The sequence below is a fragment of the Micromonospora sp. AB353 genome (assembly GCF_049538395.1).
In the GTDB taxonomy this organism is placed as follows: domain Bacteria; phylum Actinomycetota; class Actinomycetes; order Mycobacteriales; family Micromonosporaceae; genus Micromonospora; species Micromonospora aurantiaca.
In genome coordinates this window covers 1-54,099 of the sequence record NZ_JBMVFV010000034.1, presented here as the reverse complement: position 1 = coordinate 54,099, position 54,099 = coordinate 1, and the positions used below count along the sequence as shown (strand labels likewise).

62 protein-coding genes and 1 tRNA gene (1 of these 63 only partly in view) are annotated in these 54,099 nt (G+C 71.2%); 21 read left to right on the top strand and 42 right to left on the bottom strand.

Annotated features, from left to right (window positions below):
- On the top strand, positions 1–148 hold the end of the coding sequence (locus ACPCK6_RS16145) for a RecB family exonuclease (RefSeq protein WP_423481518.1). The gene continues 686 nt to the left of window position 1, outside the view; only the last 148 of its 834 coding nucleotides appear in the window; the start codon falls outside the window, past its left edge; it ends in the stop codon at positions 146–148.
- Between the two features lie 13 nt (positions 149–161).
- Here ACPCK6_RS16145 and ACPCK6_RS16140 read toward each other — a convergent pair whose 3' ends face one another.
- Together ACPCK6_RS16140 and ACPCK6_RS16135 are read right to left on the bottom strand one after the other, a co-directional pair.
- Entirely contained in the window at positions 162–1,013 is an 852-nt protein-coding gene (locus tag ACPCK6_RS16140) for an oxygenase MpaB family protein (protein ID WP_423481514.1), read from the bottom strand.
- 75 nt (positions 1,014–1,088) lie between these two features.
- On the bottom strand, positions 1,089–1,517 hold the full coding sequence (locus ACPCK6_RS16135; protein ID WP_194798708.1) for a Fur family transcriptional regulator: 429 nt from the start codon (positions 1,515–1,517) through the stop codon (positions 1,089–1,091).
- A gap of 162 nt (positions 1,518–1,679) precedes the next feature.
- Here ACPCK6_RS16135 and ACPCK6_RS16130 point away from each other — a divergent pair, with 162 nt between their 5' ends.
- Positions 1,680–2,162 (top strand): DUF2231 domain-containing protein, encoded by a 483-nt coding sequence (locus ACPCK6_RS16130; protein ID WP_318332268.1) that lies wholly within the window; start codon positions 1,680–1,682, stop codon positions 2,160–2,162.
- A gap of 10 nt (positions 2,163–2,172) precedes the next feature.
- Here the strand turns inward: ACPCK6_RS16130 and ACPCK6_RS16125 are convergent, their stop codons facing one another.
- On the bottom strand, positions 2,173–2,967 hold the full coding sequence (locus ACPCK6_RS16125; protein ID WP_423481513.1) for a hypothetical protein: 795 nt from the start codon (positions 2,965–2,967) through the stop codon (positions 2,173–2,175).
- Between the two features lie 185 nt (positions 2,968–3,152).
- Between ACPCK6_RS16125 and ACPCK6_RS16120 the strand changes: the two genes are divergently transcribed.
- Positions 3,153–3,329 carry a hypothetical protein gene (locus tag ACPCK6_RS16120; RefSeq protein WP_423481512.1) on the top strand — a complete coding sequence of 59 codons (177 nt, stop codon included), beginning with the start codon at positions 3,153–3,155 and terminating at the stop codon, positions 3,327–3,329.
- Positions 3,330–3,361: 32 nt separating this feature from the next.
- On the opposite strand, the gene ACPCK6_RS16115 is transcribed toward ACPCK6_RS16120, so the two are convergent.
- From ACPCK6_RS16115 to ACPCK6_RS16105, 3 genes are all read right to left on the bottom strand, one after another.
- On the bottom strand, positions 3,362–3,838 hold the full coding sequence (locus ACPCK6_RS16115; RefSeq protein WP_423481511.1) for a flagellar biosynthesis protein FlgA: 477 nt from the start codon (positions 3,836–3,838) through the stop codon (positions 3,362–3,364).
- A 283-nt stretch (positions 3,839–4,121) separates the two neighbouring features.
- On the bottom strand, positions 4,122–4,469 hold the full coding sequence (locus ACPCK6_RS16110; protein ID WP_423481510.1) for an FmdB family zinc ribbon protein: 348 nt from the start codon (positions 4,467–4,469) through the stop codon (positions 4,122–4,124).
- 63 nt (positions 4,470–4,532) lie between these two features.
- A complete protein-coding gene (locus ACPCK6_RS16105; protein WP_396879826.1) occupies positions 4,533–5,180 on the bottom strand; it encodes a 5-formyltetrahydrofolate cyclo-ligase in 648 nt (215 codons plus the stop codon).
- 82 nt (positions 5,181–5,262) lie between these two features.
- On the opposite strand from ACPCK6_RS16105, the gene ACPCK6_RS16100 reads away from it, so the two are divergent.
- The 6 genes from ACPCK6_RS16100 (at position 5,263) to ACPCK6_RS16075 (ending at position 11,664) form a co-directional block, all read left to right on the top strand.
- Positions 5,263–7,452: a GGDEF domain-containing protein gene (locus ACPCK6_RS16100; protein ID WP_423481509.1), complete on the top strand. Its 2,190-nt coding sequence runs from the start codon at positions 5,263–5,265 to the stop codon at positions 7,450–7,452.
- A 9-nt stretch (positions 7,453–7,461) separates the two neighbouring features.
- Positions 7,462–8,451: a UTP--glucose-1-phosphate uridylyltransferase gene (locus ACPCK6_RS16095; protein ID WP_396879828.1), complete on the top strand. Its 990-nt coding sequence runs from the start codon at positions 7,462–7,464 to the stop codon at positions 8,449–8,451.
- Positions 8,448–9,761 (top strand): molybdopterin molybdotransferase MoeA, encoded by a 1,314-nt coding sequence (locus tag ACPCK6_RS16090; protein WP_135243213.1) that lies wholly within the window; start codon positions 8,448–8,450, stop codon positions 9,759–9,761. The genes ACPCK6_RS16095 and ACPCK6_RS16090 overlap by 4 nt, the downstream gene beginning before the upstream one ends.
- Before the next feature lie 52 nt (positions 9,762–9,813).
- Positions 9,814–10,455, top strand: coding sequence for a GNAT family N-acetyltransferase (locus tag ACPCK6_RS16085; protein WP_396879829.1), 642 nt, complete (start codon positions 9,814–9,816; stop codon positions 10,453–10,455).
- A gap of 169 nt (positions 10,456–10,624) precedes the next feature.
- Positions 10,625–11,407, top strand: coding sequence for a divisome protein SepX/GlpR (gene sepX / locus ACPCK6_RS16080; RefSeq protein ID WP_186461620.1), 783 nt, complete (start codon positions 10,625–10,627; stop codon positions 11,405–11,407).
- 180 nt (positions 11,408–11,587) lie between these two features.
- Positions 11,588–11,664 (top strand) — tRNA-Ala (locus ACPCK6_RS16075).
- Positions 11,665–11,726: 62 nt separating this feature from the next.
- Here ACPCK6_RS16075 and ACPCK6_RS16070 read toward each other — a convergent pair.
- The 14 genes from ACPCK6_RS16070 to ACPCK6_RS16005 all read right to left on the bottom strand — a co-directional run bounded on the left by ACPCK6_RS16070 (position 11,727) and on the right by ACPCK6_RS16005 (position 21,240).
- Positions 11,727–12,983, bottom strand: a complete 1,257-nt coding sequence (locus ACPCK6_RS16070) for a tyrosine-type recombinase/integrase (RefSeq protein WP_423481508.1) — start codon at positions 12,981–12,983, stop codon at positions 11,727–11,729.
- Position 12,984: 1 nt separating this feature from the next.
- Positions 12,985–13,179 carry a helix-turn-helix transcriptional regulator gene (locus tag ACPCK6_RS16065; protein WP_423481507.1) on the bottom strand — a complete coding sequence of 65 codons (195 nt, stop codon included), beginning with the start codon at positions 13,177–13,179 and terminating at the stop codon, positions 12,985–12,987.
- The gene (locus ACPCK6_RS16060) at positions 13,176–13,382 is read right to left on the bottom strand and encodes a hypothetical protein (protein WP_423481506.1); all 207 of its coding nucleotides are present in this window, start codon (positions 13,380–13,382) and stop codon (positions 13,176–13,178) included. The genes ACPCK6_RS16065 and ACPCK6_RS16060 overlap by 4 nt, the downstream gene beginning before the upstream one ends.
- 90 nt (positions 13,383–13,472) lie before the next feature.
- Positions 13,473–14,927 (bottom strand): replication initiator, encoded by a 1,455-nt coding sequence (locus tag ACPCK6_RS16055; protein WP_423481505.1) that lies wholly within the window; start codon positions 14,925–14,927, stop codon positions 13,473–13,475.
- Positions 14,928–15,055: 128 nt separating this feature from the next.
- Positions 15,056–15,934: a hypothetical protein gene (locus tag ACPCK6_RS16050; RefSeq protein ID WP_423481504.1), complete on the bottom strand. Its 879-nt coding sequence runs from the start codon at positions 15,932–15,934 to the stop codon at positions 15,056–15,058.
- Positions 15,931–16,134 (bottom strand): hypothetical protein, encoded by a 204-nt coding sequence (locus ACPCK6_RS16045; protein WP_396796456.1) that lies wholly within the window; start codon positions 16,132–16,134, stop codon positions 15,931–15,933. Before ACPCK6_RS16045 ends, ACPCK6_RS16050 begins: the two co-directional genes overlap by 4 nt.
- Before the next feature lie 11 nt (positions 16,135–16,145).
- Entirely contained in the window at positions 16,146–16,568 is a 423-nt protein-coding gene (locus ACPCK6_RS16040; protein WP_357137263.1) for a DUF3307 domain-containing protein, read from the bottom strand.
- Positions 16,565–16,909 (bottom strand): RRQRL motif-containing zinc-binding protein, encoded by a 345-nt coding sequence (locus tag ACPCK6_RS16035; RefSeq protein WP_423481517.1) that lies wholly within the window; start codon positions 16,907–16,909, stop codon positions 16,565–16,567. Before ACPCK6_RS16035 ends, ACPCK6_RS16040 begins: the two co-directional genes overlap by 4 nt.
- A gap of 776 nt (positions 16,910–17,685) precedes the next feature.
- On the bottom strand, positions 17,686–18,108 hold the full coding sequence (locus ACPCK6_RS16030) for a DUF6197 family protein (RefSeq protein ID WP_423481503.1): 423 nt from the start codon (positions 18,106–18,108) through the stop codon (positions 17,686–17,688).
- Entirely contained in the window at positions 18,105–18,617 is a 513-nt protein-coding gene (locus tag ACPCK6_RS16025; RefSeq protein ID WP_423481502.1) for a DUF6197 family protein, read from the bottom strand. Before ACPCK6_RS16025 ends, ACPCK6_RS16030 begins: the two co-directional genes overlap by 4 nt.
- A gap of 84 nt (positions 18,618–18,701) precedes the next feature.
- Entirely contained in the window at positions 18,702–18,893 is a 192-nt protein-coding gene (locus tag ACPCK6_RS16020; RefSeq protein WP_423481501.1) for a hypothetical protein, read from the bottom strand.
- On the bottom strand, positions 18,890–19,750 hold the full coding sequence (locus ACPCK6_RS16015; RefSeq protein WP_114918888.1) for an FtsK/SpoIIIE domain-containing protein: 861 nt from the start codon (positions 19,748–19,750) through the stop codon (positions 18,890–18,892). The genes ACPCK6_RS16020 and ACPCK6_RS16015 overlap by 4 nt, the downstream gene beginning before the upstream one ends.
- 110 nt (positions 19,751–19,860) lie before the next feature.
- The gene (locus ACPCK6_RS16010; protein ID WP_423481500.1) at positions 19,861–20,790 is read right to left on the bottom strand and encodes a hypothetical protein; all 930 of its coding nucleotides are present in this window, start codon (positions 20,788–20,790) and stop codon (positions 19,861–19,863) included.
- Between the two features lie 120 nt (positions 20,791–20,910).
- Entirely contained in the window at positions 20,911–21,240 is a 330-nt protein-coding gene (locus tag ACPCK6_RS16005; RefSeq protein WP_208576504.1) for a hypothetical protein, read from the bottom strand.
- A gap of 195 nt (positions 21,241–21,435) precedes the next feature.
- Here ACPCK6_RS16005 and ACPCK6_RS16000 point away from each other — a divergent pair, with 195 nt between their 5' ends.
- Both ACPCK6_RS16000 and ACPCK6_RS15995 read left to right on the top strand, forming a co-directional pair.
- Positions 21,436–22,185 (top strand): helix-turn-helix domain-containing protein, encoded by a 750-nt coding sequence (locus tag ACPCK6_RS16000; RefSeq protein ID WP_358193583.1) that lies wholly within the window; start codon positions 21,436–21,438, stop codon positions 22,183–22,185.
- Positions 22,186–22,211: 26 nt separating this feature from the next.
- A complete protein-coding gene (locus ACPCK6_RS15995; protein WP_423481499.1) occupies positions 22,212–22,682 on the top strand; it encodes an NUDIX hydrolase in 471 nt (156 codons plus the stop codon).
- On the opposite strand, the gene ACPCK6_RS15990 is transcribed toward ACPCK6_RS15995, so the two are convergent.
- Entirely contained in the window at positions 22,679–23,146 is a 468-nt protein-coding gene (locus ACPCK6_RS15990) for an HDIG domain-containing metalloprotein (RefSeq protein WP_423481498.1), read from the bottom strand. The genes ACPCK6_RS15995 and ACPCK6_RS15990 overlap by 4 nt on opposite strands.
- Positions 23,147–23,390: 244 nt before the next feature.
- Between ACPCK6_RS15990 and ACPCK6_RS15985 the strand changes: the two genes are divergently transcribed.
- Entirely contained in the window at positions 23,391–24,689 is a 1,299-nt protein-coding gene (locus tag ACPCK6_RS15985; protein WP_423481497.1) for an AlbA family DNA-binding domain-containing protein, read from the top strand.
- 821 nt (positions 24,690–25,510) lie between these two features.
- On the opposite strand, the gene ACPCK6_RS15980 is transcribed toward ACPCK6_RS15985, so the two are convergent.
- Entirely contained in the window at positions 25,511–26,815 is a 1,305-nt protein-coding gene (locus ACPCK6_RS15980) for a hypothetical protein (protein WP_423481496.1), read from the bottom strand.
- 301 nt (positions 26,816–27,116) lie between these two features.
- Between ACPCK6_RS15980 and ACPCK6_RS15975 the strand changes: the two genes are divergently transcribed.
- Positions 27,117–27,515 (top strand): hypothetical protein, encoded by a 399-nt coding sequence (locus ACPCK6_RS15975; RefSeq protein WP_423481495.1) that lies wholly within the window; start codon positions 27,117–27,119, stop codon positions 27,513–27,515.
- 418 nt (positions 27,516–27,933) lie between these two features.
- Here ACPCK6_RS15975 and ACPCK6_RS15970 read toward each other — a convergent pair whose 3' ends face one another.
- The 6 genes from ACPCK6_RS15970 to ACPCK6_RS15945 form a co-directional block, all read right to left on the bottom strand.
- On the bottom strand, positions 27,934–28,629 hold the full coding sequence (locus ACPCK6_RS15970) for a proteasome protein (RefSeq protein ID WP_423481494.1): 696 nt from the start codon (positions 28,627–28,629) through the stop codon (positions 27,934–27,936).
- 233 nt (positions 28,630–28,862) lie between these two features.
- Positions 28,863–29,042 carry a hypothetical protein gene (locus tag ACPCK6_RS15965; RefSeq protein ID WP_423481493.1) on the bottom strand — a complete coding sequence of 60 codons (180 nt, stop codon included), beginning with the start codon at positions 29,040–29,042 and terminating at the stop codon, positions 28,863–28,865.
- A gap of 475 nt (positions 29,043–29,517) precedes the next feature.
- Positions 29,518–29,736, bottom strand: coding sequence for a tautomerase family protein (locus ACPCK6_RS15960; protein ID WP_423481492.1), 219 nt, complete (start codon positions 29,734–29,736; stop codon positions 29,518–29,520).
- 76 nt (positions 29,737–29,812) lie between these two features.
- A complete protein-coding gene (locus ACPCK6_RS15955) occupies positions 29,813–30,292 on the bottom strand; it encodes an SRPBCC family protein (RefSeq protein ID WP_396879848.1) in 480 nt (159 codons plus the stop codon).
- Positions 30,289–30,612 (bottom strand): ArsR/SmtB family transcription factor, encoded by a 324-nt coding sequence (locus tag ACPCK6_RS15950; protein ID WP_396879849.1) that lies wholly within the window; start codon positions 30,610–30,612, stop codon positions 30,289–30,291. The genes ACPCK6_RS15955 and ACPCK6_RS15950 overlap by 4 nt, the downstream gene beginning before the upstream one ends.
- Positions 30,613–30,663: 51 nt before the next feature.
- Positions 30,664–31,290 (bottom strand): DUF1963 domain-containing protein, encoded by a 627-nt coding sequence (locus tag ACPCK6_RS15945; protein WP_423481491.1) that lies wholly within the window; start codon positions 31,288–31,290, stop codon positions 30,664–30,666.
- A 136-nt stretch (positions 31,291–31,426) separates the two neighbouring features.
- On the opposite strand from ACPCK6_RS15945, the gene ACPCK6_RS15940 reads away from it, so the two are divergent.
- Positions 31,427–31,939 carry a hypothetical protein gene (locus ACPCK6_RS15940; protein ID WP_423481490.1) on the top strand — a complete coding sequence of 171 codons (513 nt, stop codon included), beginning with the start codon at positions 31,427–31,429 and terminating at the stop codon, positions 31,937–31,939.
- Positions 31,940–31,964: 25 nt separating this feature from the next.
- Here the strand turns inward: ACPCK6_RS15940 and rox are convergent, their stop codons facing one another.
- The 3 genes from rox to ACPCK6_RS15925 form a co-directional block, all read right to left on the bottom strand.
- On the bottom strand, positions 31,965–33,392 hold the full coding sequence (gene rox / locus ACPCK6_RS15935) for a rifampin monooxygenase (RefSeq protein WP_423481489.1): 1,428 nt from the start codon (positions 33,390–33,392) through the stop codon (positions 31,965–31,967).
- 112 nt (positions 33,393–33,504) lie between these two features.
- Complete coding sequence (locus ACPCK6_RS15930; protein WP_396879853.1) at positions 33,505–33,771, bottom strand: hypothetical protein; 267 nt, start codon at positions 33,769–33,771, stop codon at positions 33,505–33,507.
- Positions 33,772–33,810: 39 nt separating this feature from the next.
- On the bottom strand, positions 33,811–34,749 hold the full coding sequence (locus tag ACPCK6_RS15925) for a helix-turn-helix domain-containing protein (protein WP_423481488.1): 939 nt from the start codon (positions 34,747–34,749) through the stop codon (positions 33,811–33,813).
- A gap of 94 nt (positions 34,750–34,843) precedes the next feature.
- Between ACPCK6_RS15925 and ACPCK6_RS15920 the strand changes: the two genes are divergently transcribed.
- The 3 genes from ACPCK6_RS15920 (at position 34,844) to ACPCK6_RS15910 (ending at position 39,071) form a co-directional block, all read left to right on the top strand.
- Entirely contained in the window at positions 34,844–35,884 is a 1,041-nt protein-coding gene (locus ACPCK6_RS15920; protein ID WP_423481487.1) for a saccharopine dehydrogenase NADP-binding domain-containing protein, read from the top strand.
- 92 nt (positions 35,885–35,976) lie between these two features.
- Complete coding sequence (locus ACPCK6_RS15915) at positions 35,977–38,097, top strand: cellulase family glycosylhydrolase (protein ID WP_423481486.1); 2,121 nt, start codon at positions 35,977–35,979, stop codon at positions 38,095–38,097.
- A 110-nt stretch (positions 38,098–38,207) separates the two neighbouring features.
- On the top strand, positions 38,208–39,071 hold the full coding sequence (locus tag ACPCK6_RS15910) for an alpha/beta fold hydrolase (RefSeq protein WP_423481485.1): 864 nt from the start codon (positions 38,208–38,210) through the stop codon (positions 39,069–39,071).
- A 6-nt stretch (positions 39,072–39,077) separates the two neighbouring features.
- Here the strand turns inward: ACPCK6_RS15910 and ACPCK6_RS15905 are convergent, their stop codons facing one another.
- From ACPCK6_RS15905 to ACPCK6_RS15885, 5 genes are all read right to left on the bottom strand, one after another.
- A complete protein-coding gene (locus tag ACPCK6_RS15905; RefSeq protein WP_318332287.1) occupies positions 39,078–39,542 on the bottom strand; it encodes a hypothetical protein in 465 nt (154 codons plus the stop codon).
- Positions 39,543–39,620: 78 nt separating this feature from the next.
- Complete coding sequence (locus ACPCK6_RS15900; RefSeq protein WP_423481484.1) at positions 39,621–39,812, bottom strand: general stress protein CsbD; 192 nt, start codon at positions 39,810–39,812, stop codon at positions 39,621–39,623.
- A gap of 100 nt (positions 39,813–39,912) precedes the next feature.
- Complete coding sequence (locus ACPCK6_RS15895; RefSeq protein ID WP_318332289.1) at positions 39,913–40,629, bottom strand: DUF8817 family protein; 717 nt, start codon at positions 40,627–40,629, stop codon at positions 39,913–39,915.
- Between the two features lie 123 nt (positions 40,630–40,752).
- On the bottom strand, positions 40,753–41,817 hold the full coding sequence (locus tag ACPCK6_RS15890; RefSeq protein WP_423481483.1) for a hypothetical protein: 1,065 nt from the start codon (positions 41,815–41,817) through the stop codon (positions 40,753–40,755).
- A gap of 76 nt (positions 41,818–41,893) precedes the next feature.
- A complete protein-coding gene (locus tag ACPCK6_RS15885; protein WP_423481482.1) occupies positions 41,894–42,550 on the bottom strand; it encodes a 4'-phosphopantetheinyl transferase family protein in 657 nt (218 codons plus the stop codon).
- 127 nt (positions 42,551–42,677) lie between these two features.
- Here ACPCK6_RS15885 and ACPCK6_RS15880 point away from each other — a divergent pair, with 127 nt between their 5' ends.
- Complete coding sequence (locus ACPCK6_RS15880; RefSeq protein WP_318332292.1) at positions 42,678–42,953, top strand: hypothetical protein; 276 nt, start codon at positions 42,678–42,680, stop codon at positions 42,951–42,953.
- A 68-nt stretch (positions 42,954–43,021) separates the two neighbouring features.
- Here the strand turns inward: ACPCK6_RS15880 and ACPCK6_RS15875 are convergent, their stop codons facing one another.
- The 3 genes from ACPCK6_RS15875 to ACPCK6_RS15865 all read right to left on the bottom strand — a co-directional run bounded on the left by ACPCK6_RS15875 (position 43,022) and on the right by ACPCK6_RS15865 (position 47,091).
- On the bottom strand, positions 43,022–43,795 hold the full coding sequence (locus ACPCK6_RS15875; RefSeq protein ID WP_396880387.1) for a peptidase: 774 nt from the start codon (positions 43,793–43,795) through the stop codon (positions 43,022–43,024).
- A gap of 2 nt (positions 43,796–43,797) precedes the next feature.
- Positions 43,798–45,090 (bottom strand): VWA domain-containing protein, encoded by a 1,293-nt coding sequence (locus ACPCK6_RS15870; RefSeq protein ID WP_423481481.1) that lies wholly within the window; start codon positions 45,088–45,090, stop codon positions 43,798–43,800.
- A 330-nt stretch (positions 45,091–45,420) separates the two neighbouring features.
- The gene (locus ACPCK6_RS15865) at positions 45,421–47,091 is read right to left on the bottom strand and encodes a dolichyl-phosphate-mannose--protein mannosyltransferase (protein ID WP_423481480.1); all 1,671 of its coding nucleotides are present in this window, start codon (positions 47,089–47,091) and stop codon (positions 45,421–45,423) included.
- A gap of 92 nt (positions 47,092–47,183) precedes the next feature.
- Between ACPCK6_RS15865 and rsmI the strand changes: the two genes are divergently transcribed.
- On the top strand, positions 47,184–48,023 hold the full coding sequence (gene rsmI / locus ACPCK6_RS15860; RefSeq protein WP_396880388.1) for a 16S rRNA (cytidine(1402)-2'-O)-methyltransferase: 840 nt from the start codon (positions 47,184–47,186) through the stop codon (positions 48,021–48,023).
- Positions 48,024–48,083: 60 nt separating this feature from the next.
- Here rsmI and ACPCK6_RS15855 read toward each other — a convergent pair whose 3' ends face one another.
- Positions 48,084–48,914, bottom strand: a complete 831-nt coding sequence (locus ACPCK6_RS15855; RefSeq protein WP_396879862.1) for a hypothetical protein — start codon at positions 48,912–48,914, stop codon at positions 48,084–48,086.
- Positions 48,915–49,041: 127 nt separating this feature from the next.
- Between ACPCK6_RS15855 and metG the strand changes: the two genes are divergently transcribed.
- Positions 49,042–50,844 (top strand): methionine--tRNA ligase, encoded by a 1,803-nt coding sequence (gene metG / locus ACPCK6_RS15850; protein WP_396879863.1) that lies wholly within the window; start codon positions 49,042–49,044, stop codon positions 50,842–50,844.
- A 58-nt stretch (positions 50,845–50,902) separates the two neighbouring features.
- On the opposite strand, the gene ACPCK6_RS15845 is transcribed toward metG, so the two are convergent.
- The gene (locus tag ACPCK6_RS15845) at positions 50,903–51,754 is read right to left on the bottom strand and encodes an alpha/beta fold hydrolase (RefSeq protein ID WP_423481479.1); all 852 of its coding nucleotides are present in this window, start codon (positions 51,752–51,754) and stop codon (positions 50,903–50,905) included.
- Positions 51,755–51,814: 60 nt separating this feature from the next.
- The gene (locus ACPCK6_RS15840) at positions 51,815–53,059 is read right to left on the bottom strand and encodes a hypothetical protein (RefSeq protein WP_396879865.1); all 1,245 of its coding nucleotides are present in this window, start codon (positions 53,057–53,059) and stop codon (positions 51,815–51,817) included.
- Positions 53,060–53,140: 81 nt separating this feature from the next.
- Here ACPCK6_RS15840 and ACPCK6_RS15835 point away from each other — a divergent pair, with 81 nt between their 5' ends.
- The gene (locus ACPCK6_RS15835; protein WP_396879866.1) at positions 53,141–54,046 is read left to right on the top strand and encodes a TatD family hydrolase; all 906 of its coding nucleotides are present in this window, start codon (positions 53,141–53,143) and stop codon (positions 54,044–54,046) included.
- The last annotated feature ends 53 nt before the right edge of the window (positions 54,047–54,099 follow it).

The window sequence follows — 54,099 nt, the reverse complement described above, 5'->3', positions numbered from 1 at the left end:
CGACGGCACCGACCCCGACGCGGCGTTCCCGGCCGAGCCGGGCCCGCGGTGCGGCTGGTGCGACTACCGGCGTACGTGCCCGACCGGCGCGCAGACCCCCGGCAAGGATCCCTGGTCGGCGGTCGAGCGGTTCGCCGACACGGAGTGAGCGTGGGGCGCCGTCAGGCCGCGGTCAGGCGTGCGGCGCGTTCCTTGGCGGCCTGCTGCAACGGGCCCTCCCGGTAACGCCGGGGCACCGCGGCCAGCGCCAGTCGCAGCGCCCGCGCGCTCAGGTCCGCCGACAGGGCGGTGGTGGGCAGGCCCAGCCCGCCGTAGAGCCGCAACGCCCACGGCGGCAGCATCCCCAGCGCGGTGGCGGCGATCCCGAAGTACGCCCAGCGCGGCGGCCCCAGGTTCAGTCCCACCCGCGCCGGCAGGCTGAGCTTCCACGGAAGCGGCGGCGCGGTCAGGAACACCGCCGTCTCGGCCGCCTCCCGGGTCATCCGCAACTGCGGGCGTACGTCCCGGTAGTAGTCCGCCACCTCGGCGGCGGTACCCGGCACGTCGTCCGGGTCCAGCCCGACCAGGGCCGCCGACCGGCGCTGCTCGGTGTAGTAGCCGTCCACCTCGTCGTCGGTGAGCGCCAGCCCGGCCCGCCGGGCGGTGCTCACGAACGACTCGACCTCGGTGATGTGCACCCAGCGCAGCAGGTCCGGCTCGTCGACGCGGAACTCCGCACCGGTGAACGGGTCGGTGGCGCGCATCCGGGCGTGCCGCACGCGCAGCCGTCGCCCGGCCGCCTCCGCCTCGGCGGTGGTGCCGTAGATCGTCGTCCCCACGTACGTCGCCGTGCGGACCAGCCGCCCCCAGGCGTCGGTGCGGTAGTTGCTGTTCTGTGCGACGCCGGCCATCGCGCGGGGATGTAGCGCCTGGAGATACAGGGAGCGCAGGCCGGCGACGATCAGGATCGGTTCCTCGTGCACCTTCCACGTGACCGATCCCGGACCGAAGAGGCCGAGGTCTTCGGTGTCCACCGATCAAGAGTGCCACGCCTCGTCGCCGGCCGTCCCCGGTGCGGCGGCCGGCGGCGGCCGTCCTCGGCGCTCCGGTCAGTCGTCGGCGGAGCGGCGGGACTGGCAGGCCGGGCAGAGGCCCCAGAAGGTCACTTCCGCCTCGTCCAGCTCGAAGCCGTGCGCCACGTTCGGGTCCAGGCAGGGGGCGCTGCCGACCGCGCAGTCCACGTCGGCGATCTCGCCGCAGCCCCGGCACACCACGTGGTGGTGGTTGTCGCCGACCCGGGCCTCGTACCGCGCGGGACTGCCGGCCGGCTCGATCCGGCGGGACAGGCCGGCCCGGGACAGGGCGCCGAGCACGTCGTAGACGGCCTGGGTGGAGACCGAGTCGATCCGCCGGCGTACCCGCCGGGTGATCTCGTCGACCTCCAGGTGACCGCCGGCGGAGAGCACGTCCAGCACGGCGAGACGCGGCCGGGTGACCCGTAGGCCCCTCGACCGGAGCAGCTCCTCACCTGTGGACATGGATCCATGACAGCACGGGCCCGGGCGGGCCGACAAGCGAGCGTTGTTCACCCGTGGCCGGGGCCACAGGTGAACCGGCGCCGCCACGCGTTCGTGTATCGAGGAAGACGGCCTCACGCCGTACGCTGAGCGCGCCAAACCACCCACTCGCCGGAGGTGTCGGTGTTCAGGGAAATCAACGGTCTGCCGGTCCACGTGCTCGTCATCCACGCGGCGGTGGTGCTGGTGCCGCTGCTGGCACTGCTCGCCGTCGCCTACGGGGTGCTGCCCCGCTGGCGGCCCCGCCTCGGCTGGGCGGTCGCGGCGCTCGCCGTGGTCACCCCGATCGTCGCCTTCGTGGCGACCGAGTCCGGGGAGGAGCTGGAGGAGGCCCTTCGGGCGAAGGGCTACCCGCCGGACCGGCTGCAGCAGATCCACGAGCACGCCGAGTACGGCGACACGCTGTTCTGGTTCGCGCTCGGGCTCGGCGTCGTGGCGCTGCTGCTCGTGCTGTCGACGAGCCGCTTCGTCGCGGGCCGGAACCTGCCCCGCTGGCTCCCGATCGTGCTCACCGTCGTGGTGGCGGTGCTCGCGGTCTTCGCGCTCGTGTACGTCTACCTGACCGGGGACAGCGGCGCCAAGATGGTCTGGGACGGCGTCGTCTGACCGCTGCGGGTCAGAACAGCACCCGCGAGCACAGCAGGCAGGTGAGCAGCACCAGCACCACCGCCACGGCCGCCCCGATGCCGTAGGTGAGCCGCTGCGCGCGTTGCTCCGCCTGGTCCATCGCGGCCATGTCCTGCGGCGGGAGCCGGCGGGGCGGTGACGGCTGCACGTGTACCGGTGGCCGCCAGCCGGGCGGCGGAGGCGTGCTCGGCGGCGGTCCCGCGTACCCCGAGGGCGGTGGGCCACCGGCGGGCGCGGCGCCCCCGAACTGTGGGCCGGCGGGCGCGGCGCCCCCGAACTGTGGGCCGACGGCGGGCGGGCCGGCACCGGGCGTGCCCGGCCACGCGCCGCCGGCCACCGTCCAGCCGCCTGCCGCCTCCGGCCGGGCCCACGGGCTCTCGGTGGCCGCCTCGCGCGACCACGGGCTGGCGTTCCCGGCCGCCTCGGGGTTGTCGGCGACCGTTCCGGCCCTCTCGACGCCCTCGGTGACGGCTGGCTCTGCCGGGAAGGCGTCCGGCTCTGCTGTGGGGGCGGCCGGCTCCGCCGCGAGTGCCGGCTCCGCCGGGAGGGCGGTCGGCTCGGGCTGCCCGGCGATCCCGGCCGGTTCGGCGGTGCGGTCGGGTTCGGCGGTGCGGTCCGGTTCACGGTCTCCACCGGCGTCACCGGGGCGGGCTCCGGGACCGGCCGGGTGGGCGTCCGCGCCGTCCCCGGGGACCGCCCCGGGGGCGTTCTCCCCGGCGGGTGCCGGTTGGTCCGGGCGTCGCCAGGTCTCGTCGTCGGGGCTGCCACCGCTCGGCGTCGTCACGCCGTCCGACGCTACCAACGCCCGGGCCGGTCGGCCGCCCGACGCGTCGATCACCGTCACCCCGGCCCGTCGCGCCCGGTGTGTGGCGTTCCGACGGCTCCCGGCCCGGTACGGCCGGGCTCGGGACGATCCGGCCGGTCCGGGGGATCGAGCCTGCGGCCCGTTCGGCGGTATCGTTGCTGATCGTGACCGAACCCGCCATCCGGGCACCGCGCGACGACGACGACCGCGTGGTCGACCTCAGCGACGACTTCGTGGTGCTGCCCGAGCAGACCAGCGACGACACCGACCGTGGCTGGGGCGAGCGCTCCGGCGGCAACGACGACTGGCTGCTCGCGGAGCGTCCCCCACACTGGGGCTGATCGCGCCACGGCGGGCTGCTCGCCGGCTCGCCTCAGCCGCGTACCACCACGGCGAAGCGGCTGCCCTCCGGCAACCCGACCGCCCGCCGGGCCTGTTCCGGCGGCAGCGCCAGGTAGAGCGCCGAGGAGCCGTCGACCGCCCCGGTGGCGCCGACCACGTCGAGCACCAGGGCGCGTGGCGCCAGCAGCGTGGGGTCGGGCGTACCGCCGGCCGGCACGACGAGCAGGTCGACCCGGGCACCCGGGCGCAGCACCGCGAGGGCGGCCGGTTCGGCCAGCCGGATCGGTACGCCGACCGCACCGGCCGGCAGCGCGGGGATGCCGCCGGACGGCGACGCCGTCGCCGAGGTGGCCGGCCGGACGCGGGGTGGTGGGCAGGACGGCGGCGTCTGCAGCACCGCGGCGGCCAGCCCCAGCAGCGCCGCGACGAGCGTCACCCGCAGCAGCGTCCGGCGCCGGGGCAGCCCGCGCCAGCGGACCGGACGCAACGTCGTCTCGCCATCCGCCACCGCTGCCTCCCGCCGCCGGCCAACCATCCGACCCGCAGGCTAGGCCCGGCCTCCCGGCTCCCGCCGGCCCACCGCCCGCACCTGTGGATAACCCGCCCGCTTGTGGAAAACCGTTCCCCGGGACCAGCGCGAGGTCCGATGCGGCCGGGACCGCCAGCTCGGGGAGCTTGCTGCTTCCGGATCGGCGGATGCAGCAACCTCGCCGAGGTGGCGAGCATCCGCCGCGAACGGAACGTGGCCGTCCCCGAGCGGGAACGGCCACGTGTCGCGTGCGAGCAGTGGGTCAGGACGAGCTGGACGCCGCCGGTGCCTTGCTCGCCGTCGACCCGGAACCGGACGAAGAAGACGAACCGGACGAGGGGGTCGAGCCGGACGACGAGGACGAGGAGTCCGACGACGACGACTCGGACTTGGCCGGCTTGCTCATGGTCGAGGAGCCGTTGTCGGAACCGGACGAACGGGAGTCCGTGCGGTAGAAGCCGGAGCCCTTGAACACGATGCCCACCGAGTTGAAGAGCTTTCGCAGCCGCCCCTCACACGCCGGGCACTCGGTCAGCGGCTCGTCCGAGAAGGACTGCACCGCCTCGAGCTGGTGGCCGCACGCGGTGCAGGCGTACTGGTACGTGGGCACGTTCTCCTCCGGATCTTCGGCACGGCCTTCTGGCACTCGTGGTCTTCGAGTGCCAATGGTGCGTCATGACCCCCGGGTTCGTCCAGCGGAAGCGCCCGGGCCCACACCCGGGACCGCCACCAGCCCGTCCGCCGGAGTGATCACACAGTGCACCGGACGGTCGTGCGGCAGGGCGGGCACCGCCTCCACCAGCTCGCCGTCGTGCAGCAGCGCCACCGTCGGCACCGTCGCGGGCACCCGGGCCAGCGCGCGGTCGTACGAGCCGCCGCCGCGGCCCAGCCGGATGCCCCGGCGGTCCACCGCCACCGCCGGCACCACGACCAGGGCGGCTCCGGCCACCGCGGTCCGCCCCCGGGGCGGTGCGGTCGGCTCGCGCAGACCCCGGCCGGCGGCGCGCAACGACTCCGGACCGGTGTACGGGGCCCAGTCCAGGTCCAGGTCCTCGCGCAGCACCGGCAGCAGCAGCTCGGCGTCGGGCGGCAGCGCGGCCCGCAGCACGTCCGGCAGGTCGTGTCCGCCCGGCTCGGAGGCGACCGGCACGTACGCGCTCATCCTGGCCGGCCGCAGCCGGCGTACCAACGTCACCAGCTCGGCCTGGACGGCGGCCGCCGCCACCGCGCGGTCGGCCGTGGACAGCGACCGGCGCGCGGCGAGTAGCGCGATGCGCATCTCCCGCTTCGCATCGTGCGCTTCATCCGAAAATTCCGGCACGCAACACTCCTGACGCAACGCTTGCCTAATGGTCGCTCTGTGTCAGCATCGCACCAAGGGAGCGGAACTTCCGGGGGGAAGATTGACGCTACGCGGGCGGTTGACGGCGGCTTTCCTCGCGGTGGTCCTCGGCCCCGTCCTGCTCGGCGCGTTCTTCGTCGGGGCCACGCTCAGCGCCGTCGACCGCAGTCGCGCCACCGAACGGCTGGGCCTGGCCGCGGCCGGTGTCCGTACCTCGATCGACGCACTCTGCCAGCAACTCCGCGCGGCCGCCGACGCGGTCGCGCTGGTCGGCGACCCGGCCGTCCGGTCGCGCGCGGCCGACCAGGTGGTCGCCCGAGGGCTGGCCGCCGCCGTGCTGATCGCCGACGCCGCCGGCCGCACCACCTACACCACGCCGGACGGGCCAGCCGGGCGCTGGCAGGACTGCGCCGGCGCGCCCGCCACCGGCGTCGCGGCGCTCTCCGCCCAGGTCCGGCTCCGCGACCCGGCCGGCACCGACCTGGGCGCGGTCGCCGCCGCCCAGCCCGTCGACCGGGCCTTCGTGGCGCGGCTCGCCGCCGTGACCGGCGTCGGGGTCACCCTCCTCGACGACCCCGGCGGCATCACCCACACGACCGAGGACCAGGGGGTACGCGCAGCGGTGCTGGCCGCCGCCGGCAAAGCGGACGGGAACCGGGTGACAGGCACCGGCGACGGCCGGTACGTGCGGCGGGTCGGTCCGTCTCCCGGTCAGCCACTGCCACTGGTGCTGTCGGTGCCGGGGGAGCGCGCGCCCGGCCTGTACGGTGCGCTGATCGCCGCCGTCGCGCTCGCCGCCCTGCTCGCCGTGCTGGCGGCCTGGCGGCTGGCCCGGGTGACCACCCGGCCGCTCGGTGAGCTGGCCGGCGCGGTGGACCGGGTGGCGCGCGGCGACCTGAGCGCCCGGGTGCCGGTGCGCAGCCGCGACGAGATCGGGCGGCTCGCCAGCGCGTTCAACCGGATGACCCGGGAGACCGGCACCTACGTGACGGCGCTGACCAGCAGCCGTGACCAGCTCCGCAACCACCTCGCGGTGCTCGGTGACACGCTCGCCAGCACGCACGACCTGCAACGCATCCTGCGGGTGATCCTGGACAGCGCGATCGCCGCCACCGGCGCCCGGGCCGGCGCGGTGCTGCTCGTCGACGGCGACGGCGTCCTCGTCGGCCGGTGCGTGGAAGGGCTGACCGGGCGCTGGCCGACGAGCGACCCGGCCGACCCGGCGACGCTGCGGGTCGCGGTCGGCGCCGGGGTGCTCGGCGCGGTGGCCGCCACCGGCGAACCGCTGCGCGGACGGTGGGCGCCGCCGGACACGCCGACCGGGGAGCCGACCTGCGAGACGTACGTGGCGGTGCCGTTCGCCACCCCCGGCGGCGCCGAGCCGCGCGGCCCGGACCGGCCCGGCCACCCACCAGCCGACGGCGACCCGCCCGGCTCGGCCTGCGCGGCGCTCGGCGTCCTCGTGCTCTACGACCGGCTCGGCGGGCACGGGTTCCACGACGACGACGTGGTGACGCTGCGGACGTTCGCCGGGCACGCGGCGGTCGCGGTCGAGAACGTCCGGGTGCACGAGGAGGCGCAGCGGCTCTCGCTGACCGACCCGCTGACCGGGCTGTGGAACTACCGCTACCTGCGCGAGTCGATCCGCCGCGAGGTGGAGCGGGCGAACCGGTTCGGCCGGATGCTCAGCGTCCTCGCGCTCGACCTGGACCGGTTCAAGAACGTCAACGACACCTGGGGGCACGCCGCCGGGGACGCCGTGCTGGTCGAGTTCGCCCGCCGGGTACGCGGCGTGATCCGCGAGGTGGACCTGGCGTTCCGGCAGGGCGGCGAGGAGTTCGTGGTGCTGCTGCCGGAGACCGACGCCCGGGGCGCCACGATCGTCGCCGAGCGGCTCGGCGCGGTGGTACGCGACCAGCCGGTGACAGTCGAGGGGAGCGGCGACGAGCCGGTGCGGGTGCCGGTGACCGTCTCCATCGGCATCGCCGTCTACCCGGACCACGCCGCCGGCGGCCAGCAGGTGCTCGACGCCGCCGACGACGCGTTGTACGCGGCGAAGGCCGCCGGACGCGACGGCTACCGGCTCGCCCCGGCGCCCGATCCGCTGCCCACCCGGGAGATCCCGGTGGTGGCCGCAGGTGCCGGCCCGCCGGACGGGCTGCCCCGGGCCGGCGCGGCGGACCCGGCGGGCACCGTCCAGGGCGGCGCGTCTTCCGGTCCTCACCCGCCGCGGCAGAGCCGTGGCCGATAGTCTCGCGACATGTCGGAGCACTCAGCGAACCCCTCAGCGGCCCCCGGTCGCTCCCGCGCGGTCAAGGCCGTGATCCCGGCCGCCGGCCTGGCCACCCGGTTCCTGCCGGCCACCAAGGCGGTTCCCAAGGAACTGCTGCCGGTCGTGGACCGGCCGGTCCTGCAGTACATCGTCGAGGAGGCCGCGCAGGCCGGCATCGACGACATCCTGCTGATCACCGGTCGCGGCAAGACCTCGATGGTGGACCACTTCGACCGCCGGCCGGACCTGGAGGAACGGCTCGCCAAGAAGCCCGAGCTGCTGGCCGAGGTCAAGCGCACCGAGGAACTCGCCGCGATCTACACGGTCCGCCAGCCGGAACAGCTCGGTCTCGGCCACGCCGTCGGGTACGCCGAGTCGCACGTCGGCGACGCGCCCTTCGCGGTGCTGCTCGGCGACGAGTTCGTCAAGCCGTCCGAGCCGCTGCTGCCGGCCATGCTGGAGCTTCAGGCCCGCACCGGCGGCGTGGTGCTCGCGTTCTTCGAGGTCGACCCGGCCGAGACCAGCCGGTACGGCATCGCGTCGGTCGAGCCGGCCGAGTCGGAGTACGCCGACATCGCCGAGGTCGTCAAGGTGACCGGCATGGTGGAGAAGCCGAGCCCGGAGGACGCCCCCAGCAACCTCGCCGTCCTCGGCCGGTACGTGCTCCCCGGGAGGATCTTCGACGCGATCCGGCGTACCCAGCCGGGCAGCGGCGGCGAGATCCAGCTGACCGACGCGATGGAGCTGCTGCGTACCGAGGGGGTGCCGGTGCACGCCATCGTCTACCGGGGCACCCGCTACGACACCGGCATGCCGCTCGGCTACCTCCAGACCGTGGTGCAGATCGCCGCCGAGCGGGACGACCTGGGCGCCGAGTTCCGCAAGTGGCTGACCGAGTTCGTCAACAACGGCGACGAGACGGTCACCGCCGCCGTCCTCAACGGCATCCGCGACGCGTCCGGCGGTGCCGATACATGACCGCGACGGCCGACGCCGAGGCGGCCGCGAACGAGTTGACGCCGCTCGCCGACTACCTGGGCAGTGTGCTGCGCAGGTTACGCGCGCTGCCTCCACTCGACCTCGACCTGACCCAGGCGTACGGCAACGTGCTCGCCGAGGACGTGGTCGCCCCGCACTCGTACCCCGCCTTCGACCAGGCGGCGGTGGACGGGTACGCCGCGCGCTGGGAGGACATCTCCGGTGGGAGTCGGGGGCCGGGCTACGTCCCGGCCCCCTCCGGTATGCCCGGCGGCCGCAGCATCCGCCTCAACGTGGTGGGTGACCTGGGCGCGGCGAGCTGGCGGCCGGTCCGGCTCACCCCCGGCTCCTGCTTCTCGGTGGCGGCGGGCGCGCCGCTGCCGATCGGCGCGGACGTGGTCGTCCCGGTGGAGTGGACCGACCAGGGCATGGCCGCCGTCGAGATCTTCCGCGCCCCCAAACGGGGGTACGGCCTGCGCCGCGCCGGGGAGGAACTGGTCGCCGGCACGCTGCTCGCCCGCGCCGGCGCGTACGTCTCACCGGCCCTGGTCGCGGTGTTCGCCGCCACCGGCATCGGGCACGTGGTGGTGCGACCCAGCCCGCGCGTGGTCATCGTGGCCACCGGTGACGAACTGGTGGACGTGGGCCGGGGCAGCCAGCCCGGGCAGGTGGTGGACACCAACTCGCACGCGCTGACCGCGGCGGCGGCGGAGGCGGGCGCGCTCGCGTACCGGGTGGGGATCTGCGACGACGACCCGGAGGCGCTGCGCGGCCTGCTGGAGGACCAGACGCTGCGCGCCGACCTGATCATCACCACCGGCGGCACCGGCACCGGCCCCGGTGACATGGTCCGCCGCATCCTGTCCCGCCGTGACGGCGGCCGGGCCGGACCGGTCACCTTCACAGAGGTGGCCCTCTATCCCGGAACGGCCCTCGGGTTCGGTACGGTCGGCGCCGAGGAGGTGCCGGTGGTGTGTCTTCCCGGTGAGCCCGGCGCGGCGCTGATCGGCTTCGAGGTGCTGGCCCGGCCGGCCATCCAGCTGCTGGCCGGGGCCGAGCCGGTGTTCCGGCCGAGCGTCCGCGCACACCTGCTGGAGACGGTCTCGTCCCCGGTGGGGCTGCGCGAGTTCCGGCCCGCGCACGTGGCCGAGCGGCGCGGCGGCGGGTACACGGTGCAGCCGCTCGCCGGTGGCCCGTACACGCTCTCCGGCCTGTCCGACGCGAACGGCCTGCTGGTGCTCGGCGAGCGGGTCACCACCGCTGCTGCGGGGTCTACCGTGGATGTGCTCCTGCTGGACCGGCGCCGGTGAGCGCGAGGAGTGAGCTTGCGAGCCCCGCAGTCGCGAACGGAAGGCCGGCTCGGTGAGGTTCCGGCGGGCGCCGGGGTGGCCGGCGGTGCTGGTGGACGGCCCGGTGGTGCTGCGGCCGTACCGGCGTTCGGACGCCGCCGCCTGGTCGGAGGTCCGGCGCGCGAACCGGGAGTGGCTGGCGCCGTGGGAGTCCCATGTGCCCGGCGGCTGGTACGAGACGAACTCGCCCGCCGCGTTCCGCCTGGTGCACGCCGACCAGCGCAAGTCCGCGCGTACCGGTGAGGGCATGCCGTTCGCGGTCTGCCTGCGCGAGAACGGGCAGGAGCGGCTGGTCGGCCACGTGAACGTGGGCAGCATCGTGCGGCGCGCGTTCTGCTCCGGGTACGTGGGCTACTGGGTGGACTCCCGGGTGGCCGGTCGTGGCGTGATCCCGACCGCTGTGGCGCTCGCCGTGGACCACGCGTTCGGGCCGGGCGGTCTGCACCGGATCGAGGTGAACATCCGGCCGGAGAACGTGCCGTCCCGGCGGGTGGTGGAGAAACTCGGCTTCCGCGAGGAGGCCTATCACGTGCGCTACATGCACATCGACGGCGCGTGGCGCGACCACATCGGATACGCGATGACGGGCGAGGAAGTCGTCGCCGAGGGCGGCTTGCTGGCGCGGTGGCACCGCGTACGTGACAACCGCCGCTGAGGCGAACGCCCGGCGCGGCGCACTGTGAACCGGGTCGGCGGCCCGTAACCTCAAGTAACTGCAAGCTGTGGCAAGCGCTGCCAGCCCGCACGAAGTGCGCCGTAAACGACGGTCGACGGAAGAAGTTGCGGCGGCGCGGCGCTCGCCTCGAACTTTGGTGACGGGAGGGGTGAGGGTGCCCACGTCGGTGCTCCTCGCCGTCCTCGCCGCCGCCGGTCTGCTCGCCCTCGCTCCGGCGCTGGTCCGCCGGTACGACGCCACCGAGCGGCTGGTGGCGGAGCGGGCGCAGTCGACGGCGCGGGTGCTCCAGCGCCAGCGTCGACGGCGCACCGTGCCCGGGCGGCGACCGCTGCACCCGCCGCGCTCCCTCGTCGTGACCCTCAGTGAAGACTCCGACACGGGTAGTCTTGCTCGCCCGGTCTCCGCGCCGCCGCTGCGCCGGCGCTCCGGGCGGCTCCGGCCCGTCTCCGCGGTGCCGGCCCAGTCCCGCCGACGGCACCCGCCCCGCCGACGGCACACTCCGGCGATCTACCGCCGGCGCCGGGTGCTGGCCGCGCTGCTGCTGCTCAACCTGGTCGAATTGGGCGGCGTGGTGCTCGTCGGACCCGGGTTCTGGATCAGCGTCTCGGTCACCGGCACGCTGCTCGTCGCGTACGTCGTACACCTGCGGCAGCGCGCCCTGGCCGAGCGCCGGCGGCGGCGTGCGGACGCCCGCGAGGCGGCCTGGCTGGCCGCCCGCCAGGCCGAGGTGCGCCGCGAGCAGGCCCGGCGCGCGGCGGCCCGGCGGGAGGCGCAGCGCCGGCTGGCCGCCCAGCGCGAGGCGGTCCGGCGTACGGCGATGGGGCTGGACCGTCCCGCGGACCTGCCACCGGCGGCGAGCGGCGGCTCGGTGTCCTACCGGCGGGCGGGTGGCCTGCGCGGACGCCCCTACCAGTCCGGCCGAGGCGCCTGACCGTCGTGCCGGTACCTTGCTGGTGGCGATCTTGGAAGGTTTGGGCCCCTCCGGGGGCCTTTTTCTTCCAAGATCTACGGGGCGGCGGGGCGGTTCGCGTCGTGGGGGCGCGACCTGTTAGCCTTGTCGTCGGCCCGCCCGGTGAAAGCCGGGTGGGACCGACGCCGGTTCGCCGGCGGAGGGGCTGTGGCGCAGACCGGTAGCGCACCTCGTTCGCATCGAGGGGGTCAGGGGTTCAAATCCCCTCAGCTCCACCAGTAACACCGTTGAGCAGGGGAAATGCCGCTAGCAAGATCAGCGGGCACAGATCCGGCACAACTCAGCGAGAATCCGGGGCCTTCGGGCCCCGCTTTCGTTTGGCGCTCGCCTCCCGTAGCGCACCGCTGATGATGTTGCGGCGGCGGTCCTTCTTCGGCCACCAGTGGACGTAGGTCTCCAGCGTGATCCGCAGGCTGGAGTGCCGTAGCGCGTTCTGCACGTCCGTGGGGTCGGCACCCGAGGTGATCAGGCGGGTGGCGAAGTAGTGCCGCAGGGAGTGGAAGGTGCCCTCATCGGGCCAGCCAGCCGCCCTGCACCACCCCCGCCACATCTTCGACCAGCGCTGGTCATGGATTGGCCGGCCCAGCTCGTCGGTGAACAGCAGCGGGACCAATCGGCGCTTGGGCTCCCTGCCCGGGTCGGGAGTGCCGGCGGTGATGTCCGGCAGCTCGACCAGGGCGGGCGGGTAGGTACGGACGTGCTGGGCGAAGACGGCCGCGACGTGGTCGTCCAGGTCCACATCACCGACCGAACCGGCCTTCGGCGGAGCGAGGTAGAAGCCGCCGTAGGCGACCTTGTGGAACCGCAGTTGCTGCACCACGTGCAGTTCCTGCCGCTGCGGGTCGATGCACCGGGTGCTGTCCTCCAGACCGAGGACTTCCCCGAGCCGCATCCCCTCACCCGCACCGGCCCAGATGGCCGCTTGATACTCGTCGGGCACCGCGTCTACCAGGGCCAGGACGTCATCGTCGGTGGGCACCCACTTCGGCGAGCGGGAGAAGCCCCGCAGGATCGCGAACAGCCGGATCGACTTGCACGGGTTGTCGGGGATCACCTTGTCGGCCACCGCCGAGTTCATGATGGTGTTGAGCAGGTCGAAGTAGGTCTTCACCGACGATTGCGCGACGTTGTTGCGCAATAGCGTGGCCACCCACTCCAGGACGTCGGTGACGGTGATCGCCCGGATCGGCCGGTCGCCGAAGTGCGGGTAGTGGTGGTGACGCAGCCGGGATTCGGTGTGGCGCTGGTAGTCGAGGGCCTGCCCGATCTGACGCGACAGCCGCCACCGCTCCCCGTAGTCCTGAAAGGTCAGACGGCGCTCCCCCTGATCGATCCGGACTTCCTCGGCGAGACCCGCGCGTGCCTTGGCATCCCAGGCTTCCGCGTCGACCTTCCGATCGAAGAGGCGTTCCCGCGCCTCGCCATTGCGGTCGACGTATCGACAGCGCCACCGCTTTCCGCGCCCGTAGCGCTTGGACTTCAGACGCTCGTTGTTCGGACCACGCTTGCTCAGGTACCACAGATCATCGATCGGCATGTCAGGCCGCCTGTTCTTCGAGCCATGCCCGGACGTCGGCGGGGTTGTAGCGCAGGTGCCGGCCGACCTTTGAGGCGCGGGGGCCGGTGCGGCGGTGCCGCCACTGGTAGAGCGTTCCGACGGGAACACGGAGGAACGCGGCCGTGTCGTGGATCGACCACAGTTCCGGCAGCGGGGTCGGGGTGGGTGCGGTCATCGTGGCTCCTTCCTGGTGATGGTGATGTAGGCGCGGCTTTCGCCGCTGTAGTCGGCGGTGCGGGTGCTGGTGCGGCAGGTGACGCGTTCGCGCCCGCCGTGGTGGGCGATGAGCTGGGCTGCGATGGTGGCGGCGTGGGTGGTGACGGTGGCGGTCGGGCCGATGAGCCGGACCGCGACCAGGGGGCGGGGGCGTGTGGGCATGGGTGCTCCTTCCGGGCCGGGTGGTTGGGGGTGTTGCGTGCGCTGTGGAGTTGTCAAGGAACGGCTACACGTGGCGTTGACACGTACGTGTCAAGCGGCCAGGGGTCGGGCCGCGCGAGCGGCGGTGAGTTCGTCGGCGAGGGCGTCGAGTCCGGCGTGGTGTCGGGCGCGGGCTTGGGCGGCGGCGGTGTTGGCGAGTAGGGCGTCGCCGGTGCTGATCCAGCCGGTGGCGTGGTAGCCGAGTTCGTAGATGACTTGTTCGGCTTGTTGGTCGTCCCAGGTGTGGGGGTGGCCTTCGGTGCGCCGCCAGATGGTGCGCTGGTGGCGGATGAAGCCGAGGGTGGCGGAGAAGGCGCGGCTCTTGGTGGTGATGTGGCCGCCGTAGCCGAACTGGTGCGCCCACCGGCGAAGGCGGGTGTAGTCGGGGTGTTCGCCGATGTCCCAGCAGGCGCGGATGAGGCGGCCGAGGTGGGTTGCCGGGTCGCCGTGGACGTCGACGGTGAGGTCGTCGACGCGGCGCAGGGTCAGGCCGGTGACTTCGGTGCTCTTGGTGACGTACTTGGCGATGTAGCCGGTGATCTGGGCGAGGTTGACCTCACCGCCGGGGGCGTTGACGTGCTTGACGTCCAGGCCCTTGTGGCCCCAGGCGATGTGCCATCCCTGGCCGCCGTTGGCGGGGTGGCCGGCGGAGGTGTAGGAGGTCTTGACGAATGCCGCCCGTGCCGCCTGTTCGAACATGTCGCGGGTGATCTGGCGGGGTGGTGGGACGATCGCGCCGGGGCAGTCGGGGTTGTGTCCGTCGAGGCGGATCAGGGCGTGGTAGTGGACCACGCCGCGTACCTGGAATTCGTAGACCTTGATGTAGCGGCGGCGCAGCTCGACGCCGTGGGTGCGGCCGAGGCGGCGTAGCTCGCGGTCGACTTGTTGGATGGTGCGGCGCCACAGCTCGGGGGCTTCGTGGTTCCAGACGACTTGGGCGGTGTGGTCGTAGCAGTCCAGGCACAGCGGCTGCCCGAGCTGCCCGTCACCGGCCTTGTGTCGCTGTCCGCAGCGCAGGTCGCGGCCGTGGGGGCAGGTTCGGCCGAAGGGGTGGCAGACGGAGGCGCGGCAGGTGCAGCCGTCCTTCTTGCGGCAGTCCGCGGCGTGGACCTTCACCACCCGGTGGTGCACCGGCCCGAACGACGGGGCGGTGGCGGTGAGGAAGAGGGCGATGTGTTCGTGCAGCGGCGGTAGTCCCCACCGGTCGCCTTGGAGTCCGGCTTTGATGAGGTGGTAGGTGTCGCGGCGGTAGACCTCGGCGCAGGACGGGCAGACGGCGGCGCGGCGGTTGCCGCAGGGGGTGTAGATCGCGCCGTCGGGCATGGTGTCGGTGTCGATGGTGACCATGCGGTTGCCGTCACGGTCGTTGACGTGGATCTGCCCGGCCAGCCGGATCGGGTGCTTGCAGGCCGAGGCGGCGCGGACGTGGCCGAGCCAGTCCGGGTAGTCGGGATCCTGTGCGCGGGCACGGCCGGAGGCGACGGTGCGGGGGTCGTGGCCGCGCACCCAGCCGTCATCAGCGCGGCGGGTGGAGGTGGGTACAGCCCAGGGCCAGTGGCCGGTGTCTGCGTCGGCGGAGGCTCCCGTACCCGGGACCGTAGTGGTCCCGGGTGCGAGAGGCAGCGTCGAGGAGGTCACGCGGTGGCTCCCACGGCAGTGCCGTTGTGGGTCTTGTCGTTGATGGTCGGTTGGGTGTGGAGGGCCGTCAGGAGGTCGGCGGCCGTGTGGGTCGGCACGCGCAGTCGCACGGCGAGCTGGCCCGGGTTGATCGGTTCACCGTGGGCCTTTTCGTGCGCGGCGGCGACGAGCCGGGCGTTGGACAGCAGCGCGGGCGGCGGGCCGGTGGTGACCGGTGCCGCAGGTGCCGGGATCGGGTCCGTGGCGGTGGTGTCCGGGGTGGGCTCGACCGTCGTCGGGGTGTCGGTGTCCTCGCCAGAGGTGGGCGGGTTGACGGGTTCGATAGGACGCAAATCGGGGCTGGGGTTGGTGGCCGGGGTCGCGGCGGCCGGGCGGACCAGCGGCGAGGCGGGGATGTCGGATGACGGGGCCTCGGCGGTGGTGGCCGGCGCAGATGCCGGGACGAGATCAGTGGGCCGGGTGGTGCGGTTTCCGGTGGCGAGTAGCGCGGCGGTGGCCATGAGCATCAGGCCATCCACGGCGAGGGGACCGAACCAGACGACGAGGGTTTCCTCGTTGTAGTGGTCGAGCAGTCCGGACAGGTGCCGGTAGGACACGAACGCGGCGACCAGGGCCACGGGCGGCAGCCCGACCCAGCGCAGCACGTTCCAGCCCCAGCCGGTCGGCCAGGGCGTACGAGCGAGGATCTCGATGGCGATGAACAGGAACAGCGGCCACACGACCGCAGAGACCACCGCACCGGGTTCCGGCGACCAGTCGGCCGGGGCGTCCTTGGGTGCGATGAACGAGTGGGCGATGTTGGCGGCGACGGAGACGAGTCCGCCGGAGAAAGCGCCGATGTAGGCGTAGACGCGGCCGTTCTTCTTGGCAGTCATGACGCCGCCTTGGGGGCGGGGTCGGCGAACAGGGAGAATCCGAGGATGACGGCGTTGACGTAGCCGCTGTTGCGCAGGTGGTTCATGACGACGGTGACGTCATCCATCGAGCGGATGGGCCGCTTGCAGGGCCACTCGATGCTCATGAAGCCGATGCCGGTCGGCGCTTCGTAGCTGAACGAGATCATGTAGCGGTACATGGCGTGTCCTTTCAGAGGCAGGCGATGAGGAGGGCGGAGGCCCACAGGCAGGCGTGGTGGAGGGCTTGGTCGGCGAGGTACATGCCGCAGATCGGGGTTTGCCGGTCGGCGAAGGCGGCGGAGCCGGTGGCGCGCAGGATCAGGCGGACCGTCCAGCGGCGGTCGAGCAGGGCGTGGGTGATGGCCGAGAAGGCGATACCGGCGATGAGTCCGAGCGCGGACACCGGCAGGTCGAGCAGGACGACGGTGACGGCGAGCATGACCGCGACGGTCAGGTGGTAGGTGGCGACGTGGGTGAGGAGGTGACGCCAGCCGGTCCAGCCGGGCGCGGCCTTTCCGCAGGCGTCGGCGTCGGTCTGAACGATGTGGTCGGCCAGGTGGTGGGCCGGGATCAGCACGGCCGTGACGACCGCGAAGACGAGGGCGGAATTCATCGGGAGACCTCCGTGCAGTCGAGGCAGGTGCCGGTACGGCGGGGGATGTAGTAGGGCTTGACCTGGCCGCAGTCGGGGCAGGTGCGCCGGGCGGTGAGCGCCTTGTCGATGGCCGCCAGTTGGGCGGCGGTTGCGGTCCGCTTCGGGACGGCGAGATCGAGGCGGTAGAGGTAGGCGACGCGCTTACCGCGACGCCACAGGATCTGCGCGGCGGGATCCTGGCCGCCGGGGCGCAGCTGTCGGGCGCGGAGCTGACGGCGGGTCAGCAGGTCGCCGGGAGCGAGCTTGAACGGGTAGGTCGGCAGGCCGTAGCGCTCGCCGGTCGGGTCGTAGAACACCATCGGGTCGTCCTCCGAGTCGTCGGCGTCGTCCTGGTCCTGGTGGTCGTCGCCGGTCGTGGTGCCGGTGGCGAAGGTGGGGTGTTCGTAGGTGTCCCGGTCGATGTCCTCGGGCAGGAACGCCGCCGAGCAGACGGCGCAGACGATCGGCCCTTCTTCGAAGGCCGTGGCGGAGATGCGCAGCTTGCGGGGGCACTCGCATTCGCAGGAGACGCCGTTGTTGTTGTTCGTGCGCTGCTTGCCCTCGCCGGTGGGTTCGGGGTGGCGGTAGAAGCGCAGCGCTTCGGTGAGGTCGGTGATGACGGCCCGGTAGCGGGCGCGGGTGATGTCGGTGAGGGTGCAGGGGGAGTAGCCGAGCTTGTCGTCCTTGGTGGTGGACATGCCGAGTTCGGCGGCGAGGGTGGCGAAGCGCTTGTTGTGCCAGCGGCCCTGCCGGGAGGTGTCCTGGATGCCCCGGACGTCGGCCAGGGCGTGGGTGGCTTCGTGCAGGAGGGTGGTGAAGACGGCTTCCGGTTCGCGGGACAGCCCTTCACCGGAGATGAGGATTTCGGGGAGTTGGGTGTCGCCGTGCTGCCAGCGCAGAGCGGCGAAGTGGCCCCACTTCATGCCCTGGTTGGGCTTGGTGGGCGAGCCGGAGCCGACGACGAGGACGACGGCCGGGATCTCGGTGTGCTGGGCGCGGATCGCAGCCCACGCGGATTCGAGCACGCCGACGAGGGCGGCGGTGGAGACAGGGTTTTGACACGTACGTGTCAGGTCGGTGATGTGGGCGGCGGTGCTCATGCGGCCCTCCGGATGGTGTGCGTGCGGTAGGCGATGGCGGCGGCGCACAGCGCCTGCGTGACGTGGGCCGGGGTGCGGCCGGGGGTGGTCTCCCAGGCGAAGACCGGGGCGTGCTGGCCGTCGTGGCCGACGGCGATGAGGTAGGTGTTGAACCACTCGACGGCGGCGCTGTAGGTGTGCTGTTCGGCGTCGGTGATGCCGGTGAGGTACCAGCGGGGCCGGCCGAACACGGCCGCGCGGATCGCGCCGAGGATCGACGCCGGGTACAGGCCGGTGCGGTGACAGGCGCACTTCGCGGTGCACCCGTCGTGGGCGTCGTAGAGGCCGGTCGGTGTCCAGCCGTGCTGGGCCAGGTAGAGGGCGGCGCGGTCGAGGATGGCGTGGACGTTGCCGGTCGGCAGCGCGGTGACGGTGCTCATCGGGCACCGATCCAGGCGAGGAAGCCTTCACGGGTCGGGTGCTTCTCGGCCCAGACGCAGGCGTCGGCGTAGGTTTCGAGGTCGTCCTCGGTGGCGTGGGTCCAGTCGTAGTTGTCGGCGGCGGCGCGCAGTGTGGTGATGACCTGCTCGGCGGTCTGGTCGTCGCGGTCGTTCCAGTCGATCGCGTCCGTAGGAGCGGTGCTCCAGTCGTCGCCGTAGGCGATGACCCCGAGGTCGGTCAGGTAGTCGGTGAGGTAGTCGATGGCGCGGGTGCAGTCGCGGGCGCCGGTCCCGTGGGTGGCGGGGATGGTGATGAGGCGGCCGTGGGCGGCCATGCCGATCGCGCCGACGGCGCAGGCGGGCGGGAAGGTGCCGCCCTGGTTGCTGTAGTAGGTGCCCTTGATCCAGCCGTGGATTTCCAGGTAGCGGGCAGCGCAGCGCAGGGTGTCGGCCGGGGTCAGGTCGGCCAGCGCGCCGGGGGTGGTGGGCTGTTTTTGGGTAGGGTTCATGGCGGCCACGTCCTTTCGTGGGCGGTGGTTGGGTCGGCGGACCGGGCAGCTTTCTCAGGGCATTGGCCGGTCCGTCGGCCGCTTCTATCGGTGGTGCAGGTGGAGCCGGAGGAACACCCGCTGCCGGTCGTCATGAGGGCCAGCGGCGGTGGGTGCGGAGCGGAAGACGAGTACGCCCGCGTTGCGGGTGATGGCGGTCAGCGCGGCGATGTCCTCACCGGTGCCGACGAGCACCAGGTCCACGACGCGGGTCGGGACAGCGGTCCGGGTGCTCATGCCGCCGCTCCGATCTCGGAGCTGTCGTGGCGGCGGGTCCAGGCGGCGTAGTCGGCGACGCGGATGATGTCGGTGTCGCTCATGTAGGCGGCCTTGACGCGGTTCGGGATGCCGCCTTCGGCGATGAGGAAGCCTTCGCCCTGGTTGTTCGGGTCGATGGTGTTGGAGGAGAAGCCGCGGGCGTACCAGCCGTGGCCGAGGATGATGTCGCTGGACACGTCGTTGGTGCAGCGGCCGGCGAACCGCCACGCGAACAGGTCCCGCAGCGACGGCGGGATGATGTCCGACGAGGGTCGCTGCGTCGCGGCGGCGACGATGATCCCGACGGCGCGGCCCCGGGCCACGATGTCGCGCAGCAGCGCGGCGAACAGTTCCTGGGTCTTCTTGTCCCCGGCGGTGGCGGAGAAGTAGGCGATCTCGTCGCAGGCGACGAGGATCTGACCGAACACGTCGTTGCGGCCGATCTTGCGGCGGCGGCGCGACATCAGGAACGAGTAGCGGTTGTCCATCACCGTCTGCACCCGGCGCAGGGTGCGGATGGCGTGCTCGATGTCCGGGCCGACGAACACGTCGGCGGCGTCCTGCCACAGACCGAGTTCGACCTGCTTGCCGTCGAGCAGGCACAGCCGCACGTCCGGGCACAGGGCGGCGTGGCCGACGATGGTGTTCAACAGGCTGGACTTACCCGCGCCGGGCTCACCGCCGATGAGGATGTTCCGGTAGATCATCGGCAGGTAGACGGCCTGGCCGAACTCGTCGATGCCGAGGAACACCGGGTCGAAGATGGACAGGCCCGCGCCGACCGGCACCGTGTCGGCCGACGTGGCGGGTAGTTCGATGGTGTCGGTGAGGTCCATGACGGGCTCCCGGTGGGTCGGTTGACACGTACGTGTCAAAGGCGGGTGAAGGTGGGAAGGGCGCGGACTCTCGACCCGGTAGGGGTGCGTGGTCCGCGCCGTCCCGGCGGTCAGGCGTAGTCGGAGGGGTCGAACCCGTTCGGGCTCGCCTCGGTGGTGGGGTTGCGCGGTTTGCGCGGCCGAGGGGTCTCGGCGGTGAGGGTGGCCGGGGTGTCCGGCACGTCGGGCAGGTCCAGTCCGACAGGCGGCATGCCCGGGGAGGTGGGGGCGTTGGCGGGCATGTTCGTGGGGACGTGGTCCGGCAGCGGGGACACGATGGTTGCCGCGAGGGGTTCGCGGCGGGTGATGTCCAGGCGGATCAAAGCGGCGTAGCGGCGGGAGGCACGCATAACGCGGACCTCGCTGGCCCAACAGGCGACGGCGAGCTTCTGCACCTGGCCGTCCTGCTCCAAGTCCCGCAGGGACAGACCGGGACGCAGCCACACCCACACCCGCTCACCGGCCGGGGTCGGCTTCGCGGGCAGGATCAGCGGCAGCGAGCCGTGCCGGTTGGTGGCGATGAACGCGGCGAAGCACAGCCGCAGCCGGTGCCGCACCACCAGGCACCACACGAGCGCCATGACACGGCGGCGAACCGGGCCGACAGCGGCCGGCACGCCGACGACCAGGGCGACGACGAGCAGCGACCCCCACAGCGGGGTCGACTGCATCAGCGCAGTCCAGCCGTAGACGGCGGCCAGGCCGAGCCCGATTTCCGGCAGCCAGTGCCAGAAGACACGCAGGACCGGCCACGCCACGACCAGCGCGAACACCACCGCGCCAAGCACAGCGCCGAGCACGACGCCAAGCAGTCCACCCAGGATCGGGTGCATGTACTCAGAGGCCACCATGGCGGCCAGGAGGCCGACCACCCCGAGGGTGACCCAGAACGCGATGATGGCCCGACGACGGTAGGAACGGGCAATCGGAGCTTCGATGACAGTGACGTTGCCCCCACGGTTCGACCAGCCGAACGGGGACCGCGACGTAGACTTGGACACGACAAGTCCTCCCAACACGGGACCGGAGTTGTTGACAGGACGCGGGCTCGCAGACGACGCCAATCACCAGCGAGCCCGTGTCCACCACTACTTCTGTTGGAGCAGATGACACGCCCGCCGCTAGGCGGCGGTGTCCAGCGGCGTCAGACCCGAGGCCCGAAACGCCACACCCGAACGGACCTTGCCGTCCCGGTCGTTGACCCAGGGCAGCGCCTCCAGGTCCACCGGAACCACCGGCTGACGGACCGTCACCGGCGGCATCACCGGGTTCACGACCGTCACGTTGATGACCTCCGCAGCACCCTCCGACAGGGCGTAGAGGTGCACCGTCCACATCGGGTTCTTCGTCTCCCGGTCGAACTTCTGCTGACCGTTCTGGTCCAGCTTCGGCACCGGGTTCACCGACACCTCGTACGACACCCGCGAGGTGTCCAGCAGCAGACGTCCCATGACTGACTCCTTCAACTCGTGAGCTGAGCCCGTATCGCCGGGCCAGATACGTCCTCCCTGGACGGCAGCTCTCCTGGAATCAGAGTGCGTCGATCGGTAGTGACGAGTTCACCACGAGATATGGACGACTAGGGACGTCCTTGCTAACGTAAGTCGTCCCTGAAGTCGTCCCGTTGTTCAGGAGCAGGAGCGTCCATGCCGAACGACCGTCTACGCAGCAGGATGCTGACGAAAGGGCTGACGCCTGGGGCACTCGCGGAAAGACTTGGTGTCGACCCGAAGACCGTCGAGCGGTGGATCACCCAGGACCGGAACCCATACCCGCGCTATCGCCACACGATTGCTGAGCTGCTAGACGAGAGCGAGTCCTACCTCTGGCCGGACGCTCTGCCGGCGCAGCGAGCGGCGCAGGTCAGCCAGTCCGAGGTGGTCCACATCTACCCTCGCCGCGGAGCCGTCCCGACGGACCTCTGGCAGCAGCTCTTGGAGAAGGCCACCCGACAGATCGGCGTCCTGGTCTACGGCGGCCTGTTCCTGCCCGAGTTCAACCACCGATGGGTGCCGACGCTTCGCGAGAAGGCGCTCGCAGGCGCCCAGGTGGAGTTGCTATTCGGTGATCCCGACGGCAAGCACATCGCCGAGCGGGGGAACGACGAGGGCATCGGCGCTGCCATGTCGAGCAAGATTCTGAACGCGCTTGCCTTCTACAAAGAGCTACGAGACCTGGACACCGTCGGGATCTACTACCACGACACGATCCTCTACAACTCCATCTACCGCTTCGATGACGAGATGCTGGTTAACACCCACCTCTACGGCACACCCGCCGCCTACGCCCCGGTGCTGCATCTCCGGCGCATCGGCGGAGCGGAGCTGTTCGACAACTACGTCGCCAGCTTCAAGCAGGTACTCGGAAAGAAGCGGGCCGTCTGGCCTGAGCACTGAGTTGCCGCCGATGAGAGGCTAGGACCATGGCCCGGACCGAGCACTTCAACGACCCGAACGCCCCGAAGCCGAACAGCATCGTTGTCGCGGTCACCGTCTTCGTGCAGGACGAGCTGGGCCGGGTACTCCTCATCCAGCGGACCGACAACGGACTCTGGGCCCTGCCCGGCGGCGGCCAGGACTTCGGGGAGTACATCGCCGAGACGGCCGTCCGTGAGACGCGGGAGGAGGCCGGCGTAGAGGTAGAGGTGACCGGCGTGGTCGGGATCTACACCAACCCGAACCATGTGGTCGAGTACAGCGACGGCGAGGTGCGACAGCAGTTCTCGATCTGCTTCCGAGGGCGCTACGTCAGCGGTCAGCCGACGCCGAGCGACGAGTCCTCGGAGGTCCGGTGGGTCGCACGCGAAGAGCTGGACGACCTCACGATCCACCCTTCGATGCGGCTTCGGATCGATCACGGCTTCGAAAACCGGCAGCACCCGTACATCGGCTAGGCAGTAAGCCGTTCTTCCGTCCGACGGACAGCCTCTAACAGCGGCGCTTCCGCCTTCACCCAGAAGCGCGTTACTAGGTCATCCGGTCCGTATCGCTCGCGGATCTCCGCCAGCCGTTCATCTACGGTCAGGTCTTGACCGTCTGGCCCGGTAGTCATGTCGGCGAACCAGAGAGCGTCGGACGTCGGTGACTGTTCAAGGGGAAACTCCGCCATGAGAGCATGCTTCAACCCTCGTTCCTCAGCTTCGTAAGAGGCGCACGAGTGATGGGCGACGAGGCTCGCCAGACGCGGCTGGAAGCCATGCCGGAGCAACCATCTAGCACCATCCAGGGCGTGGAAGCCGGTGTCAGTGACGTTCGGGGCGTAGCCGATGTCATGCAGCCACCCAGCAGCTGCGAGCAGTTCCGCGTCATCGCCAACGAGTCGGCCAAGGCTCTCAGCCTTCGCTCCGACAGCCTGCACGTGCTTCCACCTACGAGGGAGAGCTGTCGACAGGCATTGCTCAGAGAGGTGAGCGGCTCGGTGAGCTAGATGGTTCACCGTGTCAGGCTACGGCTCTGGCGCTCGCAGTTGTAGAGGCTGACCAGGCCCTCATGCAAGTCGAGAGGCGGGCACTTGCCCGTTGCGTTTCTGCGGTGAGAGCGTGCTCCCGCCGCTGCCGCCCACTTGCCTCGGTGATCCGGTGGACCCGGAGTATCCTCACCTGGTGGTCACGCCCGATGACGTACAGCAACTCCTGACCCTTGGCCATGAAATTCGCTCGTTTGAGGTCAAAGGCCCGGGCGACCTAGACAACAAGGCTTACTGTGCAAAAGTTGCCCGAGCAGCGATTGCCCTCGGCAACCTCCGGGATGGAGGGCTGATCTGCATCGGCATCGATGACAAACGCATGGTCGATATGCTTCCCGGCCTGAGCGCCACGCAACTTAGCGGGTGGTCCGACTTCGATAACGTCAACGACGCGCTGGCTCGGTATGCCGATCCGCCAGTCGCGTTCCATCTTTATCCGATTCAACTTGTCAACGGTATCGATGTGGTGGCGATTGAAGTTGCGGAGTTCGAGGATATTCCTCACCTATGCCGGCGAGACTACCAAGACATCCTGCAGAAAGGCATGATGTACGTACGTCCACGCGGCAAGCCGGAGTCCGTCCCCGTTCCGTCCCCAACTGAAATGCGGGAAGTGCTTGACCTGGCAATCACCAAGGGCGTGCGAGAGTTCATCCGCAGAGCTGGCGTGGCTGGGGTCCACTTGACTGCTGGAACTGAGGAAAACGAACGGGAGCAGTTCCTAAAGGAAGCCGAGCGTGCTTGGGCCGATCCGACAGCCGTGGCAGAGCAAGTACTGCTGCTAGGCCATACTGATGTTGCCATCCAGCCCGGTCCTTACATGCGTAATCGCGTATCTCCGGCCAATCTCGAAGAATATGTGTTGCAGAACGTCGTCCGACTTCGCGGCTGGCCCGTTCCCTTCGTGGAAACCCGTACCCCGATCGTGCGACACGGAGAATGGATCGGTCAAGATATTGGGCCGGGGGGTGTCCCGCACCTCGAATCGTGGCGTGCGTGCACGAGCGGTCAATTCCTGCATCGGCGCGCATTAGCTACCGACCTTGAGGAAAGCCCGTACCTCAAACCGCACGTGCCAAACGCCTCTGGAGCCGTTGCCGTTTGGGACGTTCTTCTCTATTCAGTTGAGGTGGCCGAATTTGCTGCTCGAATTGGGACTCGGCTGGAGTGTGAAACGGTCACGATTTCTGTCGCTTTGGCTCAAATCGGCGGTAGGCAGCTGATATCGGGCAGCCCTGACCGGGAGTTGAACGACAACTACGTCGTGAATGCTCGAACGCTGGAAGCGATCGAGACCCTTGAAACGGCCCGCCTAATCGAAAATCCCCGCAGAGTTGGCGTACAGATCACGCAACAACTGCTTCGCCAGTTCGGCGCGAACATCAGTGACCAAGTCCTGAGCGATTGGCAAGATCAAGTCTTCGGCAATCGTTGACTCGCCTCGCCAGAAGGGACTCGCACGCGCGAGCTATGCGGCCAAACCGCGCGCATACGCGGGGTGACCGTCCCACCTTTGATCCGGTTCGCTCCCGCGACCAGTGGCTAGGTGTCTCAGATCAGTTGGCGGACGAGTGCTGCGCATTAGCCGGCGGAGGACAGAAGCCGGTGAAGGACAGAAGCAGGCGAAGAAGCAGGCGAAGATGCAGGCGAAGATCTCTGTGAGAACTTTCTGTACGGGATCAAGGCGGCCCGCTTCGCGGACCGCTCGCGCCGCCGAACCTGGGCCGGGCCGATGGCCCGCCGCTCGCGCCTTAGGCCTTCGGCCACAGCGCGATCGGTGATAGCCCGCCGGCGGCGCGACATACGAAGAAGCCCCGGGCCGCCATGATTGATGGCAGTTCCGGGGCTTCGCGTTGATCGAGACACAGGCAGTGCCTCCGGCGGGGTCCTCGGGCACTCCGGGATGGTGGCGCCATCCCGACAACCTTCGTCCGGGCGAAGCCGAGCAGGTGGGGCCTGCCCGGTCAAGGTCGTTCAGACGTTGGGTGCTCCACCTTGACCGGGCAGGCCCCACCTGATCCACGGTGTGCGGACGAAGGCCGACGGGATGGCTGGGAGGGGCAGTCGGGGGAGTGGGGCGAGGGCCGCGTGGGTGACTAGTGGAGTGATGAGCGCGGCGGACGACGCCGGACAGAGCCGAATGACGGCAGACGATATTGCGAGGTTGCAGGCTCTCCGGCCGCACGTCCGCCCCCTGACCATTCCTTCACGCCGAGGATCACTAGTTCGATGAACTACCGACGCAAAGATAGAGTATTAGAGCGAGGGGCCGTCAGTTCTTCTAGGTGTGTGGTCGCCCTTGGTTGGAGGTTGCTCGGTCTTGGGTCGTAACTGCTTCAAACGTCGGTCGATTTCATCGTACTGCGGTAGTGGCGCCCGGACGCCTGTGGGGGGTGGAAAACCCCCTTGCGGGGGGTGAGAAGTGGGGGGAATAACGCGAATCGCGCTTTCGGTCACCAGGCCGGAGACCGCCCCCGTGATCGCCGCCTTGATGAGTTCTTTGGTTACGGATTCGCCTACTGCGAGTGCGGCCAAAGGTGCTCCGGTGGTGGCTGCTAAGATGCCGATGCCGATTGCCAAGGCGATTCTTGCAATTGAGCCGGTCTGAGGAGCCCGAGGCTGATTTATGCCCGGTTGCAATGACGCCTCGATCGCTTTTTCGAATGCTCTTCTGATCTTGGTTTGCTCGCGCGTGAAGGCTGCGGTCAGAATGTCCGTCGCGCCACTCTCTGCTATCTGCGCTAGCTGTGCTGGCGTCACCCTTCTCCCCAGGATTGCGGAGACATGGGTTGCTGATTTTTCCAGCACCTCCATGCCAAGCCGGTCCGCGTAGTCGGGCACGCCGTCGTCGTGAGTTGCCGTTGATAGCCTCCCTAACGCGATGAGTGCCAAATTGATGTTTTCCAGCCGTTCTGCCACGGAGTCGAGCTTTTGATTGGCCATGGCAATTTTTACGGCTGATCGGTCGATTTCATGGTCCTGCGGTGTGTTCGGCCAGACGACATCGGTGAGTGGAAAACCGCCTTGTGGGGGGTGAGAAGTGGGGGGAATAACGCGATTCGCGCTTTCGGCTACCAGGGCGGAGACCGCCCCCGTGATCGCCAACTTGGTGGCTTCCTTGGTCACGGGCTCGCCTACTGCGAGTGCGGCCAAAGGTGCTCCGGTGGTGGCTGCTAAGACGCCGATGCCGATTGCCAAGGCGATTCTTGCAATTGAGCCGGCCTGACGACCCCGAGGCTGATTTATGCCCGGTTGCAATGACGCCTCGATCGCTTTTTCGAACGCTCTTCTGATCTTGGTTTGCTCGCGCGTGAAGGCTGCGGTCAGAATGTCCGTCGCGCCACTCTCTGCTATCTGCGCTAGCTGTGCTGGCGTCACCCTTCTCCCCAGGATTGCGGAGACATGGGTTGCTGATTTTTCCAGCACCTCCATGCCAAGCCGGTCCGCGTAGTCGGGCACGCCGTCGTCGTGAGTTGCCGTTGATAGCCTCCCTAACGCGCTGAGTGCCAAATTGATGTTGTGCAGCCGCTCTACCACGGAGTCGAACTCTTGATCGGCCATGCCGTCCATTGTGGCTGATCGAATCGCCTTACGTAAGCTGGCTGCACCGTGCAGCCTCCGGCTCCGGTGAGATTGCGCCCGGAGGCAAAGATCATGCCGTAGGCAGGCCGCCGAAGGGGAACCGGCGGCGACTATCGATGACTAACCACGACGGTCCTGGCGGCAGGTCAGAGTGCCCGTGCCCGTTTGCTTGGCTTCACCTCTGGCGTAGATGACTACCGCTGGAAGCGGTTGTGTCTGTCAGATCACCGACGCTCGGAACATCTTCACGTTCCGCGCAGACGTCAGTACCTTCTGCAATATGGCTTCCCGCGGTAAGTCAAAACTTTGGCAGTACTGGGGTTACGCGGTCTTGGCCGTGCTCCTCCTATCCCTCGGCAACGCCAAGTTTGGCCCGGCTGCATACGCGGTGCTTCTAGGCCTGCTGCTCTTCTTCGTCCTCTTCCAGGCTCCGGTGTACTGCGGCGCGATCAACCGGAAGCGCGGCAGCGTCGTTGAGTTCTGCCGCAACAACTCAACCGGGTTGATCCTGGGATGCCACCTCCGGCAGCACAAGTGGCAGAAGTTGGGGCGCGAGTGGTGGTCCCTGGGGTGGCGTCAGAAGACTGAAGGACTCTGGACCGGTGGTCAAGCAAAGATCGCCACCCTGAGCTTCGTGGTTGGCACTGTGGTCAGCATCATCGGGCTCTTTAAGAAATAGTCGGCCAGCATGACCGCGGGTCGGCGGAGCGGTACAGCAGCGAAGCACAGCAACCGACCGGACTAAGCAGAGCAGCTAGGAGCGGTACCGGACCACCGGCCAGTGGTGGCCGCCGAACGGAACCCGGCCGCCGATCTCTGGAGGTCACGCGGTCGTGGTGGCCGCCGACGGGCAGAGCTGAGGCGAGTCCCGGTTACGAAGATCATCGGGCACAGATCCGGCACAAATCAGAGCGACAAGCCGTGTAAAACATCGAGAGGTCTTGAGGGCGGTTGTGCAGGTCGCGCCGCAGGAGTGCCCGACTCGCGATGATCTCTGCCCGCAGAAGGTGTAAGGGGTTCAAATCCCCTCAGCTCCACCCAGCTCAAAGGCCGTCTCCCGTGGTGGGAGACGGCCTTTTCCGATCTCGTACGCGCTGTCAGTCGAACAGCCGGTCGAGCGCTTCCTGTTCGAGGTCACGCCAGCGCTTGACGTCCTTCAGCGCCTTGGCGATCTCCTTCTCGTCGAGGTGGTGGGCGCCCTCCTCGCGGATGCACGCGACGCTGAACGGCCCGCCTACCGACGGCGAGGTCTGCTCCAGCGCCTCCAGCACCCGTACGACGCCCACCACGCCGTACTCGACGGTGCGCGTGGTCATCCGGAAGTGGGACAGCAGCGCGCCGGCCTGCTGGGCCATCGGCGCACCGGAGCCGATGGCGTGGAAGCCCACGTCCTCGTACCGGCCGATGAGCCCGTTCGGGTTGATCTCCACGATCCACGGGCCGCCCTGGCTGAAGCCGGCCGCGAGCAGGTACGCCGACACCCCGCCACCGGCGCCCTCGCCGGGCACGTCGGGGATGTACTTCTCGTAATGCTTCTTGAAGACGGGCAGGACGCGCTCCTGCAACTCGCCGCCGATGTCGGGTGCCTCGAGGATGGCGGTGGCCGAGTCCTGGAGTAGGGGGCGCAGGTCGTTGAGTACTCCTCGCGCGCCGCTGCCGCCCCAGGCGGCGCAGTCGCCCAGCGGGTGCAGCTTCTGCGCGGGGAAGCTCAGACCGCGGTCGCTCTCGGTGATCTGGGAGTCCGCGCCGATCACCACTCCGTCTTTGCAGACAACGGCGAGTACGACGGTCATGGGGATCCTCCTGCGCAGGGGTAAGGGGTAAGGCGCGAGGTACCCGGCATCCCGCCTGCCTACACCCAGACGAGTGTTGGCCCACTCGTGGAGTGGACCGTCGGAGGGCTGCGAAATGCGTCAGGTCAACGTGCTAACAGGCTTGCGTCGTCGCGGGTCAAGTTGTTGCCAACTCCCCTCCGCGTCGCGATGCTGAGCACCGACGTCAACAGTGGTGGCTCCGCTCGGAACGGTTACTCGCTGAGGGCGGCCGGCGCGGTGACGATGTCGCCCAGGACGGTCAAGAGGCGCTCCTGCTCGTCAGCGGATAGACCTAACCGTGCGGACGAGAGTTTGGCGGCGTACGGCGCGAGGGCGTCGAGGTCGGCAAGCTGTTGCCGTACCTCCGCAAGCACCTCGGCGTCGGAGTCCACCGGCTCGGCACCGGTGCAGTCCTCAGACGCCAGCTCTATGCGGCACTCGACGGCGTCTATCGCCCGACCCGCGACGTACGCGGCGAAGACCGGCTCTCCGTGGAGGTAGCACTCGGCGGCGAAGAGGGCCGCCGCTGCTGGGTCGTCGTCGGCGTCGTCCGGGCCCTCCTGTCCGTCGTTGTGGCAGTACTCGCTCCGATAGAACTCGCCGAGAGTGATAGCGATCGGCTTGAAGGCGGTCCGATCGCCGGCGGCTGCGCGCCATATGGGACCGCACTTGCTGGCTCAGCTTCTGCCAATCCGACACGCCAACCTCCGAACACCGATCCGGGCGAGGGTGCGACCGGAACCCGCGGCACCGGACGGTACGCGGACTCGGCGACTCGCGCTACGCGTAGAGATTGTCGCCGTGGCCGGACTACGGGAAGGCTGCCGCCCGTTGGCGGCGACGCGGTCGAGCGGCCGGCCGGTTGCGTTACGGCGACGGCTCGTGGAAGTAGACGGTGGCCGACCACCAGTCACCGTCGGCAGTGATCTCGTTTTGAATGACGACGTCCTGCACCTCGATACCGGGCCGTTGCTCGATGCTGTCGGCGATGCGGCGTAGCAAGGCCGGGACACTGTCCTGACCCGGCCCGGCCGGGTTGGCCTGCGAGAAGTGCTTGATTGTCCACGACGGCAGTTCGGACGGCATGGCGGCAGTCTGCCAGTGCCTCTCCGAGCCTTTCGAGGCTCGTGAACAATCGTGCCGGCGGCTGCCAAGGCACGTGCTATCCGGCCTCGGTGAACAGGTCGGCGTAGCGGGCCAGGTACAGCGGCCAGCCCTCGTCGTGGCCGACGCCGTCACGAACCGACTCCCACCCCGGACCGTGTCGGTCCAGGTTGCGGTGCTCCAACTCGACCCGGGTGCGCTGCGGTGTCTCGGCGACGAACCGGACCTCGACCTCGCTGGCATTCTCCAGATCCTGTTCGAGCTGCCATGCCGGGCTGATGTCCCAGCTGAAGACGAGCCGGTCCGGCGGCTCGAAGACGAGGATCCGTGCCCAGGCGCACTCACTGCCGTCCTCGGCGCGGTCGACGATGTGCCCACCGACCTTCGGCTCGAACACCGTCTCGGTGATCGGCGAGGACAGCAGGTTGTGCTCCTTCGGCTTGAAGTCGCCGAACCGCTCCGTGAACACCGCGAAAGCCCGCTCCACCGGTGCGTCGACCACGAGCTGCCGTCGCACCACCGCATCCGCTCCGCTCATGATTCCTCCTCGTCAGGACGCTCGGCGACGTCCTTGAAGCCGTCCAACGCGCGGCTCCAGTAGGTGTCGAGCTGATCTCGTAAGGCGGCCACGCCGGCGGGATTGAGCCGGTAGACACGCTTTGTGCCCGCCGTGCGGTCCGTCACCAGGCCGGCGTCCTTCAGCACCCGCAGATGCTGCGACACCGCCGGCCGGCTGACGGGCAGCACCGCGGCCAGTTCGCCGACCGCCCGCGGCTGCTCCGCGAGACACGCGATGATCGCCCGCCGCGTCGGGTCGCCCAGGGCGTCCCATCCGTCCTCGGTTTGGTAAGTGGCCACGAACGGTAAGCTATGACTTACCAATGCCGTTCGTCAAGCCTGAGAAGCAGGTCACTGTTGCCACAGGAACGCGGCCGTCGAGCACGGCCGGCAGCGGAATCCGTACCCGCAGCCACCGCCGCCGAAGTTGAAGCCGGTGCGGTGATCGTGGCCTTCCTCGAGCTGGACGACGAACGACATGGGCAGGGCGCAGGCGGGACAGGTGGGCGTCTGGTCGAACTGGAGCCACGCCGGCAGTCCGCCGAGCTGCCCGAGGACGTCTCGCAGCGGCCGGCCGGACTCACCGCGCCAGCGTTCGCGCGCCTCGTCGTAGCCGTCGGAGTCCCGCATCGGCACGTACGTGACGGCGGACGTCTCGGCCAGCAGGACGGTGTCGCCGGAGGGCACGGCGGACGGAGCCAACGCCCCGGAAGGGAAGACGAACGCGCGATTGCCGCCGGCTGTCGCGTCCCACTCGTCGCACATACCCGGATCGTTCTGGCACATGAAGATCGACAAGAGGGCGTCGTCGTCCGCGTCGATGTCGTCGAGTCGGACCTGGGCCAGGAACTGCATCGATCCGTCGCACTCGTCGCACACCGGCCACTCGAAGCCCGCGGGCACGAGCGGAACACCGCCGGTACGTGTGCCGGGAGCGTCCGGCGCCGTGTCACCGCTGTAGATCATCAGAACCGTCACGCGGCGCAGCATAAGGGAGCGCGGGTGCGCCCGGGTCCGTCCGGAGGTCGGCCCTCAGCCGGGCGGCCGATCGGAGCCACGTCCGTTGGGAGCCTGACGCGTCCGTACGACAGATGGAGTGACGGTGCTGCGGAGGTTGGGCGCGGCGGGCACGGTCTGCGTGGTGGCCGCGTGCGGACCCGCTACCGCTGATCCGGCGGACCGTCCGGCGGGCGACGCCGGCCGTTCCACGGCCCAGGCGACCGGCACGCCCACCACCGGGACGGCGGCCGCGGTTCCGGCGACCGGCGGCGCCGGCTACTCCGCGGCACTGTCGGCGCGGCTGGTGACCACGGACGCGCTGCCACCAGGCTTCACTGTGGACATCGCGACGGTGATGGACTCGGATACGGGCCGGCAGCGCCCCGGCCCCGAGGTGCCCTGTACGGACATGATTCCGCTGTTGTCGGCCAGCCGGCTGACCGGTACTCCGTCGGCGATGGCGGACCTGCGGGCATTCATCAGCAGGTGCCCTGCCGTCGCGTCACCGAACCAGGGCGGAGGCGGCTACCGTTTCGCGGTGGTGCCGGGGCCGCGACTGGGCGACGAGAGCATGCGCGTTCGGCTCGCCGAAGCCGCGCTCCGCGGCTACCGGACGACCGGACCCTGAACGCCCTCGGGCGATCGGCGGCAGCTCACCTCGTCGCGCTGCCGAACCACCTGATGAGAGCATCGTCCAAGGTCTGCTGGTCGTCACCCACCCAGACCACGTGCCCGTCCGGCCGCAACAACACCGCCGGCACGTCCAGCTCGTCGCCGGTGCCGGCGACGAACCCGACCCGGTCGGCCCAGCCGTCCACCGACAGCTTCCCGGTCCCGTCGATCAACAACCCGCCGCCGGTACGCATCAGCTCGTACAGGCGTCCCTCCCGCAGCGGTACGTCGCGCAGCCGCCGCCCGAGCAGCGCATGCCCCTCGCCGGCGTCGTACCGCACGCTGATCGCGGTGACCTTCTCGATCAGGAAGCGGTTGACCTCGTCGAAGTCCATGAGCTGCGCCAGCACCTGACGCACGGCTTGGGGTCCGGGCTCGTTAGTGGTCAGCAGCATCTGCGCGCGGGTGTTCGTCAGCACGTCGGCGGCGACCGGGCGCCGCTCGGTCTCGTAGGTGTCAAGCAGGCCGTCCGGCGCCCAGCCGTGCACCGTCGCCGCCAGCTTCCAGCCCAGGTTGAACGCGTCCTGGATGCCCAGGTTGAGCCCCTGCCCGCCGAGCGGCGGGTGAACGTGCGCGGCGTCGCCGGCCAGGAAGACCCGCCCGACCCGGTAGTGCTCGGCCAGGCGGGTCGCGTCGCCGAACCTCGACAGCCATCGGGGGGAGTGCACGCCGAAGTCGGTGCCCGCGTACGCGGTCAGTTGCCGCCTGAAGTCGTCGAGCGTCGGCGGCGCCGAGGTGACCTCGGCCGCCGGTACGACCACCCGGAACACGCCCGGCTTGCCGGACGGCCCGAGCCCGAACCGCTTCTCGGTGCGGCGTACCTCGGTCATGATCGCGGTGATCTCGTCCGGCGGCGCTGTCACCTCCATCTCGCCGAGCAGCGTGTCGATCGTCGACGGCTCGCCGGGGAAGCCGACGCCGAGCAGCTTGCGGACGGTGCTGCGGCCGCCGTCGCAGCCGGCGACGAACCGCGCCCGCAGTGGCGGCACGCCGGCGTCGCCGAGGTGGACCGTCACGCCGTCGTCGTCCTGCTCCAGCCCGGTGACCGCACTGCCGCGCCGGATCTCGGCGCCCACCTCGGCGGCGTGGTCGGCGAGCAGCCGGTCGGTGAGCGTCTGCGGGATGCCGAGGACGTACGGGTGGGCGGTGTCCAGGTCGGCGGGGGCAGGCTTGTCGATGCCGGCGAAGAATCCCCGGATCGGGTGCGTGCCGCCGTGTTCCAGGAACCGCTCCAGCAGCCCACGCTGGTCCATCACCTCGATGCTGCGGACGTGCAGCCCGAGCGAGCGCACGTACGGCGGCGGCTCGGCGTCGCGCTCCAGCACGAGCACGCCGACGCCCTGAAGGCGCAGCTCGCTCGCCAGCATCATGCCGGTCGGCCCACCGCCGACCACGATCACGTCGAACACATCTGCCCCCGTGCCGAGTGTCAGGCGACCGTCCCCGTGGGCGGCACGAACCGACCATAGCCTCAGTGCCGGAACGTCCGGGCCCCGAAGAAGGGGAAGGCGCGCAACTCGTTCAGGCCGACCGCCGACCGCCGCGTTCGGCGAGCTTCGTCAGCAGGACGAGGGCGCCACCGCCGATGACGAGGCCGACGACGGCGAAGGCGAGCGTCTGGAGCAGCCAGTGGGTTCCGCTCAGCAGCGACGTGGCCAGCCACACGCAGAGCAGGCCGGTCGGCATCGAGAGGACCAGGGCCACGACGACGGCCGTCGTCCACTGCCCGGTCGTGGCCTCCGGATAGGTGTTCCACAAACGCTGTTTCGACCCCGTGATCCGATCCATGATGGATCGATTACCCGGGCCGGCGCGCCGGCAACCCGGTCAGCCGCGGCGGAACGTGCGGCGGTAGGTGTCCGGGGGTACGCCGACGGTGCGCTGGAAGTGCCGGCGCAGCGTCGTCGCCGTACCCATGCCTGATGCCTCGGCGACGGCGTCGATGCTGTCGTCGGTGTTCTCCAGCAGCTCCTGCGCCCGTCGGATGCGCTGCGTGGCCAGCCACTGCGACGGGGTGGCGCCGGTCGCGGCGGTGAAGTGCCGGACCAGGTTGCGGGTGCTCATGGTGGCCTGGCGGGCGAGGTCGGTGACCGTCAGCGGGCGGTCCAGCCGCGCCAGCGCCCAGGGGAGCAGTGCGGCGAGCGGGTGGTCCTCGCGGGCCGGGACCGGGGTGGTGACGTACTGGGCCTGGCCGCCCGCGCGGTGCGGCGGCACCACCAGGCGGCGGGCGACGGCGTTGGCGACTGTGGAGCCGTGGTCGCGGCGGATCAGGTGCAGGCACAGGTCGATGGCGGCGGCCTTGCCGGCGGAGGCGAGCACGTCGCCGTTGTCCACGTAGAGCACGTCCGGGTCGACCTGGACGCGCGGGTAGCGGGCGGCGAGGGCGTCGGTGTGCGCCCAGTGGGTGGTGGCGCGCAGCCCGTCGAGGATGCCGGCGGCGGCGAGCACGAACGCGCCGGTGCAGAACGAGACCATCCGGGCGCCCGCCTCGTGCGCGGCGCGGACCGTGTCGACCAGGTCGGACGGCGGCTCGGCGTCGGTGTCCTCGATCGCCGGGACGATCACCGTGTGGGCGCGGGCGAGGTGGTCCAGCCCGTGGTCGGGCGTGACCGCGAACCGGCCGACGCCGACCGGGCCGGGACCGCAGACCACCAGGTCGTACCAGGGGTCGGCCAGGCCGGTCGGTTCGCGCACGAAGATCTCGCAGGCCGCCGCCAGCTCGAAGTGCAGCATCCCGTCGGTGGCGGCGAGCGCGATCAGGGTCATGTCCGAAACTGTACGGGCATTGGCGTTTGCGCCACTGTCCCGGTCGTCGGATCCCGGCAAGGATCAATCCAATCGATCTTCGAGGGGGAACGTCATGCAGGTGGCGGTGTTCGGGGCGTACGGGCACACCGGACGGTTCGTGGTGGCGGAGCTGCGCGAGCGGGGCTACGAGCCGCTGCCGGTGGGACGCGACGCCGGGAGGCTCGCGGCCGCATTCCCGGCGGTGGCGCAGCGGGTGGCGTCGGTCGACGACCCGGGCTCGCTGGACCGGGCGCTGGCCGGGGCGGCGGCTGTGGTCAACTGCGCCGGGCCGTTCGCCTCGACCGCCGGCCCGTTGATCGAGGCCGCGTTGCGGGCCGGAGTCCCCTACGTCGACGTGGCGGCCGAGATCGAGGCGAACCGGGACACGTTCGCCCACTACGCGGAGCGTGCCGAGGCCGCGGAAGTCGCTGTGGTGCCCGCCATGGCGTTCTTCGGCGGACTCGGCGACCTGCTGGTCACCGCCGCGACGGGGGACTGGACGGCGGCCGACGAGGCGCACGTCGCGTACGGGCTGAGCAGCTGGCACCCCACGGCCGGGACGGTCGCCTCCGGCGTCGTCTCGCGCGAGCGCCGCGACGGCCGGCGGGTCCGCTTCACCGGCGGGCGCCTGGTGTACGCCGACGGCGACCTGCCCCGGCGGGACTGGGAGTTCCCGGCGCCGCTGGGTGTCCGGCCGGTGCTGGGCGAGTTCACCATGGCCGACGTGGTGACCGTGCCGAGCCACCTGGACATCCCGGAGGTGTGCACGTACATGACCGTGAACGCGGCGGGGGACCTGGCCGCCGGGGAGGCGCCGGCCGCCGTGGACGGGCGTGGCCGGTCGGCGCAGACGTTCACCGTCGACGTGGTGGTGCGAGCGGGTGACGTCCGCCGGCGGGTGGTGGCCCACGGGCAGGACATCTACGCGATCAGCGCGCCGCTCGCGGTCGAGGCGGTCCACCGGATCCTGACCGGGCGGACGCGGGCGACCGGTGTCGCGTCGGCCGGCCGGATCTTCGACGCGACGGACTTCCTGCGTGCGCTGTCGGCGCACCTCACTGTCGAGGCACTGCCGACCGCCTCACGTGCTCCCGTATCCACGTCTGACGATTGACAATGTTTGGATTCCAAACTTACTCTCGCGCTGGGCGGGTGCGCGCCCCGCCTTCCCGTCCACGCGCCCCACCCCACCACGAAGGAACCACCATGTTCCGCTCTCCCCGTACCGCCCGATTGCGGGTCGGCCTGGTCGCCGCGACCGCCGCGGCACTCGTGACAGGCACCGCCGTGCTGGCGACGAACGCCCAGGCGGCGGCCGGCTGCCGCGTCACCTACACGACCGCCAGCCAGTGGCCCGGCGGCTTCACCGCGAACGTCGACGTGACCAACCTCGGTGACCCGATAAACGGCTGGAACCTGCGCTGGACGTTCCCGTCCGGCCAGCGGGTCACCCAGGCGTGGAGCGCCACAGTCACCTCCTCCGGCGCCGACGTCACCGCCACGAACGTCGGCTACAACGGCGCCATCGCCACGAACGGCAGCGTCTCGTTCGGCTTCAACGGCTCCTGGTCCGGCGCGAACACCGCGCCCACCGCGTTCTCGCTCAACGGCGTGGCCTGCACCGGCGGCGTCGGCGGAACCACCCCGCCGCCGACCACCACGCCACCGCCGACCACGCCGCCCCCGACCACCCCGCCGCCCACCACGCCACCGCCCACGACCCCGCCGCCCGCCGGCAACGCGATGGCCGCCGTCGCCGCCATGCAGCCCGGCTGGAACCTCGGCAACTCCTTCGACGCGGTCGGCGCGGACGAGACCGCGTGGGGCAACCCGCGGGTCACCGAGGCGCTGCTCGACAACGTCCGCGCGCAGGGCTTCAACAGCATCCGCATCCCGGTGACCTGGAGCAACCACCACGGCGCCGCGCCGAACTACACCATCGACGCGGCCTGGCTGAACCGGATACGCGAGGTGGTCGGCTGGGCGCTCGCCGACGGCTTCTACGTGGTGCTCAACATCCACCACGACTCGTGGCAGTGGATCAACACGATGCCCACCGACCGCACAGGCGTGCTGAACCGCTACAACGCGCTCTGGACCCAGATCGCCGCCGCGTTCAAGGACTCCTCGCCGAGGCTGACGTTCGAGAGCGTCAACGAGCCGCAGTTCACCGGCAGCTCCGGCGACGCGCAGAACGCCACCCTGCTCAACGAGCTGAACACCTCGTTCCACCGCATCGTCCGCCAGTCCGGCGGCGGCAACGCCACCCGGCTGCTGGTCCTGCCGACCCTGCACACCTCCTCCGAGCAGGCCCGGGTGGACGAGCTGGTCAGCACGTTCAACACGCTCAACGACCCGAACCTGATCGCCACCGTGCACTTCTACGGGTACTGGCCGTTCAGCGTGAACGTCGCCGGCGGCACCCGGTTCGACGCGACGGTCCAGCAGGACCTGACCGACCAGTTCGACCGCGTCTACAACGCCTTCGTCACCCGCAACATCCCGGTGATCATCGGTGAGTACGGGCTGCTCGGCTTCGACCGGCACACCGGCACCATCGAGCAGGGCGAGAAGCTGAAGTTCTTCGAGTTCCTCGGCCACTACGCGCGCAGCCGCAAGCTGACCACCCAGCTCTGGGACAACGGCCAGCACTTCGACCGGACGTCCTTCGTGTGGAAGGACCCCGAGCTGTTCGCGCAGATCAAGTCGAGCTGGACGACCCGCTCCGGCACCGCGTCCAGCGACCAGGTGTACGTGCCGCGCACCGGCACGATCACCGCCAAGAGCCTGACGCTCAACCTGAACGGCACCACGTTCCAGGGGCTGCGCCAGGGCACCACCGACCTGGTCAACGGCACCGACTACACGGTCTCCGGCAGCACCCTGACGCTCACCGCGTCGGCGCTGACCCGGCTGGTCGGCTCCCGCGCGTACGGGGTGAACGCCAACCTGACGGCCCGCTTCTCCGCGGGCGTGCCGTGGCGGATCAGCATCATCACGTACGACCCGCCGGTGCTCTCCAACGCGACAGGCACCACCGCCGCGTTCACGCTCCCGGCGCAGTTCCGCGGCGACCAGCTCGCCACGATGGAGGCGAAGTACGCCGACGGCAGCAACGCCGGACCGCACAACTGGACCTCGTACAAGGAGTTCGACGTGACGTTCGCGCCGAACTACACCGGCAACACGATCGCCCTGAAGCCGGAGTTCTTCGCCGAGGTGAACGACGGCCAGCGGGTCACGCTGACGTTCCACTTCTGGAGCGGCACGAAGCTGACCTACTACGTCACCAAGTCCGGCAGCACCGTCACCGGCACGGTGAGCTGACCCCGACGGCACGGCTCGCGGCGGTGGGCGTCGACACCGCCGCGAGCCGCGCCCGGCACCGGTTTGCGCCGGACCGATGACTTCCGGGGCCGGCGCCGGTCGACAGAGGCATGAAGACGCTCACTCTCCAGACGCCCGAGGTCGACCTGGTCTACGACGTACACGCCCCCGAGGCGGCCGAGGCCGGGCACCGCCCTCTGTTCATGATCGGCCAGCCCATGTGCGCCGACGGCTTCACCACGCTCGCGTCGTACTTCCCGGACCGCACCGTCATCACGTACGACCCGCGCGGGCTCGGCCGCAGCATCCGCAAGGACGGCCGGAACGACTCGCGGCCCGAGGTGCAGGCCCGGGACGTCCGCGACATCGTCGACGCCCTCGGCGTGGGCCCGGTCGACATGTTCGCCAGCAGCGGCGGCGCGGTGACAGCGCTCGCCCTGGTGGCCGCGTACCCGGACGTGGTGACCACGCTGGTGGCGCACGAGCCGCCGCTGACCGCGCTGCTCCCCGACGCCGAGGCGGCCGGCCGGGCCATGGCCGCCTGCCAGGAGGCGTACCGGAGGAACGGCTGGGGCGCCGGCATGGCGGCGTTCATCGGCCTGACGTCGTGGCGGGGCGAGTTCACCGGCGACTACTTCGCCCAGCCCGCGCCGGACCCGGCCGCGTTCGGGCTGCCCACCGAGGACGACGGCAACCGGGACGACCCGCTGCTCTCCGACCGGTCCGCGGCGGTCACCGTCTACCGGCCGGACGCCGACGCGCTGCGCGCCGCGCCGACCCGCGTGGTGATCGCGGTGGGCGAGGAGTCGGCGGAGACGCTGACCGCGCGGACGTCGGTGGCCACCGCCGAGCTGCTCGGCGGACAACCCGCGGTCTTCCCGAGCCACCACGGCGGGTTCCTCGGCGAGGGAATGGGCCAGGCCGGGCAGCCGGAGGCGTTCGCGCGCCGGCTGCGGGAGATCCTCGACGCCTGATCGGGCTCAGGCCCGGCGCACCTCGGTGAGCATCGCGGGATAGGGCCCGGCCGGTGTGCCGGGCCCGGCCTGGTCGGCGGGGACCACGTTCTCCATCCGCAGCCGCAGGACGGCCGGGTCGGCGGTGTCGAGGACGATCCGCCACTCCCAGCCGCCGCCGTACCCGGCGGTCAGCTCGACCGCCGCCGCTCCGCCGGTCGCGCCGGTGAGCGTCATCGGCGTCGGCTGCTGGTGCCACGAGTCGCCCCACCAGGCGACGAGCGAGCCCGGCCGGTCACCGGCGGCGATCACCAGCAGGCCGTCCTGCGGGCCGTCGCCGGGATGGCTCCACGAGTACGACACGGTGGTCAGGTGCCCGCCGGCCGCGGTGGCGACGGTGAGCGCGGCCGGCGACTCGGCGAGCGGGTCGGCGGGCATCAACCGGAAGCCGTTTGTGCCCGCCCAGGACCCGGTGACGTCGGTGAGAAGCATCGCCCCAGGATAGGAACCACCCCCGACAACTCACGCACGCTCGCCGATCGTCCGGCCTCAGATCCCCGGCGGGACGGGTCAGGCGGAGAAGTCGTCGTCGGCGTCGCGGGCGTCCGCCTGGATGTGCTCGCCGGGTCGCTTGCCCCGGATCTCGTCCTGTTCGCGTACCTGGTCCGCTTCGGCGTGTTCGTCCTGGTTCAGGTTACCGAGCCGCGCCCGGGCCGGACCGGCCAGGTTCTCCAGGTCGTTCTTCGCGCGCTCGACGCTCATGCCGCCTCCCCGGGATCGTCGCGTGGCGGCGCTCGCCGCCTGCCGCGTCGCGTCCCCGCTGGCCGGGACGGCAAACCGCCGCCACCGGACCGTCCTGCTGTCACGCGGGCGGCAGGGCGGTGAGCAGATCCTCGGCGTGCCGCATCGTGTCGGCCAGCGCGTCGCGTGAACCGTCGTCCAGCGGGATCGAGCGCGCCTGCCGCACCAGCTCCCGCGCGGACTCCGGCTCGTCGAGTTGCAGCGCCAGCTCCGCCCGGTAGACCAGTGCCTCCACGTGGACGGCCGGATCGTCGGCGGCCTCCGGGCGGGCGAGCGCGCCGTCGAGGATCCGCGCGGCCTGCGTCGGATTGCCGCGCGAGTCGGCCTGCACCACCGCGTTGCGCAGCGTACGGGCCAACCCACCCCTGTCGTCGGTCTCCGGCGGGGTGGCCCGGCCGACGAACCGGATCCAGTTGCCGCCGGGGTCGACGATGCTGAACCCGAAGTGGCCCTCCTGGTTGCGGCGGGGCCGGGGCCGGGTCATCCGGGGTACGCCGGAGACGAGCACCTTGCCGTATGTGGACCGCATGCCGTCGGCGAAGGCGCGGTGGATGTCGACCAGGTCGTCCACCACGACGAGGCAGGAGCCGTACGAGTCGGCGGGATCGAACTGCGGCATCCCGAAGAAGTGCAGTTGGAGATCCTCCCGCCGCAGCGTCAGGTACGGGTTCGGGCGCTCCTGCCGGTACGTGACCTCGAAGCCGAGGGCTTGGTAGAAGGGCGCCACGTCGTCCAGGGACCGGCACGGCAGCAGCGGGATCGTCGTCTCGTTCGCCATGCTCCAAGACTGGCGACCCGAGCCGTCACGCGCAGGGAAACGCCGCAACGACCCGCCGGTGTCGTCAGAGTGATCGCGGGGCCGGTCCGACGTGGACCGGCCCCGCAGCACGTCACGAGGGGGTCAGGGCTTCCAGGACCCGGCGGGACGGAACAGGTGCCGGTACTCGACGACGCCGTTCTGGTCCTTCACGTCGAAGATGAGCTGGCCGGTGCGCTTGGAACCCACGGGCAGGTTGGTGCCCGAGGTCATCAGCTTGCCGCAACCGGAGAAGGCGCCGCCGATGCCGCTCTCCTCGGTGCCGTCCGCGGCGACCCAGGTGAAGTAGAACGGGTTGATCGAGCCGGTGCCCTTGGTGATCTCGGCGGTCACGTCGGCGATCAGGAACATGCCGTTCTTCGGTCCGGGCATGACCTCGCTGCAGGCGGCGTTCCGGGTCCGGAAGTTGCCGACGGTGATCTCGATGGTGCCGCGGTCGTCGTTGACGACCAGCTTGTCGCCGGCCGGCATGTTGAACGTCTTGTCGTCGGTGTTGCCCGGCTGCGGGGTGTCGGCGGGAGCACCCGTCGGGGCGTCAGCCGTCGGCTGGCCGTAGGTGACGCCCGGGGTGGGCAGCGAGTCGATCGCATCCTTCGTCTTCTGCGCGCCGCTGTAGACGGCGAAGATGCCGCCACCGCAGCACAGCAGCAGCAGGACCACGGCGACGATGCCGATCGTGATCCAGACGTTCTTGTTCGACTTCTTCGCCGGCGGCCCGAACGGCGCTCCCGGCGGAGGCGGGTACGCACCGCCACCCGGCGGCGGGTAACCGCCCGGCGGCGGATAGGCCCCCGGCGGCTGGTACTCCGAGCCCGGCGGCGGGTACGCGGCACCCGGCGGCTGGTACTCGGAGCCCGGCTGTTGGTACGCGCCGCCCGGGGGCTGGTACTCGCTGCCCGGCGGCGGGTACGGCGCGCCCGAGGTGGGCGGCGCGGGCGGGAACGCCTCGGTGGGCGCGGGCGCGGGCGGGTACTGCTCGCCCGGACCCGGCTGCGGCGGATACGGCACCCCGGAGGTCGGAGCGGGCGGCGGCGCGTACGGGCTGTCCGGCACCGGCGGCATCGGTGCGGTGGGGAACGCCTGAGTCGGCGGTTCCGGTGGCTGCTGGTTCGGGTCCGGTGAACCGGACGGAGGCTGAGGGTGGCTCACCGTACTCCTTGGGGCGCCTTCGGGATTTTCCGTCGCAACGACGGTACAAGCCGGGCACAAGCCGGCCGGTAGTGCCTCATCGACGTGGCAGGACGGCCGCGGTGCGGACCAGGTCGTCGTCCACGGCGAACCGTCCGGTGACCGCCGACGGCGGATCGGGCATCGGGGCGGCGGCGAGCCGGGCCGGCGCGATCGCAGCGTGGAACGTGCCCGCGTCCGGGTCCAGCGTGACGCGCGCGTCGGCGAAGCCCAGCCACGTACCGACCAGTGGGTGCCAGACCTTGTAGACGGTCTCCTTCGCGCTGAACAACACCGTCGGCCAGGGCGTGCCGGTCGGCAGCCGGGCCAGGTCCGCCTCCTCGTCGGGGCGGCACACCTTCCGGCGTACCCCCGGAGAGAGTGGCCGGTCACGTTCGGCGTCGATGCCGACGGCCCGCACGTCGGCGGCCCGGGCGGCGGCTGCGGCGCAGTAGTCCCGGGTGTGGGTGATCGCGCCGACCACACCGGGCGGCCAGATCGGGGCCCGGTCGGCGCCGGCGGGTACCGGCGTGGCGGGCAGGCCGAGCGCGGCGAGCGCCCGGCGGGCGCAGACGCGCCCGGCGGTGAAGTCGCGGCGGCGGCCGGGGACCGCGCGTTCGCCGAGGGCGCTCAGTTCGGCCGGGAGCAGCTCACCGGTCCAGTCGGCCGGGCCGGCCACCGCGACGGCGACAGTGGCCGGGAGCAGATCACGCACGAGTGGTGGATGACGGGGACACGCGGTGAACGTACCGTAACGCTTGGGCGTGCCGCGGCGCTGAAGGAACGTTGCGGGGAGGCAACCGGTCCATCACCACCCATTCCTGACCCGGAAGGAGCGGCCGATGACGCCTGGCGCGGAGGTTTCGGGGAGTGCCGGCGGCGAACACGTGCCGGTGACCCCCGGCTGGACCTGCGGCTCGTGCGGTGACGACTGGCCCTGCGCCACGAAACGTCACCACCTGCTGCGCGAGTACCAGGTGGACCGGGCGTCGTTGAGCGTCTATCTCGGATCCTGCCTCGCCGCGGCGACGCAGGACCTGCGCTCCGTGCCGGTCACCGCGCTCCAGGACCGGTTCATCGGCTGGGTGCCGCGCGGCCCGCGTACCGCTGAGGCGTGAGCGCGTCCGGTGGCCGCCGCGTCGGGTTCGCGGCGGCCACCGGCTGCGGTCTCAGAGGGCTGCGGTTCTCAGGGGCGGCGGGGCCGCCGGGTGAGCCCGAAGCCGACCACGCCGGCCACGGCGGCGAGCACACCGCCCACGGTGGTCCACACCCAGCGCGATCCGGCCTCGGGGAGCCAGCCGGTCAGGTCGGTCTCCTCGTCGGCCACCGGCTCGGGCGTCGGTTCGGTGCTGAGCACCGTGCCGGCCTTGGTGTTCGGCACCAGCGGCGCGGCCAGTTCGCCGTCGTCGCCGGACGCGCCACCCTCGTCGGTCGCGCCGACCAGCATCTCCACCTCGATCGGCAGGCCGAGGTCCGGTTCGGGCAGGTCGGTGACGGAGAGCCGGATGTAGTAGGTGCCCGGCAGCGGGTCGCCCGACCAGGGTTCGGCCCACGGCCGTACCCGGCGCAGCGTGCAGCCGAGCGCGACGCTCGTCGCCGACGCGCCGGCGGTCGGGGTCTGCGCGCCCGCGGTGCACGCCTGCCGGCGGCGCAGCCCGTCGAAGACGTCGACGGTCCAGGTGGACGCGCCGCTGCGTGACTTCGGGAACGTGACGGTGGCGGTGATCTCGTGCACCTGCCCGGCGTCGGCGCGGAACGACCAGTACAGGTGGTCGCCTGTCGACGCGCCCACCTGCACCGGCTGACCGGCGGTGACTGTGGTGGCGGTGAGGAACGAGGTGCCGGCCTTGGTCACCGTGGTCGCACCCGGTGACGGGCTGGGCGCGGCCAGGGCCGCCGCCGGGGTGAGGGCGAGTCCGACGGCGGTGGTCGCCGCCGCGGCGCGGATCAGCGTACGCATGCTCAGTTCGTCCTCCACGTGTGCACCCACCAGCGGGTGAGCAGTCCGGCGAGCAGCCCGGTGAGCAGTCCGGCCAGCGTGAGCAGGAGCAGCAGCACCCAGCCGCGGCCGAGGTCCGGCCCGTCCGGCGCGGGGGAGGCGGCCACCACGTCGACTGTCAGCTCGACCGGCATGCCGGGACGGGCCTGGGTGCCGGGCCTGGCCGCAAACGAGTTGCTGACCACCAGGCAGACGGTCCGTACGGACTGCTCCGTGCCGGCGCTCGGCTCCGGGCTCGGGCCGTCCTCCTCCTCTTCGGCGGCCGACCAGCGCAGTCCGGCGGAGACCACGTCGGTCCGCCCGCTGCCCGCGTCGACGCCCCGGACCAGTTCCCGCCCGTCCGGCGCGGTGGCGCGCAGCAGCACGCCGTAGTCCGGGTTGACCGGGCGGTCCAGCGCCACGCTGACCGAGGCGCGCAGTTCCTGCCCGGGGCGCACCGGCACCCGGTACCAGCGGTGCTCGGAGAACGCCTCCCGGTCGCTGTAGACGCCGGGGGCGAGCAGCGGTGCGCCCTCGCAGGCCGAGCCGCCGCCGACCACCGCCGGGGCGGCGGTGTACGTGTCCCGGGCGCGGTCGACGAGCTGCTTGATCCGGCCGGTCAGCTCGTCGGCGCTCTGCGCGGCGGTGTAGGTGCCCCCTGTCGCGCCGGCGATGCAGAGCAGCTGCTTGCGGACCTTCTCGTCCGGCGCCAGGCCGAGCGTGTCGACGACCAGGCGGGTGCCCTGGGCGGCCAGCTCGCGGGCCACCTCGCACGGGTCGGGCGGGGCGCAGGTGTCCTCACCGTCGGTGATCAGCACGATCCGGCGGGCGGTGCTGCCGGTGCCCAGGTCCTGCGCGGCGGAGCGCAGCGCCAGCCCGACCGGGGTGAAACCGGTCGGGCGCAGCCCGGCGACGGCGGCCTTGGCCTGGGTACGGTCCACCGGGCCGACCGGCACGATCTGCTGGGTGTCCAGGCAGCCCTGCTTCTTGTCCTTGCCCCGGTAGGTGGCGCCGAGCACCCGGATGCCGAGCTGTGTCTCGTCCGGCAGGGCGTCGACGACCTCGTTGAACGCCTGCTGCGCGACGGAGATCCGGCTGCGGCCGTCGATGTCGCGGGCCCGCATCGATCCGCTGACGTCGAGGACCAGCTCGACCTTGGGTGGTTCGGCGACGGGTTCGGTGGTCTCGTCGTCGGCCCCGGCGGGGCTCGGCCCGATCATCGCGGCCGCCGCCAGCAGTCCGATGAGGACGGCCGTCGATCGTCTCTTGTTGATCACCGGGCGAAGTGTAGTGAGATCCACTTTGGAAGATCATCCGGGTCGCGGGTGCCCGCCGGAGGCCCGTTTCCGGCGTCCGCCGGGGCCGTCACTGGCGCGCTCGGCCACCCACCGTTAGCTGCACCATGTAAACCTTTCGGCCGGTGGTGCACTCGTCGGAAATCTGACCGGCCCGCACCCGTTGTGCCGTTGCCGGAGTGTGGTTAAGCTCTGTCTTGCGCGCCCCAATCGCCCGCTTCCCCCGTGGCAGGCGATCGGGGCGCGCTTTCTTTGCGTCAGGCGCCGCGTCGCGCCGTGCCGGGCGCCACGCAGGCGCCCGGCCCCCCCGCCTCAGATCCAGCGGCCGTCCAGCCACATCCGGGCCGACCAGTCCGCGTACGGCAGCACCCGGCCCACGAAGATCGGGTAGAAGTAGGCGAAACAGAGCGCCACGAGCAACACGTACGCGCCCGCGATGATCCCGCCCACCAGCCGCCTGTCGTGGACCTGTTGCGGGTCCGGTGGCGCGGCCGGGTTCGACACCGGTGCGGGAGTGGCGATCGCGCCGAGCACATAGACCACCGCCAGCACCAGGAACGGCACCGCCGGGGCGGCGTAGAAGGAGAACATCGTCCGGCCGTCGAGGGCGAACCAGAACCACGGCAGCAGGCCGGCCGCGGCGCTGAGCAGGATCGCGCCAGCCCGCCAGTCGCGCCGGGCCAGGCCGAGCCAGGCGGTCGCGGCGATCGCCGGCAGGAACGACCACCACAGCAGCGGCGTGCCCAGCAGCAGCACCTCCGAGGCGCAGCTCGGCGCGCCGCAACTGCCGTCCCCGGACCAGTGGAACGCCACCGGGCGGCCGAGCAGCAGCCACTGCCAGGGCCAGGACTGGTACTTGTGCGGATCGTCGAGCTGGGTGTGGAAGCCGTACGCGGCCTTGTGGTACTCCCACAGGTTGATCAGCGCCCCGATGAACGGGGTGTCACTCAGCTCCGGGTTGTTCGGGTAGCGCTCCGCCAGGCGGTAGTAGCCCTCCTGCCCGAGCAGCCAGCCCGACCAGGTCGCCACGTAGGTCACGACCATCAGCACGCCGGCGGCCAGCAGCCACGGCAGCTCGTCGAGCACGGCGTCACGCCACGGCCGGCGTACCCCGGACGAGCGGCGGACGCCCACCTCCCAGAGCAGCACCAGCAACGCGAACGCCGGCACGAAGTAGAGCGCACTCCACTTCACCGAGCAGGCGCAGCCGAGCAGCACACCTGCCGCCAGCCGCCACCACGGCCAGTCCCGCCAGCCCGACGACGGACGGCCGGCCCGGCCCGGCTGGGTCGGGTCGAGCCCGCCCTCCAGCGCCCGCGCCCAGCGCCGCCGCCGGGCGTCCCGGTCGAGCACCAGCGCGCCGAACGCGGCGAGCACGAACAGCAGCAGGAAGATGTCGAGGATGGCCGTGCGGGACAGCACCAGGTGGTAGCCGTCGAGCGCGAGCAGCAGACCGGCCGCGCAGCCGAGCACCGTGGAGCGGAACATCCGCCGCCCGATGCGGACCAGCAGCAGCACCGACAGGGTGCCCGCCACGGCCGCGCCGAAGCGCCAGCCGAACTCCGGCGAGGTGGTGATCAGGTGGCCCGGCACCGAGACGCCGCTGTCCGCGTCCTGGTAGCCGAAGGCCCACTCGCCGATGCCGATCATCCACTTGCCCAGTGGTGGATGCACCACGTACGAGGGGCCGTTGTCCTTGTAGTTCCACTCGAAGCCGCGGTCGATCAGCCCGTACGCGTCCTTGGCGTAGTAGGTCTCGTCGAAGATCTTCCCGGGCGGGAAACTGAGCCCCACGAAGCGCAGGATCGCCGCGACGCCCACCACCACCGCTGTCGCCAGCCACGCCTGACCCCGGCCGATGCGATCGTCGACGGTGGCGAGCCGGCGCCGCACGGCGGCGGGAAGCCCGCGCCCGGCGCCGTCGCCCCGGTCGGTGGTGGAAGGGTCCGGGTTCGCGCTCTGTGCTGTCGACGCACTCGTCACCCGGCGATCGTAGGCTGCGAAGGTGCCCGGTGGCGTCTGTCGTCTCCGAAATTGGTACGACCGTCGATGAAGGAGCGCACGCCGTGGGGGAAATGTCCGAGGTAGGGCGACTCGTGTTGCTCGGCGCGCCGCTCGGCAACCCGGCCGACGCGTCCGCCCGGTTCCGCGAGGTGCTGGCCGCCGCCGACGTGGTCGCCGCCGAGGACACCCGGCGGCTGACCCGGCTGGCCCGCGACCTGGACGTGACGGTGCCCGGCCGGATCGTCTCGTACTTCGAGGGCAACGAGGAGCGGCGCACCCCCGAACTGGCCGAGGTGCTCGTCGCCGGCTACACGGTCGCGCTGGTCACCGACGGCGGCATGCCGAGCGTCTCCGACCCCGGCTACCGGCTGGTCCGGGCCGCGCTGGACGCCGGAGTGCCGGTCACCGCCGCGCCCGGGCCCAGCGCCGTGACCACCGCGCTGGCGCTGTCCGGGCTGCCCTGCGACAGGTTCTGCTTCGAGGGCTTCCTGCCGCGTACCCCCGGGGCCCGCCGCTCCCGGCTGCGCGCGCTCGCCGCCGAGGACCGCACGCTGGTGTTCTTCGAGGCGCCGCACCGCATCGCCGGCGCGCTCGCCGACCTGGCCGAGGCGTTCGGCGCCGACCGGCCCGCCGCGCTGTGCCGCGAGCTGACCAAGACGTACGAGGAAGTGGTCCGCCGGCCGCTCGGCGAACTGGCCGAGTGGGCCGCGGAGGGCGACCCCCGGGGCGAGATCACGCTCGTCGTGGCCGGCGCACCGGCCACGCCCGCGGTCCGGCCGGACGACGAGACGCTGCGCGCGGCGGTGGCCGAGCGCGAGGCGGCCGGGCTGTCCCGGCGGGACGCGATCACCGAGGTCGCCACCGCGTACGGGCTGCGGCGGCGCGAGGTGTACGCCGTCGTGCACAGCTGAAAGGAAGGGCCCCCTCTTAACGCCTGCGGTAGAGGAAGGGCCCCCTCTTAACGCCTCACCTCACCAGGCGGCGGCCAGGAAACCGACGGTGATCAACGCCGGCCCGGCCAGCGCCAGGCCGACCGCCCAGCGCCGCTGCCGTTCGTCGGCGAGCCGGGTCGCCCCGGTCCACCTGGCGATCCCGGCGGCGCAGCCGGCCACCAGGGCCAGCCCCAGCAGCCAGCGCAGGTGCCGTCCGATCCCGGTGTCCGCGTAGGCGGTGGACCCGTCCGGCCCGGTCATCCGCGCCCGCAGCGAACTGCCGGTGTCGGTGCGCCCGGCCGGTACGCCGCTGACCCGTACCCCGTGGGCCTGGAACCGGTCGCCGTCGGCGGAGAAGATGCCCCGGCAGCGCTGGGTGAGCCCGCCGCCCGCGCACTGCGTGATCATCACGGTGCCGCCGGTCGAGTGCCCCGCCGCCAGCCAGAACGGCCCGGCGCTCACCCAGGCGAAGAACGCGGCGAGCAGGCTCAGCGTCAGCAGTACGGCCAGCCCGGCGGGCGGACTCGGCGGCGCGACCGGGCGGGCGCGTTCCCGCCGCGCCGGGTGCGGGGCGGGACGCGGGCGCGGCTCGTCACGCAGCGGCGTGCCGTCCCAGTGCACCTCCTCGATCGGCGCCCAGCCGCCGGACGAGGCGGCCTCGCGCTGCCAGCGCGGCTGACGTACCGGCACGCGGTTCGGCACCGCGTCCACCGGCGCTCCGGTGGTCGGCTCCACCTCCACCGGCGGGTCCGCCGGGTCGAGCCGCGGCTGCGGGGCGACGGGCCCGCCGGGCGGCGCGGGCCGTGCCGCACGCCGGGTGGCGGCGGCCGACGGCTCGGGCGCCGGTGGTCTGCTGGTCACGATGTTCATTTCACACCGGTACGTCGGGCTTGTCGGTCAGCTCACGCCGCGTGTCGGCGACAAATCGGACGTACGGTCGGAGCGCGCACCCCATTGGTTCGCGGCGCACCCACGTCAATCACTAGGCTTGCTGCTCATGAGTCACGTTCTCGCCGCGGTCGCCTGGCCCTACGCCAACGGCCCGCGCCACATCGGCCACGTATCCGGATTCGGCGTTCCCTCCGACGTCTTCGCCCGGTACATGCGGATGGCCGGTCACGACGTGCTCATGGTCTCCGGCACCGACGAACACGGCACCCCGATCCAGGTGCAGGCCGACGCCGAGGGGGTCACCCCGCGCGAGCTGGCCGACCGCTACAACCGGGTGATCGCCGAGGACCTGCGGGCGCTGGGCCTGTCGTACGACCTGTTCACCCGCACCACCACGCGCAACCACTACGCGGTGGTGCAGGAGCTGTTCACCGGCCTCTACCGCAACGGCTACATCGTCCCGAAGGTCACCACCGGCGCGATCTCCCCGTCCACCGGCCGGACGCTGCCCGACCGCTACATCGAGGGCACCTGCCCGATCTGCGGCTACGACAGCGCGCGCGGCGACCAGTGCGACAACTGCGGCAACCAGCTCGACCCGATCGACCTGATCGACCCCAAGTCGAAGATCAACGGGGAGACGCCGGAGTTCGTCGAGACCGAGCACTTCTTCCTCGACCTGCCCGCCCTGGCCGAGGCGCTGCGGCAGTGGCTGGACACCCGCGACGGCTGGCGCCCCAACGTGCTGCGGTTCTCCCGCAACCTGCTCGACGACCTCCAGCCCCGGGCCATCACCCGCGACCTGGAGTGGGGCGTGCCGATCCCGCTCGACGACTGGCGCGACCGCCCGGACAAGCGGATCTACGTCTGGTTCGACGCGGTCATCGGCTACCTGTCCGCGTCCATCGAGTGGGCCCGGCGCACCGGCGACCCGGAGGCCTGGCGCAAGTGGTGGTCGGCGGACGGGGAGGGGAAGGACGCCCGCTCCTACTACTTCATGGGCAAGGACAACATCGTCTTCCACTCGGTGATCTGGCCGGCGCTGCTCGGCGGCTACTCCGGTGCGGGCGCCCGCGACGGCGAGCCGGGCGAACTGGGCCGGCTCAACCTGCCCACCGAGGTCGTGTCCAGCGAGTACCTGACCATGGAGGGACGGAAGTTCTCCTCCTCCCGCAAGGTGGTCATCTACGTCCGGGACTTCCTGGAGCGCTACGACGCCGACGCGCTGCGCTACTTCATCGCGGTGGCCGGCCCGGAGAGCAACGACACCGACTTCACCTGGGCCGAGTTCCTCCGCCGCAACAACGACGAACTGGTCGCCGGCTGGGGCAACCTGGTCAACCGGTCGGTGTCGATGGCGGCGAAGAACTTCGGCGCCATCCCGCCGGTCGACCCGGCCGGGCTCACCGAGGCCGACCAGGCGCTGCTGGACACCGCGAAGGCCGGCTTCGGCGTCGTCGGCGAGCTGATCGCCCGGCACCGGCAGAAGCAGGCCATCGGCGAGGCCATGAAGGTCGTCGCCGAGGCCAACAAGTACCTCTCCGAGCAGGCGCCCTGGAAGCTCAAGGGCGAGGACGACAAGCCCCGCATGGGCACCATCCTGCACGTCGCGCTCCAGGTGGTCAGCGACGCCAACACGCTGCTCACCCCGTTCCTGCCGCACTCCGCCCAGAAGATCCACGAGCTGCTCGGCGGCACCGGCGTGCACGCGCCGATGCCGGTGATCGAGGAGGTCGACGACCTCGACGGCGGCCCGTCGTACCCGGTGCTGACCGGTGACTACACGGTCGGGGCGCGCTGGGAGTCCGTACCCCTGGAAGTGGGCCGGCCGCTCGCGGCGCCGAAGCCGGTGTTCCGCAAGCTCGACCCGTCCATCGTCGAGGAGGAGCTGGCCCGCCTGGCCGGCTGACCACGCACGTGTGACCGCGGCCCCGGGGAGATCCCCGGGGCCGCGGTCGTCCGCCGGGTCAGGCGGTCGCCATGCTCGGCTTACCGATGAACTCCATGATGGCCTTGTTGACCTCGGTGGGATGGGTCCACGGCGTGCCGTGCGGCGCACCCTTCAGCGTGACCAGCTTGGCGTCGGACAGCATGTTCACCAGCCGCTGGCCCGTCACCGGGAACGGCAGCACGTTGTCCTTGTCGCCCTGGATGATCAGCACCGGCACGTCGATGTTCGGCAGGTCGGCGCGGAAGTCGGTCTGCCAGGCGTCCACCGAGTCGTGGGTACCCTTGGCCGACGCCTGCGCGCCGATCTGCCAGTGCGCGTGGTACGCCTCGTCGCTGACCAGCGTCCCCCGGTTCTCGCTGGCGTTGAAGAACGCGTCGCAGAACTGGGTCAGGTAGGCGAACCGGTCCTGGATGATCGCCTTCTGGAACCCCTCGAACATGCTCTTGTCGACGCCCTCCGGGTCGTCGGGCGCCTTCAGCAGGTACGGCGCCAACGGGGCCATCAGGACCGCCCGGTCCACCCGGTCCGACCCGTACGCGCCCAGGTAGCGGGTCACCTCACCGGTGCCCATCGAGTGCCCGACCAGGATCGCGTTGCGCAGGTCCAGTTCCGTCATCAGCACGTCCAGGTCAGCCGCGAACGTGTCGTAGTCGTAGCCCATGGCCGGCTGCGCGGAGTTGCCGAATCCACGCCTGTCGTACGTGATCACCCGGTATCCGGCGTTCAGCAGCGGACCGCTCATCTTCTCCCAGGTCGCCCCGTTGAACGGGAAACCGTGGATCAGCACGATCGGCTGACCGGAACCGTGATCCTCGTAGTACAGGTCGATGGGTGCGGAGTTCTCCGTACCGACGGTGACGAAAGGCATGTCGGGATTCCCCCTCGCGCGGGTTCTCGGACCCCCCACGCCTTCCCGACCTGCCCTCGTCTATTCGTGGCGGGCCGGATAGGGCAGGTCCACCACCCGGTCGTCGGTCAGCTCGGCGCCGGGCGCCCAGACCTCGTACACGCCGCGTTCCAGACACTGCGCGCCGGTCGCGGCCACCCCGTCCGGATCCGGGCGGCGCAGCCGCAGCCGCAGCCAGCCGCCCTCCTCCCGCAGCACCAGGCACTGCACCCCGCGCCAGGCCGCCGTGCGTACCCGGCGGGCCGGCGCGTCCACCGGGTACCGGGCCGCCCGGGTCATCGCCAGCACCCGGAACCCGCCCGGCTGGTCGGCCACCGCCTCGTACTCCGAACCCGCGTACGTGCCGACGAGCCGGGTGGAGCGCGGCGCCTCGCCGTTCGGCACGTACTCCTGGTCGGCCGCCAGGCCGGGCACTGCGGCGAGCAGGTGCCGCCACTGCGGCCCGGCCAGGCGCAGCCAGCCCCGCTGCTCCGCCTGGTAGGTGTAGAGCACCACCTCCACCCCCTCGGCCGGATAGGCGAGCAGCGTGGCGTTCGCCGGCATCGGCAGGTCGGCGAACTCCCGGGTGACGAACTCCGGTACGAGCTGCGCGCTGCTCGGCACGAACCCGGTACCCAGCACCGGTGGCCCGAGCCGGTCCCGGGGCGGCAACGCCGTGAGCCCCCGGTGCGCCGGGCCCACCGGCACGTCGTAGTCGGCCGGGTCGGCGGCCCGCCAGCGCAGCGCGTACGCCACGTCGCCGCCCTCCGAGTCGCCCCGCAGCACCGCCATCCCGGCCGGCGTCCGCAGGTGCGCCACGTCGTGCTCCCGGTAGCAGAAGCCGTGCGGCAGCACGCCCCGCACGTAGCCGGCGAGCTGCCGCGCGGAGAGCACCTTGACCATCCGGGTGCCGGGCCGGATCACCGCCGACGCCCGCACCGCGGCCAGCGTCGGGTCACCCGCCGCCCCCGGCTGCTGGCTGAGCCGGTGTACGTACTCCCAGCCCCGGTCCCGGTGCACCGGCATCAGCAGCGGCGCGTCCGTGTCGTCCGCCGACCCCGCGCCGCCGTGCACCGCGTCCACCTCGGTCGCGTGCACGAACCGCCGCCACGGATAGCCGGTGCCGGGCCGGGGACACCACTCGAACCCGGGCGCCTCGTCGGCGCTGAACAACTCGTACGCCGCGCCCCGGGCGATCTCCTCCGCCGGATGCACCCGGCCGCCGTACGTCACGCGCAACCCGGCCCGGTCGGAGGCGGGCCCGCCGGCCTGGTCGGTGACTGTCACTCCAGGACGCTAAGCCCGCCAGATGTGGGGCATGTGAACAGCCGGTGGCGGTCCGGGAACGCCGCACCGGGCCGGTGTGTGATGCTGGCCGCGATGACCGAGCAGACCGAGACCCGCAAGCAGCGCGCCGCCCGCCGGGCCGGGGAGTTCCCGCCCGCCCCCGAGCCGCTGCCCGTACCCGTGCCGGACAGCCACACCCACCTCGACATCACCGTCGGCGAGTTCGGCACCCCGCCGGGCGGTGCCCCCGGCGACGACCCGGTGGCCGCCGCGATCGACGTCGCCGCCCGGGCCGGCGTGGACCGGCTCGTCCAGGTCGGGGTGGACGTCGACTCGTCCCGGTGGGGCGCCGACGTGGCCGACCGGTACGCCCCGGTGCTCGCCACCGTCGCACTGCACCCGAACGAGGCGCCCCGGCTGGCCGACCTCGACGAGGCGCTGCGCGAGATCGAGACGCTCGCCGGCCGGGACCGGGTCCGCGGCGTCGGCGAGACCGGGATGGACTTCTTCCGTACCGGCGACGACGGGCGCGCCGCGCAGGAGGAGAGCTTCCGGGCGCACATCGCCATCGCCAAGCGGCACGGCAAGACGCTGGTCATCCACGACCGGGACGCGCACGCCGACGTGCTGCGCATCGTCGACGACGAGGGCGCCCCGGAGACCGTGGTCATGCACTGCTTCTCCGGCGACGCCGACTTCGCCCGCGAGTGCGTCCGGCGCGGCTTCCTGCTCAGCTTCGCCGGCACCGTCACGTTCGGCAGCGCCGCCGCGCTGCGCGAGGCCGCCGCCGTCACGCCGCCGGAGCAGATGCTCGTGGAGACCGACGCGCCCTACCTCACCCCCATGCCGTACCGGGGACGGCCCAACGCGTCGTACCTGATCCCGCTGACGGTCCGCTTCCTCGCCGAGACCACCGGCACCGACGTGGACGCCCTCTGCGCCGCCCTCTCCACGAACGGTGAGCGCGCGTTCGGCCCGTGGCGTTGAGCGCGTTCGGCCCGTGGCGTTAATAAGGGGCCCCTCCCTATCGCGAGGCGTTA

Excerpts from the sequence above, each read along its gene's own strand:
- ACPCK6_RS16095 (WP_396879828.1), top strand. The coding sequence starts at position 7,462 with ATGTCGGAGCACTCAGCGAACCCCTCAGCGGCCCCCGGTCGCTCCCGC.
- ACPCK6_RS15970 (WP_423481494.1), bottom strand. The coding sequence starts at position 28,629 with ATGACCGTCGTACTCGCCGTTGTCTGCAAAGACGGAGTGGTGATCGGC.
- ACPCK6_RS15895 (WP_318332289.1), bottom strand. The coding sequence starts at position 40,629 with ATGGCGAACGAGACGACGATCCCGCTGCTGCCGTGCCGGTCCCTGGAC.
- ACPCK6_RS15835 (WP_396879866.1), top strand. The coding sequence starts at position 53,141 with ATGCTGGCCGCGATGACCGAGCAGACCGAGACCCGCAAGCAGCGCGCC.
- ACPCK6_RS15905 (WP_318332287.1), bottom strand. The coding sequence starts at position 39,542 with ATGCTTCTCACCGACGTCACCGGGTCCTGGGCGGGCACAAACGGCTTC.
- ACPCK6_RS15915 (WP_423481486.1), top strand. The coding sequence starts at position 35,977 with ATGTTCCGCTCTCCCCGTACCGCCCGATTGCGGGTCGGCCTGGTCGCC.
- ACPCK6_RS16045 (WP_396796456.1), bottom strand. The coding sequence starts at position 16,134 with ATGTACCGCTACATGATCTCGTTCAGCTACGAAGCGCCGACCGGCATC.
- ACPCK6_RS16020 (WP_423481501.1), bottom strand. The coding sequence starts at position 18,893 with ATGAGCACCCGGACCGCTGTCCCGACCCGCGTCGTGGACCTGGTGCTC.
- ACPCK6_RS15995 (WP_423481499.1), top strand. The coding sequence starts at position 22,212 with ATGGCCCGGACCGAGCACTTCAACGACCCGAACGCCCCGAAGCCGAAC.
- ACPCK6_RS15910 (WP_423481485.1), top strand. The coding sequence starts at position 38,208 with ATGAAGACGCTCACTCTCCAGACGCCCGAGGTCGACCTGGTCTACGAC.
- ACPCK6_RS16030 (WP_423481503.1), bottom strand. The coding sequence starts at position 18,108 with ATGAGCACCGTCACCGCGCTGCCGACCGGCAACGTCCACGCCATCCTC.
- ACPCK6_RS15980 (WP_423481496.1), bottom strand. The coding sequence starts at position 26,815 with ATGGCCGATCAAGAGTTCGACTCCGTGGTAGAGCGGCTGCACAACATC.
- ACPCK6_RS15955 (WP_396879848.1), bottom strand. The coding sequence starts at position 30,292 with ATGAGCGGAGCGGATGCGGTGGTGCGACGGCAGCTCGTGGTCGACGCA.
- rsmI (WP_396880388.1), top strand. The coding sequence starts at position 47,184 with ATGTCCGAGGTAGGGCGACTCGTGTTGCTCGGCGCGCCGCTCGGCAAC.
- ACPCK6_RS15845 (WP_423481479.1), bottom strand. The coding sequence starts at position 51,754 with ATGCCTTTCGTCACCGTCGGTACGGAGAACTCCGCACCCATCGACCTG.
- ACPCK6_RS16090 (WP_135243213.1), top strand. The coding sequence starts at position 8,448 with ATGACCGCGACGGCCGACGCCGAGGCGGCCGCGAACGAGTTGACGCCG.
- ACPCK6_RS15930 (WP_396879853.1), bottom strand. The coding sequence starts at position 33,771 with ATGGATCGGATCACGGGGTCGAAACAGCGTTTGTGGAACACCTATCCG.
- ACPCK6_RS16070 (WP_423481508.1), bottom strand. The coding sequence starts at position 12,983 with ATGCCGATCGATGATCTGTGGTACCTGAGCAAGCGTGGTCCGAACAAC.
- ACPCK6_RS16135 (WP_194798708.1), bottom strand. The coding sequence starts at position 1,517 with ATGTCCACAGGTGAGGAGCTGCTCCGGTCGAGGGGCCTACGGGTCACC.
- ACPCK6_RS16000 (WP_358193583.1), top strand. The coding sequence starts at position 21,436 with ATGCCGAACGACCGTCTACGCAGCAGGATGCTGACGAAAGGGCTGACG.
- ACPCK6_RS15875 (WP_396880387.1), bottom strand. The coding sequence starts at position 43,795 with ATGCGTACGCTGATCCGCGCCGCGGCGGCGACCACCGCCGTCGGACTC.
- ACPCK6_RS15855 (WP_396879862.1), bottom strand. The coding sequence starts at position 48,914 with ATGAACATCGTGACCAGCAGACCACCGGCGCCCGAGCCGTCGGCCGCC.
- ACPCK6_RS15880 (WP_318332292.1), top strand. The coding sequence starts at position 42,678 with ATGACGCCTGGCGCGGAGGTTTCGGGGAGTGCCGGCGGCGAACACGTG.
- metG (WP_396879863.1), top strand. The coding sequence starts at position 49,042 with ATGAGTCACGTTCTCGCCGCGGTCGCCTGGCCCTACGCCAACGGCCCG.
- ACPCK6_RS16035 (WP_423481517.1), bottom strand. The coding sequence starts at position 16,909 with ATGGTGTTCTACGACCCGACCGGCGAGCGCTACGGCCTGCCGACCTAC.
- ACPCK6_RS15925 (WP_423481488.1), bottom strand. The coding sequence starts at position 34,749 with ATGACCCTGATCGCGCTCGCCGCCACCGACGGGATGCTGCACTTCGAG.
- ACPCK6_RS15960 (WP_423481492.1), bottom strand. The coding sequence starts at position 29,736 with ATGCCGTCCGAACTGCCGTCGTGGACAATCAAGCACTTCTCGCAGGCC.
- ACPCK6_RS16025 (WP_423481502.1), bottom strand. The coding sequence starts at position 18,617 with ATGAACCCTACCCAAAAACAGCCCACCACCCCCGGCGCGCTGGCCGAC.
- ACPCK6_RS16005 (WP_208576504.1), bottom strand. The coding sequence starts at position 21,240 with ATGGGACGTCTGCTGCTGGACACCTCGCGGGTGTCGTACGAGGTGTCG.
- ACPCK6_RS15900 (WP_423481484.1), bottom strand. The coding sequence starts at position 39,812 with ATGAGCGTCGAGCGCGCGAAGAACGACCTGGAGAACCTGGCCGGTCCG.
- ACPCK6_RS16060 (WP_423481506.1), bottom strand. The coding sequence starts at position 13,382 with ATGCCCACACGCCCCCGCCCCCTGGTCGCGGTCCGGCTCATCGGCCCG.
- ACPCK6_RS15920 (WP_423481487.1), top strand. The coding sequence starts at position 34,844 with ATGCAGGTGGCGGTGTTCGGGGCGTACGGGCACACCGGACGGTTCGTG.
- ACPCK6_RS15975 (WP_423481495.1), top strand. The coding sequence starts at position 27,117 with ATGGCTTCCCGCGGTAAGTCAAAACTTTGGCAGTACTGGGGTTACGCG.
- ACPCK6_RS16015 (WP_114918888.1), bottom strand. The coding sequence starts at position 19,750 with ATGGACCTCACCGACACCATCGAACTACCCGCCACGTCGGCCGACACG.
- ACPCK6_RS16050 (WP_423481504.1), bottom strand. The coding sequence starts at position 15,934 with ATGACTGCCAAGAAGAACGGCCGCGTCTACGCCTACATCGGCGCTTTC.
- ACPCK6_RS16065 (WP_423481507.1), bottom strand. The coding sequence starts at position 13,179 with ATGACCGCACCCACCCCGACCCCGCTGCCGGAACTGTGGTCGATCCAC.
- ACPCK6_RS16040 (WP_357137263.1), bottom strand. The coding sequence starts at position 16,568 with ATGAATTCCGCCCTCGTCTTCGCGGTCGTCACGGCCGTGCTGATCCCG.